The following is a 42,779-nucleotide window of genomic DNA, read 5'->3' on the forward strand; positions in this document are numbered from 1 at the left end:
AACAGACGGCGCAAGTCGCCATCGGTAAATACGCCTTTCAGACGGCCTTCGGCATCGGTTACCGCCAACATGCCCAAACCTTTTTCACTCATGCGGACAATGGCCTCTTTCAACGGTGTACCCAACAAAACGGCAGGCAGAGCTTCGTCTTTGTGCATAATATCCGCCACGCGCAGCAGCAGGCGTTTGCCCAAACTGCCGGCCGGATGGCTTAAAGCAAAATCATCCGGCGTAAACGCACGCGCCTGCAGCAATACCACCGCCAGAGCATCGCCCAAGGCCATCACGGCGGTCGTACTGGAAGTCGGCGCAAGGCCGAGCGGACAGGCTTCTTTGGAAACCGCCGCGGTAATATGGATATCGGCATGGCGCGCCATGGTCGAAGTAGGATGGGCAGTGATACAAATAAGCGTGATGTTTTTGCGTTTCAACGCCGGAATAATCGCTGCAATTTCATCGCTTTCGCCGGAATTGGAAATGGCAACCACGACATCGTGGTCCACAATCATGCCCAAATCGCCATGCGCCGCTTCGGCAGGATGGACGAAAAACGCAGGCGTGCCCGTCGAAGCCATGGTCGCCGCCATTTTGCGGCCGATGTGTCCGGACTTACCCATGCCGGCAATTACAACCCTGCCCTTGCAGTGCAACAACGCTTCTGCCGCACGGACAAAATTGTCGTCCAACGCCGCCGCAATTTCATGCAAACCTTCGGCTTCCGTATTCAATACATCACGCGCCCAGTCGAGATAAAGTGTGTTTTCCGCCATCAAAACTACCTTTCGTGCTTGAATTTAGGTTTGTTTTGCCCAAATTAATCAGCCGTAAACTGTTCAAATTCATCGAATCGGCGTAGCATTACCGCCACTTCACAAACAAACCTATTATGTAAAAGGAATCAGAGATGACTATTTTATCGGACGTTAAAGCATTAGGACAACAAATCTGGTTGGACAATCTCTCCCGTTCGCTGGTACAAAGCGGCGAGTTGGCAGAAATGCTGAAACAAGGTGTGTGTGGCGTAACTTCCAATCCTGCCATTTTCCAAAAAGCCTTTGCCGGAGACGCGCTGTACGCCGATGAAGTAGCCGCGCTCAAACAACAAGACCTAACCCCGAAACAACGCTACGAAACCATGGCGGTTGCCGATGTGCAAGCCGCTTGCGACGTATGCCTTGCCGAACACGAATCCACCGGCGGTAAAACCGGCTTCGTCAGCCTCGAAGTTTCGCCTGAATTGTCCAAAGACGCGCAAGGTACGGTTGAAGAAGCGCGCCGCCTGCACGCCGCCATCGGCCGCAAAAATGCCATGATTAAAGTACCGGCAACCGATGAAGGCATCGAAGCACTTGAAACCCTCGTTTCAGACGGCATCAGCGTCAACCTGACCCTGCTCTTCTCCCGCGTCCAAACCCTCAAAGCCTATGCGGCCTACGCGCACGGCATTGCCAAACGTTTGAAGGCAGGACATGACGTTTCCCATATTCAAGTTGTCGCCAGCTTCTTTATTTCTCGTGTCGATGCCGCATTGGACGCCACTCTGCCCGACCACCTCAAAGGCAAAGTCGCCATTGCGCTGGCCAAAGCCGCCTATCAAGATTGGGCGCAATACTTCGGCAGCAGCGAATTTGCCGCACTTGCCGAAAAAGGTGCCAACCGCGTCCAACTTCTGTGGGCATCTACCGGCGTAAAAAACCCTGCCTATTCTGACACTTTGTACGTTGACAGCCTGATTGGCGCCCATACCGTCAACACCGTTCCCGATGCCACACTCAAAGCCTTTATCGACCACGGCACCGCCAAAGCCACGTTAACCGAAGGTGTGGACGAAGCCCAAGCGCAGCTTGCCGAAACCGCCAAACTCGGCATTGATGTCGAAACTTTGGCAACTCGTTTGCAGGAAGACGGTTTGAAACAATTTGAAGACGCTTTCGCCAAACTGCTGGCTCCCTTGGCTTAAGCGGATTGAACGGACGGCCGAGAAACTTAAATCATTTTGAAAAGTCTCAGGCCGTCTGAAACCCAAATTCGGGCGTGTACGGCACGCCCTTTTCTATCACGATTTGAATACCGCGCAGGCATACTATCCCTGCCCTACAAAACCACCCTGCCATGTATATAGGACGTTTCGCACCCAGCCCTACCGGCCTGCTTCATATCGGCTCCCTACTGACCGCCGTTGCCTCCTATGCCGACGCGCGCGTTCATCAGGGCAAATGGCTGGTCCGCATTGAAGACCTTGACCCCCCGCGCGAAATGCCCGGCGCCGCTGCCGACATTTTGCGCACGCTCGAAGCTTTCGGTTTTGAGTGGGACGGCGAAGTCACCTATCAAAGCCGCCGTTACGACCTGTATCAAGACACCCTCGACCGCCTCAAAGCAGCCGGGCTGGTGTATCCCTGCTATTGCAGCCGAAAAGACTGGCAGGCGGCGGCAACACATGGCGCAGACGGATTTGTATATAACGGCCGTTGCCGCAATCCTCAGCAAAGACCCGACACGCAAAACAAAACTCCGGCATGGCGCATTCAAGTTCCTGATCGCATGATCGGTTTTTCAGACGGCATTGTCGGACATTACGCACAAAATCTGGCACACGATATCGGCGATTTTGTCCTGCTTCGTGCCGACGGCTATTGGGCATATCAGCTTGCCGTGGTTGCCGACGATGCCGATCAAGGCATAACGCATATTGTCCGCGGTCAGGACTTGCTCGTTTCCACGCCGCGCCAAATCTATCTGCAACAATGCCTCGGCGTTCCCACACCGGCCTACGCCCACCTTCCCCTATTGACCAACAATCAAGGACAAAAATGGTCGAAACAAACCCTTGCCCCGGCTTTGGATTTGAATCAAAAAGAACAACTCCTACGCCAAGTCCTAACCTACCTCAACCTACCCGATGCACCTACCGTGAACCGTCCGCAGGAATTGCTTGATTGGGCGGTGGTACACTGGCAAATGGACAAAATCCCAAAATCGTCCATTATCACAGACTGAATTAGCACGATTACAACAAAATTACTCTAGGTATTACAATATTTCATAAAGTTATGTAAGTAATCTTCCGGTTCATCCCAAACCATGCCTAAGAAGCGAAAAATCATGTATATTTTAAAAATTTCCTAAAATTGTCACAAACTGATAATTTCAAGGTTGTAACAACATACGGCTGACGCGTTATTGAGGATGACAAAACGCGGCAGATCTCCCACGATACAACAAAAAGAATACCGCTATGCCAAGTGCCATTATTGTAGAAGACGAAGTATTAGCAGCAGAACGCTTACGTGTATTATTGGAAGAGTGCAATGTCGTACTACTCAACGTCTTTCACCATGCCATGCCAGCATTGGAGTGGCTGAGCGTCCACGAAGTCGACATCGTCTTTGCCGACATCGGCATGCCGGAAATCGACGGTCTCGAGTTTGTCGAACGCATTAAGCGTACCGCCAAGCGCCAGCCGGAAATTGTATTCACCACAGCCTATGAAGAACATGCCCTGCGCGCGTTTGAGCTGGCTGCCGCAGACTATCTGCTCAAACCAATCAAAATGACCCGCCTGCAAACCGCGCTTGACCGCATCATCGAGAAAAACCGCGAAAAAGCAGACAGTTTCACCCATTTCAAAGTGTACAACCGCGAACGCATGGTTGAAATCCCATGGCAACAGGCGCGTTACCTGATGGCGGAACACAAAACCGTCTATCTGTTTACCGGCGACGGCCACAGCTACGAATTACCGAAAACATTGGTTTACTGGGAAGAATTGCTGGGCGATAAAGTCATCCGCATCCACCGCAATGCCCTCGTCTTCCGCCACACCCTCGACAGCCTGATTCGACTGGACGATGACGAAAACGACGAATACGCATCCACATGGGGTGCTAAAATTCTCGATATTCCAACTCCGTTGCCTGTCAGCCGCCGACAACTGTCCACCCTGAGGAAAATCATTAAAAACAGCATCTAACAATGCACTCCTTGATTGGCTCTCTTTAAATCAAAGGCCGTCTGAAAAGATATTTTCAGACGGCCTGAGACCTTTGCAAAATTCCCCAAAATCCCCTAAATTCCCACCAAGACATTTAGGGGATTTCCCATGAGCACCTTCTTCCAGCAAACCGCACAAGCCATGATTGCCAAACACATCGACCGCTTCCCACTATTGAAGTTGGATCAGGTGATTGATTGGCAACCGATCGAGCAGTACCTGAATCGTCAAAGAACCCGTTACCTTAGAGACCACCGCGGCCGTCCCGCCTATCCCCTGTTGTCCATGTTCAAAGCCGTCCTGCTCGGACAATGGCACAGCCTCTCCGATCCCGAACTCGAACACAGCCTCATCACCCGCATCGATTTCAACCTGTTTTGCCGTTTTGACGAACTGAGCATCCCCGATTACAGCACCTTATGCCGCTACCGCAACTGGCTGGCGCAAGACGACACCCTGTCCGAATTGCTGGAACTGATTAACCGCCAACTGACTGAAAAAGGTTTAAAAGTAGAGAAAGCATCCGCCGCCGTCATTGACGCCACCATTATTCAGACCGCCGGCAGCAAACAGCGTCAGGCCATAGAAGTCGATGACGAAGGACAAGTCAGCGGCCAAACCACACCGAGTAAGGACAAAGATGCCCGTTGGACAAAGAAAAACGGTTTATACAGACTCGGTTACAAACAACATACCCGTACCGATGGGGAAGGCTATATCGAGAAACTGCACATCACCCCTGCCAATACCCATGAGTGCAACCACCTGTTGCCTTTGTTGGAGGGCATTGCCGAAGGTACGACCGTCTATGCCGACAAAGGCTATGACAGTAAGGAAAACCGGCAACATCTGGAAGAGCATCAGTTGTTAGACGGCATTATGCGCAAAGCCTGCCGCAACCGTCCGCTGACGGAAGCGCAAACCAAACGCATCTGAAGGCGATGTGTTTGAACCTGTTGAAAGCGGCCAACAGGCTAAGTGTGCCTGTTGCCGCCTAAAAGGCGGCCCGGATGCCTGATTATCAGGTATCCAAGGGGGGATTAAGGGGGTATTTGAATAGAATCAGTGGATATTTGAAACAAAAGCAGCCGAAAACCTTTGTTTAGGTTTCGGCTGTTGGGGGAAAGACTTTTTTGCAAAGGTCTCAGATAGTATGGCAAGGCGAGGCAATACCGTACTGGTTTAAAGTTAATCCACTATAAAACAAAGGTCGTCTGAAAACCTGTTTCCAAGTTTCAGACGACCTCTTGGTCTTCATTCGTTTGCACGAACCAATCAGAAAAACAGCTCGCGCCAGCTGATACGTTTCAAACCACAGATACGACCACCCTCAACTGCCAGAGACTCACCCTTATTTAACAGTAGGCTGCGGGTTACTTTATTGGAGAAGCATTTGTTATTTGGCGTACTCGACGTAACAGAAAGCTCTTTATCCGTACCCGTACCACCTGAATCCCCGTCTGCGGTCACAGGGGAATCATCCAATTTGCTCGGATTGAGGAAGGTAAAGTTGATAACCCCATCCTGAGTCAAACCATTGGCGTATTGCATACCAAAGCCGTCCAGCTTCCGAATAACGGTATCAGGCGTAAAACGCGCGCTGCGTGCGTTCAATGCACCTCCATTATCAGCATTCACACCAATGAACGAAGTTTTTGCTGCAGTTTTCACGCTCGTACTTGCTGGTAAACAAACATCGGCACCTGCAGATTTTTCCTCTGTAACAGAATCATAGCGACGCACAGTCACAACAGCAGTACGCAAGATCATAGTCGGTTTGACGTTTACCCGTTCACCATCACGCAAATCGATTTTCCAACCTTTTTGGGTTTTGGCAACCTGGTTGTTAGTTAGATAAATATAGCCTTCTTTTCCTTTTTCTTCAGGACGAAACTCTTGTTGCTGCAAATCACTTTCGGAAGCAGCGGTTACGGTCTGATTCGGTGTCAAATCTTCATAAATACCGTAAATAGATTGCTTGTCTTTATTGGTCAGATCATTTTGATAAATCTCACTGCCCGTACCGAAAATCACGACATATTCGTTTGCTCTGCGGCGTGAAACGGCAGGTGCGGAGGTAATCGGTTTGCTGGGTGAACCCGTAAAGATTTTAACAACCTTCCAGTTGTCCGGTTTTTCGCCGCGCAGGTCAAAACGATACATATTGCCTCCACGGTCGCCCGCATACGCAACATCAATTACACCATCAAAATCAGTGTCCACAAGGGTCGGCGTGGACAGACCGCCTACACCGTCTTGAACTTCGATTTTTTTCAACAAATCGCCCGGTGCTTTACCTGTATCGTTACCACGCTTATCGCCTGTACCAACTTCCTTACCTAGCATTTCATATACATACAATGCTGTTTCATTTTTCGTATCGGCTTTATCTTCAACACGATAACCGCTGGCAAGAAAACCTGCATAGCGAATGTTTTCTTTTATATCTACACGTCCGTTATCGGCAGGTCTGCTGACCGAGACACGCCCAATTTGCGGCGTACCAATGGTATAGCCCAATGTGTTTTTCTCACCTTTGATGGTTTCAAACAATGGAACTGTTTTATTCCACTCGGTATCAGTGACATCCAAACCTGTTTTGGTAGCTTTATCTACATTACCGCCGATATTCAGGGCATAGGCACCACGACCACCCTGACCCATCGCACCAAACATAAATACGCGCTGAGTATCATTTTCAGAAGTCTGACGCAAGGTAAATCCGCCGTTAACCATATATTCATGATTGGTAATAGACGACGTATAGCTGTCTTTGGCAATATTTTTCAAAACTTTTGCCAAAGTAACCGTCTTCACATTATTACCATCTGCGACATCCCGCTCCATTGTCGAAGGGATGTAGCTGACTTTCAGTTCATACGGATGATTTGCATCTGACGAGGTTTGGAACAAATGCACCATGCCGTCATTCGCAGCCGCAACCATATATTTCTGACGCTTGATCGTATCGTTGCCAACTTTATACTTGGCCTTATTACCGACAGCAGCAACCGAACCGTCCAAAATATCGCCCAAATCACGCTGATCACCTTCCCGAATACGGTAAACTTGACTGTACGGTGTGTTTTTTGATTTATCTTGTATTGATTTATCATCACCGATACGCCCCGTCCAATTCAGCAAATCACGCCATTCATCCGAATTTTTACCATTAGCTGCATCTGCAATATCAAAATAGGCATTGTTTAAAGTATTATTGGGAATATTATTAATAAAATAAGTACTTGAACCCGTATTAATCAGGGTTTTACGGTTTGCAAACGACGGGTACAGCTTCAATTCTTCACTACGACGACCATCCTTCCCTAATCTTTGGAAAATAATCTGGCTACTCCAAGAGTTTGTTTTCAAACCGATAACTGCCGACATCTCAGGCAGGCTGCTGCTGGTCGTTGCAGGCGCGGTCGCACCAACATCGTCGTAACCCACATTTTTCGTGCCAGGTTTAATCTGCTCTACAATGTCGTTAAATACCTTCGACAAACTTTCAGGTTTATCTGCCTCATAATAATACTCGGGGCGGCTGGCAGCCAGCTCCAAATACCTCCTTCCTGAGGGCGAAATACCTTGCCCGAAGCCTACGGTAAAGGTCTGCACCAGTTGTTTACTGTAATCGGCAGGATCTTTAGGATCGCCGTTCCAGCTTTTACCTGTATCATCCGTTCCTTCGGTTTTAAAATCCTGCTCTGCAAGTTTTTTACTGAAGAAAGCTAAGCCATCATCCATATCCCAAGAGGTATCATATGCCCCCAATTTCTCATTCCGACAATAACCTGCCTGCCTATACCCAAAATAATTATATGCTTCTCTATACTTTGGTTCTTCCAGAGAAATATTTCGTCCATAATAATCCGAATAGCGGCTTAAATCCCCATATTTAAAATCAGACTTAGGCCATTTGTATCCTCTATCATCCAAACTACAGCTAAAATTGGCATCACCGTCAGACATCAAAACCACATATGATTTCTGGCAACGGTATTTCACATTCGGCATCACAATTTGACTGACCAACTCAAAATAACGCGAGGTAGTCGGCGTACCTCCTTTGGCCTTAATCCTTTTTACCCTTTCTTCAATCTCAGTTGCCGGTATGGTAAATCCTTTGTCATCAGGAGTATCGCTCATACCGCTATTATTTAAAGTCTGCAATGCCCAGTTAAATGTACTACCATGTTCCTTCAAAACTTTACTTAACGCATCCCTTGTAATCTGAATACGGGTTTGACTGCCAATATATTCATCCATACTACCTGAATCATCAATAAACAGCATAATGTTGTGTTTAACTTCGGGCTGTTTATCAATTTTAGATTCATTTTGCAGATACAGTGGGACTTTGGCGAACTCGCCTGCTGCGGCATTTGCCACCCCGCTCATCAAGGCGAGCGCGGAGGCGATGCTGTAAATCATCGGACGGATGGAGCCGGGGCAACGTGAAGATTTGTTTTTCATAATGCGTTCTTTTTTCATAAAATCGTCGGTTGACGGATGATGACGTTGTTTTTATTTTCTCGGAATGCGATTCTAACATTTACGATGTCATTTATGTGGGGTTCGGGCTGTTTTTTTTGTCTAATGTGGCGAACAATGGCGAAAATGAAACAGACTTCATGATTGTAAAGGGAAAATCCGTTGCCAAACCACAGCTTGAACGATATGGCTTTTTGACGTAGAATGCATTGCTTCTACGGCATAGGCAGCTATGTCTGAAAAAGCACGTTACGCAGCAAAATCAAGGCTGCGGGGCGTGTTTTTTTTTAGCCGAGATTTCCGAAGGCTGTCTTTTTTGTAAACAATTTTTATTTTTCAGACGGCCTGACCCATTTTTTCGAACCGACCATCATCAGGCAAACAGGATTCCATCATGACCACACCTGCATTACTCGTTCTCGCTGACGGCAGCGTATTTCACGGCACATCAATCGGTTACGAAGGTTCGACTTCCGGCGAAGTCGTGTTCAACACTTCCATGACCGGCTATCAGGAAATCCTGACCGACCCGTCCTACTGCAAACAAATCGTTACCCTCACCTACCCGCACATCGGCAATACCGGCACCAACGCCGAAGACGAAGAAAGCCGCAGCGTTTATGCCGCAGGCTTGATTATCCGCGACCTGCCGCTGCTGCACAGCAATTTCCGCGCCTCCGAAAGCCTGCACGACTATCTGGTGCGCAACAAAACCGTCGCCATCGCTGACATCGACACCCGCCGCCTGACCACGCTGCTGCGCGAAAAAGGCGCACAAGGCGGCGCGATTCTGACCGGCGCGGACGCCACGGTTGAAAAAGCGCAAGAACTCATCGCTGCGTTCGGCAGCATGGTCGGCAAAGATTTGGCGAAAGAAGTTTCCTGCAAAGAAGCCTACGAATGGACCGAAGGTGAATGGGCGCTGGGCAAAGGTTTCGTTACCCCTGCCGAACAACCGTTCCACGTCGTCGCCTACGATTTCGGCGTGAAAACCAACATCCTGCGTATGCTTGCCGCACGCGGCTGCCGCCTGACCGTCGTCCCCGCCCAAACCAGCGCGGAAGACGTGTTGGCACTCAACCCAGACGGCGTGTTCCTCTCCAACGGCCCCGGCGACCCCGAGCCTTGCGACTACGCCATCGAAGCCGTGCAAAAACTGATGACAAGCGGCAAGCCCATCTTCGGCATCTGCTTGGGACACCAGCTCATCAGCCTCGCCATCGGCGCAAAAACCCTGAAAATGCACTTCAGCCACCACGGCGCGAACCACCCCGTGCAAGACTTGGACAGCGGCAAAGTCGTCATCACCAGCCAAAACCACGGTTTCGCCGTCGATGCCGACACCCTGCCCGCCAACGCAAGGATTACCCACAAATCCTTGTTCGACAATACCTTGCAGGGCATCGAGCTGACCGACAAACCCGTGTTCTGCTTCCAAGGCCACCCCGAAGCCAGCCCCGGCCCGCAAGATGTCGGTTATCTGTTTGACAAATTCATTGACAATATGAAAGCGGCAAAACAATAAACCGCCTTTCCAGACGACCTTTCGACTCAACAAGGTCGTCTGAAACCCGATAAAAATCAAAACATAAAAAACAAAAATTCAGACGACCCCTCAACACAAAACGTCGTCTGAAAAATCAATCTCTCAAATCAGAAAGGAAAAGCATGACTGAAAAACAAATGCGCATCCTCTCCGTCGTCGCCACCCTGACCGCCGTAGGCATGTACGTTTCCTACATCCCGCAAATCCAAAACAACCTCGCGGGCAACCCCGGCTCGCCGCTGCAACCCCTCGTCGCCGCCATCAACTGCACATTATGGGTTGCCTACGGCTTTTTGAAAGAAAAACGCGACTACCCCGTCATGCTGGCAAACGCCCCCGGTATCATTTTGGGCTTGATTACGTTTATTACCAGTTTTTAAGGAAGTTTTCAGACGGCCTGTGCAAAATAAAAACGTAAAAGGTCGTCTGAAAAAAGATTGTCATCAAGGCGTTTCCCACACCTGATAATAAAAAAATGAACCCGCCTGAAAAACTATTGACCACCGACAACCCCGCCCTGTATCAACGCGCCAAAGCCATGCGTCAAGAAATGAGCAAGGCGGAAGCGAAATTGTGGCAGCACCTGCGGGTAGGCCGTCTGAACGGCTATAAATTCCGCCGCCAGCAGCCGATTGGAAACTATATTGTTGATTTTATGTGCGTAACGCCCAAGTTGATTGTCGAAGCAGACGGTGGGCAACATACAGAACAAGCCGCATACGACCACGCGCGAACGGCACATCTCAACAGCCTGGGCTTTACCGTGCTGCGTTTTTGGAACCACGAAATTTTGCAGCAGACAAACGATGTGCTGGCGGAAATCCTGCGCGTGTTACAAGAATTGGAAAAGCAGCCTGCACAGTAGCAGATGGCTGATTTTGATTGGATTTTTGAAAATAATAGTGTAAAGCTGCCTGAATTGAGCGTTTATAAAGGTCGTCTGAAAAGCAAAAAGCAGCCTGCACAACCTGTTTTTCTTGCAGAACCCTTAAACCGAACAGCCACCCCGTCCTCTCTCCTCGTGGGAGAGAGTTAGAGAGAGGGTAACAAGCCGCAAGGCTTGTATTGGGGCGGTTAGGGTATTGGGAAAGATTGCCGCGATTTGGAAGAATACCCTCTCTCCAACCCTCCCCCACGGGGGAGGGAGTAGGTTGCAGCAGGTTCAAGCGTTGCAGGTCGTCTGAAAAAGAATGCCCGAAATATCAACGGCAGGAATTTTTCAGGTAGCCTTTATCGCAAGGCAGGTGGAATAAACGCCGCGAGCGTTTTTCAGACGGCCTTTGAACCCATCGGTAGTGTGTGTACCGCAAGGCACGCACGCGGTGGGTTGGGGTTGCAGGGAAAATAGAGAACGCGTGCGTACCGCACACACCCTACATGCGGGCTGCGGCTTGCTTCTGACACTGATGCCAGTTAATCTGGCAGTATCAGAAGTAGTCAAATCCAAGGCAAATAGCCGTAGAATTTGACGAAATTGTGGTCAGAAATTTTGCTGAACTTTTGATACTTGTTTTTTAATTTCATTTCAGAAGCTTATCACTGATTTGGGTGATTTTGCTTCCTAAGCCCCAAACAAATTATTAGAATTTGAATAATATTATATGAAAAATCACGGATCCCCAAACAACCTCATTCCTATGGGCATGGTTTTATTAACTTTCATAATTTGTGCATTCGTTATTATTTTTATAATAGCAATAACAAATTGGGGCTGGATTAAAGAGGCTTATGCATGGATTATTAATAACAATGAATCCATAATTAAATTAGTTAGTTTAATATTGTTTCCCATATCATTTTTTCTTTATTCGTTAGCAACAAAAAAATACATGATAAACAATACTACTGAAGAAATGCTCAATTTCTTTAGCATTCCATACACGCTGCAAGAAGATAGTTTTATTATAAAAACAAACATAAATTATTGGCTTGAGTGCATTGAAAAAATAACCGTACTTGTTGCTATAGTAAGTATTTATTTAACTATAATACGTTTTTTCTCAGTTAATACACCTGTTGATGCTGTTGTATCGATAGTATCAATACTAATCATGCCAATATCAATAGTATTTTTATATATGCATTACTCCATGAAAATACTTACATCTTTAATTTTTAGAAAATATACTCCTGTAAAATTCAAAAAAGAAATTCGTGCAATTCCGTCTTCAACAAAAGAAAAGTTAAAAGAAAAGTTATCAAAAGAGAAGTTAAAAGAAATCCTTCCTGTATTATTTTACATTTTGCTTGTTTCCTTTGTTTCAACAGTCATGATTTTCTATTTCCCCATAATCATTGGTGTTCAAATGGCACCAACTAAACAAGAACCACTTGAATACTGTCAAATTAAAAATTTGCCACCTCAAACGCAAAACCACTGTAAAGAAAAAAGTAACCTTTTAAAAATAAAATAAGGAAATCCCCATGCCCAAACGTACCGACCTAAAATCCATCCTTATCATCGGCGCCGGCCCTATCGTTATCGGTCAGGCCTGCGAATTTGACTATTCGGGCGCACAGGCCTGCAAGGCTTTGCGTGAAGAAGGCTATAAAGTCATTCTGGTGAATTCCAACCCCGCCACCATCATGACCGACCCTGAAATGGCGGATGTTACCTACATCGAGCCGATTATGTGGCAGACGGTGGAGAAGATTATCGCCAAAGAGCGGCCCGATGCGATTCTGCCCACGATGGGCGGCCAGACCGCGCTGAACTGTGCGCTCGATTTGGCGCGCAACGGCGTGCTGGCGAAATACAATGTCGAGCTGATCGGCGCAACGGAAGATGCGATCGACAAGGCGGAAGACCGCGGCCGCTTTAAGGAGGCGATGGAGAAAATCGGCCTCTCCTGCCCGAAATCCTTTGTCTGCCACACGATGAACGAAGCCTTGGCAGCGCAGGAACAGGTCGGCTTTCCGACGCTGATTCGTCCGTCTTTCACGATGGGCGGTTCGGGCGGCGGCATTGCCTACAATAAAGACGAGTTTTTGGCGATTTGCGAACGCGGTTTCGATGCGTCGCCCACGCATGAGCTGTTGATTGAGCAGTCCGTGCTCGGCTGGAAAGAGTACGAGATGGAAGTGGTGCGCGACAAGGCGGACAACTGCATCATCATCTGTTCGATTGAAAACTTCGATCCGATGGGCGTGCATACGGGCGACTCGATTACGGTTGCGCCGGCGCAAACGCTGACGGACAAAGAATATCAAATCATGCGCAACGCTTCGTTGGCGGTATTGCGCGAAATTGGCGTGGATACGGGCGGCTCGAACGTGCAGTTTGCGGTAAACCCTGAAAACGGCGAGATGATTGTGATTGAAATGAACCCGCGCGTGAGCCGTTCGTCCGCGCTGGCTTCCAAAGCGACGGGCTTCCCGATTGCGAAGGTGGCGGCGAAACTGGCTGTCGGCTTTACGCTGGACGAGTTGCGCAACGACATCACCGGCGGCCGCACGCCCGCGTCGTTCGAGCCTTCCATCGACTATGTCGTGACCAAAATCCCGCGTTTCGCGTTTGAAAAATTCCCCGCTGCAGACGACCGCCTGACCACGCAGATGAAATCGGTGGGCGAAGTGATGGCGATGGGCCGCACCATTCAGGAAAGCTTCCAAAAAGCCTTGCGCGGTTTGGAAACCGGCTTGTGCGGCTTCAATCCGAGAAGCTCCGACAAAGCGGAAATTCGCCGCGAACTGGCCAACCCCGGCCCCGAGCGTATGCTGTTTGTGGCAGACGCGTTCCGCACGGGCTTCACGCTGGAAGAAATCCACGAAATCTGCGCCATCGACCCTTGGTTCTTGGCGCAAATCGAAGACTTGGTGAAAGAAGAGCAGCAGGTAAGTGCAGGCTGCCTGCAAGATTTGGATTTCTCCGCCTTACGTCGTCTGAAACGCAAAGGCTTCTCCGACAAACGCATCGCGCAGCTTTTGGGCGTAAAAGAAAAAGAAGTGCGCGAACACCGCTATGCGCTGAACCTGCATCCCGTGTATAAACGCGTCGATACCTGCGCCGCCGAGTTCGCCACCGAAACCGCCTACCTCTACTCTACTTATGAAGAAGAATGCGAAGCGCGTCCTTCCGACCGTAAAAAAGTGATGATTCTCGGCGGCGGTCCGAACCGCATCGGCCAAGGCATCGAGTTTGACTACTGCTGCGTTCACGCCGCGCTTGCCCTGCGCGAATCGGGCTTTGAAACCATCATGGTGAACTGCAACCCCGAAACCGTGTCCACCGACTTCGACACTAGCGACCGCCTGTATTTCGAGCCGCTGACGCTGGAAGACGTGTTGGAAATCGTCCGCACCGAAAACCCGTGGGGCGTGATTGTGCATTACGGCGGCCAAACCCCGCTCAAACTCGCCAACGCGCTGGTTGAAAACGGCGTGAACATCATCGGCACGTCCGCCGACAGCATCGACGCCGCCGAAGACCGCGAACGCTTCCAAAAAGTGTTGAACGACTTAGGCCTGCGCCAACCACCCAACCGCATCGCCCACAACGAAGAAGAAGCGCTCGTCAAAGCCGAAGAAATCGGCTATCCGCTGGTCGTTCGCCCGTCTTACGTCCTCGGCGGCCGCGCCATGCAGGTTGTCCATTCCGCTGAAGAGCTGCAAAAATACATGCGCGAAGCCGTGCAGGTATCCGAAGACAGCCCTGTATTGCTCGACTTCTTCCTGAACAACGCGATTGAAGTCGATGTGGACTGCGTTTCAGACGGCAAAGACGTCGTTATCGGCGGCATCATGCAACACGTCGAACAGGCAGGCATCCACTCCGGCGACTCCGGCTGCTCGCTGCCGCCCTACTCGCTCAGCGAAGAAATCCAAGACGAAATCCGCCGCCAAACCAAAGCCATGGCGTACGCGCTGGGCGTGGTCGGCCTGATGAACGTACAGTTTGCCGTGCAGGACGGCGTGGTGTTCGTGCTGGAAGTAAACCCGCGCGCCAGCCGTACCGTTCCCTTCGTCTCCAAAGCCACCGGCGTGCCGCTCGCCAAAGTCGGCGCGCGCTGCATGGCAGGCATTTCCCTGCAAGAGCAAGGCGTGGAAAAAGAAGTCGTCCCCGATTTCTATGCCGTTAAAGAAGCCGTCTTCCCCTTCATCAAATTCCCCGGCGTGGACACCATCCTCGGCCCCGAAATGCGCTCCACCGGCGAAGTGATGGGCGTGGGCGCAAGCTTCGGCGAAGCCTACTACAAAGCCCAACTCGGCGCAGGCGAACGCCTGAACCCGACCGGCAAAATCTTCCTCGCCGTACGCGACGAAGACAAACCGCTCATCGTCAAAACCGCGCAAAACTTCCAAGCCTTAGGCTACGGCGTCTGCGCCACACGCGGCACCGCCGAATACCTGAAAGAGCACGGCATCATCGTGCAAGCGGTGAACAAAGTACAGGAAGGCCGTCCGCACATCGTGGACGCGATTAAAAACGGCGAAATCGCGCTGGTGGTGAACACCGTCAGCAGCTCGGCGCAATCCATCTCCGACAGCCACAGCATCCGCCGCACCTCCCTCACCCAACGCGTGCCGCAATACACCACCATCGCCGGCGGCGAAGCCATGAGCGAAGGCGCAAAAAGCCGCGACCACCTGGGCGTGTACAGCGTACAGGAGTTGCATGGACGGTTGAAAAACAAAGCCTAATCAATCCTATCGGATTTAAATAGCTAAAAGGCCGTCTGAAACCTGATTGCTCAGTTTCAGACGGCCTTTTCATATTTCAAATTCCAACCGTCTGTCCATCAAAACAACCTTTTCTGCCATCTCCAAACAAGCAATAGCAACATGAAATATAATTTCGTTATTGATTGGATTCATACGACAAAATTGTTGTTTTTTCATCATAATCCAAAAATATCGAGTTTAACGCCTATTCTCCTTGCTTTATAATGGCCGTCTGAAATAAAAATACAATTAAAGCAGAAGCATGTCTTTGCAATTTAAGCAGATTTGCATAATTAAACATATGCTTTAATCATAATAATGATAAAATAATACGGCTTTCCTCTAAATTAAAGGGAAAACTGCACAAGAAACGGAAAATAAAATGAGTGTCGGATTATTGCGTGTTTTGGTTCAAAGCCAGACCATCTCAAATCAACAAGCGGAACATTACAACAGCCTTTTACAATCGGGCAAAGAAATCCTGCCCAACCTGTTTTCAGACGGCATCATCTCCCCTAAAGCTTTGGGAGAGTTGGTTGCGCGCGTATTCAGCTATCCCCTTTTGGATTTGCGCTACTACCCGCGCAATAATGTAGTCAGCGACATTCTGACGGAAGAGCAAATGGTGCAAAACCGTTGCATTCCGATTTTCAAACGCGGACGCAAGGTTTATTTCGCCGTATCCGATCCGACCCAAATCCAAAAATTTCAAAAAATTGCTTTTGCTTCAGGTTTAAGTGTCGACTTGGTAGTAGTTCCAGACGACCAGCTCAGCTCATTGCTGGAATGGCTAGGTCAACGTTCGACCACCATTCTGAAAGAAATCAACGACGAACATGAAGCAACGCAGCAATCGCAATCGCTTTATATCGACAATGAAGAAGCTGAAGACGGTCCAATCCCCCGCTTCATCCATAAAACCTTATCCGATGCCCTGAACGCGGGCGCATCGGATATCCACTTTGAATTCTACGAGCAAATGGCGCGCGTTCGTTTCCGCGTGGACGGACAATTGCGTGAAGTCGTACAGCCTCCTGTCGCCGTGCGCGGCCAGTTGGCATCGCGCATCAAAGTGATGGCGCGTTTGGATATTTCCGAAAAACGTATTCCGCAAGACGGCAGAATTCAAATTGCCTTCCATAAACACGGCCGTCCGATTGACTTCCGTGTCAGCACATTGCCGACGTTGTTTGGCGAAAAAGTGGTAATGCGTATCCTAAATTCCGATGGTACATCGCTCAATATCGACCAGCTCGGCTTAGAGCCTTTCCAAAAAGAAATGCTGCTTGAGGCCATCAACCGCCCTTACGGCATGGTGTTGGTTACCGGTCCGACAGGTTCGGGCAAAACCGTTTCACTCTATACCTGCCTGAGTATTTTGAACACGGAAGATGTGAACATTTCGACGGCCGAGGATCCGGCCGAGATTAACCTGCCGGGCGTCAACCAAGTCAACGTCAATGAGAAACAAGGTCTGACGTTTGCTGCCGCACTCCGATCCTTCTTGCGCCAAGATCCTGATATTATTATGGTCGGTGAGATCCGAGACTTGGAAACCGCCGACATCGCCATTAAAGCCGCCCAAACCGGCCACATGGTTTTCTCGACCCTGCATACCAATAATGCACCGGCCACGCTGTCCCGCCTTTTGAACATGGGCGTAGCGCCTTTCAATATCGCCAGCTCGGTCAGCCTGATTATGGCGCAAAGGCTGTTGCGCAGACTGTGTCCAAACTGCAAACGCGAAGTTGAACGCCCGCCGGTTCCGGCATTGAAAAAAGCCGGCTTTACCGATACGGACTTGGCTCAAGATTGGAAACTCTACCGCCCGGTTGGCTGCGACAGCTGCCGCGGCAAAGGCTTTAAAGGCCGCGTCGGTATTTATGAAGTCATGCCGGTCAGCGATGAAATGCAAAAAGTCATTATGAACAACGGTACAGAAGTTGATATCATGAACATGGCCTATCAGGAAGGCATGGTAGACTTGCGTCGCGCCGGCCTCATGAAAGTCATGCAAGGCCTGACCTCGTTGGAAGAAGTGACTGCTCATACCAATGACTAAACTGCCATATTTTCGAAAATTAAAATAAAGCGGCACGGGGAAACAGTCCGCTTTATTTCTTACTAACAAGGGATAACACATGGCTCAAGCAGAGCAAAAAAGAAGTCTGTTCGGCTCAAGAAGCAAAGGCAAGCGTTTTACTTTTGAAGGAAAAAATACCGAGACCGAACGTCTTGTCCATGGTGAAGTAGTTGCCAAAGACGAAGAAGAAGCACGCAAGAAACTCCAACGCAGAGGCATTCGTCCTTTGCGTATCAGCAAAGTTAAAACCGCACGCAAACGCCGTATTACCCAAGAAGACATTACAGTGTTCACCCGCCAACTGGCAACGATGATGAAGGCAGGCTTACCGCTGATGCAGGCTTTTGAAATCGTTGCGCGCGGCCACTCCAATCCGAGCATGACCGAAATGCTGATGCAGGTTCGCTCCGATGTCGAACAAGGTAGCGCATTGGGTAAATCGTTCTCCAAATATCCAAAATATTTCGACCGCTTTTATTGTAATCTGGTTAGCGCAGGCGAGTCCGGCGGCGTACTGGAAAGCCTATTGGACAAACTGGCTGTCTATAAAGAAAAAACGCAAGCCATTAAGAAAAAGGTTAAAACCGCACTGACCTACCCGATTGCCATTATCGTGGTGGCAATTGCGCTTATCTTCATCATGATGATGTTTGTACTGCCTGCCTTTAAAGAAGTTTATGCCAATATGGGGGCAGAGCTGCCAAGCCTTACCCAACTCGTCATGAGCTTGTCCGATTTATTCGTCGACTATGGCTGGATTATGATCATCCTTTTGATTGTTTCCGCCTTCGGCCTGTACAAACTCCATGAAAAATCGCCTACCTTCCAAAAACGAATCGATGCTCTGATTTTGAGACTCCCTGTTTTTGGCGCCATCGTCCGTAAAGCAACCATTGCCCGTTGGGCGCGTACGACTTCCACCCTCTTCGCAGCCGGCGTTCCTTTGGTGGAAGTATTAGATTCAGTTGCAGGCGCATCCGGCAATATTCTCTATGAAGAAGCCACTCAAGACATCCGCGCCAAGGTAACCCAAGGTCTGTCGCTGACATCCAGTATGCAAAGTACGGATATGTTCCCCAATATGGTGATCCAAATGGCGGCCATCGGCGAAGAGTCAGGCTCTTTGGACGATATGCTGAACAAAGCTGCCGAATTCTACGAAGATGAAGTAGACAACTCCGTCTCCCGATTGTCTCACTTGATGGAGTCTATCATCATGGTGGTATTGGGTTCGCTCATCGGTATCTTGCTGATTGCCATGTATCTGCCGCTGTTTAACTTGGGTAATGTCGTAGGTTGATATGCTTGATAGTATTTACTCTGCCATCGACGCCCTCTCCGTTCTTGCGCCATTCGCCATTCCTTTAGCCGTTATTTTAGGATTGCTGATTGGCAGCTTTCTAAACGTTGTCATTTATCGCACGCCGATAATGATGGAACGCGAATGGACACAATTTTCTAAAGAGCATTTGGGCATCAAGCTGACAGATGAAGAAAAACAGCCATTTAATCTGTGCAAACCGAATTCACGCTGCCCAAAATGCAAAAACCCAGTCAAACCTTGGCAAAACATCCCCATCCTCAGCTATGTTTTACTGGGCGGGAAATGCCACTCCTGCAAAACCGCTATCGGCATACGCTATCCGCTGATTGAGCTGCTGACAAGTGTCTTATTCAGTATTGTCGCGTGGCAATACGGCTGGTCATGTACAACTATTGGTGGATTAATTTTGACTGCCATATTGATTGCGCTGACCTTTATTGATGCCGATACACAATATTTACCCGACAGCCTGACTCAGCCCCTAATCTGGATCGGCCTGCTGTTTAATCTGAATGACACATTCGTACCCCTGCATTCAGCCGTTTTAGGCGCAATCGCAGGCTATATGAGCCTTTATACTTTATGCGCCGTCTATAAACTTCTGACCGGTAAAATCGGCATGGGCAATGGCGACTTCAAACTTTTGGCCGCGCTCGGGGCATGGCTGGGCGTAGGTATCTTGCCTGTTCTGATCTTCATGGCTGCCTTAGTCGGACTGGTGGGCGCACTCATTGCCCGCGTTGGTAAAGGTCAATATTTTGCTTTTGGTCCCAGCCTTGCTGTAGCAGGATGGATTATTTTGGTTGCCAATGCACCTATTACCCAACTGGTACAATGGTGGCTCGTACAATCAGGATTCCGATAATGACATTATGGATAGGCTTGACCGGCGGTATCGGTAGCGGTAAATCATCTATTGCCCAAATGTTTGCCGAACTTGGCGCACCCATTATTGATGCCGATGCCATCAGCCGTTCACTGACCGCTGAAAACGGTGAAGCCCTTCCTGCCATCCGCCAGCTTTTCGGCGATGAGGTTTTTGACAGTGAAGGCCGTCTGAATCGTATGGCTTTACGGGAAGAAGTTTTCAGACGGCCTCAATCCAAAAAACAACTGGAAAACCTGCTTCTGCCATTAATCTTAAACAAAATCCAGCAGCAGAAACAACAACTTGCCTCATCCGCCTACGGCATTGTCGATGTACCGCTTTTGATTGAGAATCCGGCATTTAAAGCGGAGACTGACCGCATTTTGGTTGTAGATGTTCCAGAGTCCGTCCAAATCGAACGCGTACATCAACGCAATGGTTTTTCAAAAGAACAAACGCGTCAAATCATGGCCACCCAAGCTTCTCGATGTGAAAGACTGCTGCATGCCGACGATGTATTGGATAATACTCATAGCATGGAAGAAGCAAAAATCAAGGTTGCCCGCTTGCATCAATACTATCAATCCATTGCACAATCACTGAAAGAAACTGCATGACCGCTCCTGTTGTAAAATGTCCAACTTGCCACAAAGAAGTCGTTTGGAACACCGACAGCCCCTACCGCCCTTTCTGCAGCAAACGGTGCAAACTCATTGATTTAGGCGAATGGGCACAAGAAAAATACACCGTTTCTTCGGAAGACAACCCCTTTTCAGACCTGTTGGACGGCAAATAAACTGCGCTGTTTCCTTCAGCCTATTCAAAACAGGCTCAAAACAGTAAAATACCCTCTTTATTCCAATCTATTCCATCCACCATGCTCACCTTCCAACAAATTATTTTCAAATTACAAAACTACTGGGCAGACAAAGGCTGTACCGTTATCCAACCTTTCGATATGGAAGTCGGTGCCGGTACTTCGCATCCAGCCACCTGCCTGCGCGCGTTAGGCCCAGAGCCTTGGTTTGCCGCTTACGTTCAACCCAGCCGCCGCCCCAAAGACGGCCGCTATGGCGACAACCCCAACCGCCTGCAACACTACTATCAATTCCAAGTTGTGCTCAAACCTGCACCGGCCAATATTCAAGACCTATACCTCAATTCCCTGCGCGAATTGGGTATCGACCCTAAAGTACACGATATCCGCTTTGTAGAAGACGACTGGGAAAACCCTACTCTCGGCGCTTGGGGCTTGGGTTGGGAAGTTTGGCTCAACGGCATGGAAGTAACCCAATTCACCTACTTCCAACAAGTCGGTGGCATTGACTGCTCCCCTGTACTCGGTGAAATCACCTACGGTATCGAGCGTCTCGCCATGTATCTGCAAGGCGTGGAAAACGTATACGACCTCGTTTGGGCAAAAACTCTTGATGGCAACATCGTCACTTACGGCGACGTTTATCATCAAAATGAAGTCGAGCAATCCACCTACAACTTCGAATACAGCGATGCCGATTGGCTCTTGCGCCAATTCAACGACTATGAAGAACAAGCCAAACGCCTGCTTGCAGTTGAAGACACCAGTCTTGCCCTGCCTGCTTACGAGCTTGTACTCAAAGCCGGTCATACGTTCAACCTCTTGGATGCACGCGGCGCCATTTCTGTTACCGAACGCGCAACCTACATCGGCCGTATTCGCGCACTGAGCCGTATCGTTGCACAAAAATTCGTTGAAAGCCGCGAAAAACTGGGTTTCCCGTTACTTAAAAACCAATAAGCCCGCACATGCTTATCACGCCGCCCTTTGATATATTCAAGTGGCGGCGTTTCTATTTTCAGACGGCCTTGACGTCAATGCCATCGCAAACACTTCCAGCCTGCTTTCAGGTAAAATAAACCCTTTATTACATAAGCCGTCTGAAAACATGAGTTCATCCTCTTCTGCAAAAATTCCCTTTTTCTTACTTTCCCTCGTTGCCATCATTCTTGACCAACTGAGCAAATGGGAAATCTTGAAACACTTTACCGAAGGCGAACGCCTCAATATCATTCCAGGCTTCTTTGACCTGACCCTTGCCTATAATCCAGGCGCGGCATTCAGCTTTTTGGCCGACCAAGGCGGCTGGCAGAAATTCTTCTTTTTAGGTCTGGCCGTCGTTATCAGCTTGTATTTAGCCCGTGCCATTTTGCGTGATGAGTTTGGCCGCTGGGGCAAACTAGGGGCTGCCATGATTATCGGCGGCGCGATTGGCAATGTGGTTGACCGTCTGATTCACGGCCACGTTGTCGATTTTCTGCTTTTCTATTGGCAAAACTGGTTCTACCCCGCATTTAACATTGCCGACAGCTTTATCTGCGTTGGCGCAGTTTGCTTGGTAATAGACGGTTTGCTGAACAAAAAAACACCTTCAAACGACACAAAGGCCGTCTGAAAACGGAACACACATGACTCAAAAAACCATTATCCTTGCCAATCCCCGCGGCTTCTGTGCCGGTGTTGACCGTGCCATCAGTATTGTTGAACGTGCACTCGAAGAATTCGGCGCGCCTATTTACGTCCGCCATGAGGTCGTTCACAACAAATTCGTCGTCGACAATCTGCGGGCAAAAGGTGCCGTATTTGTCGATAACTTGGCGGATGTCCCAAAGGGTGCCACACTGATTTACTCGGCTCACGGCGTATCCAAAGCAGTCCAGGAAGAAGCGGCACAACGTGGTTTCCGCGTTTTTGATGCCACCTGCCCTCTGGTAACCAAAGTCCATAAAGAAGTAGCCCGCCTCGATGAGCAAGATTACGAAATTATCATGATTGGCCACAAAGGCCACGTCGAAGTAGAAGGCACGATGGGACAATTACCTCCGGGCAAAATGTTTCTGGTTGAGACAGTGGAAGATGTAGCCGGACTGAACGTCAAAAATCCTGACAAACTTGCCTACGTCAGCCAAACTACTTTATCGATAGACGAAACCAAAGACATCATTGCAGCTTTAAATCAACGCTTTCCAAATATCCGTAATCCGCACAAAGAAGATATCTGCTACGCCACAACCAACCGCCAAACTGCTGTTAAAGAATTGGCCGAAGAATGCGATCTCGTAATTGTTGTCGGTTCACCCAACTCTTCCAACAGCAACCGCTTGCGTGAAGTAGCCGCATTGCGCGGCGTTGATGCCTATATGGTCGATAATGCTTCCTATCTGAAAAAAGAATGGTTTGAAAACAAAACCAAGGTTGGTGTCACTGCCGGTGCATCTGCGCCCGAAGTCTTGGTTCGAGAAGTCTTACAAACCATTCAAGATTGGGGACATGAGACCATACGCGAAGGAGAAGGCGCAGAAGAAAGCATTGTATTTGTCTTGCCCAAAGAGTTGCGTCGTGATGGCGAAAACAAGCAGATCCTAAATAAAGGGTAAGTTTGTTATTTGCTTTATTTGAAAACTTAAGGCCGTCTGAAAACTTTCAGACGGCCTTAAGTTTATTCTGCTAATAAAAAAGACCCGCCTTTAAGGCAGGTCTTTTCATGCATGATCCTGATTATTTATCAGAAGTATGTTGCTGACGGCGCAAGATAGCCGGAATTTCAAAGTCATCCAGTACAGACTGGTTGCTGAAATCAGCCGCTGTCAGATTCATAGAACGGATATTGCGGTTGGTACGAACCAAGCTTTCAGCACTGCTTTGGCTTTGAGCTTGAGGCGCTTCTTCCGCACCGCGTACCAATTGTTGGGTACGGGCAGCAGCGCGCAGTTGGTTGTCAGTACCGTTTTCTTTCAAGCCGGTAGCAATGATGGTAATACGGATAGCGTCTTCGCTCATGCTCTCGTCTTCGGCAGCACCAAATTTGCATTCCACTTCAGGGTGTGCATTTTGGTTGACGATACGCATAATCTCGTTGAACTCAGACATTTTCAGGCAGCCAGGAGCAGTGGTAATGTTTACCAATACACCACGTGCGCCATCCAAAGTAACGTTATCCAAGAGCGGGCTGGAGATAGCTTGATCAGTAGCCAAACGGGCACGGTCGATACCTTGCGCGAAACCTGAACCCATCATGGCGATACCGCGATTGCTCATCACGGTTTTCACGTCGGCGAAGTCCAAGTTGATCATGTCGCTAGGGCAAGTCACCACTTCGGAAATACCGGCAACCGCGTCACGTAGTACATTGTCGGCCGCACGGAAAGCTTCACGCATGGTCACGTCTTCGCCCAAGGCAGTCATCAATTTGTCGTTCGGGATAATAATCAGGGAATCAACGCGCTCTTTGAGCTGATCCAAACCTGCTTGAGCGATATGTACGCGTTTGCCTTCGTAAGCAAACGGACGAGTCACAACCGCAACGGTCAGGATACCCATTTCTTTAGCGATTTCAGCCACAACAGGAGCAGAGCCGGTACCTGTACCGCCACCCATACCGGTAGTGATGAACAGCATGTTTGCACCGCGGATGGCATCTTCGATGGCTTCGCGATCTTCTTGAGCAGCGGCGCGACCGATTTCAGGATTTGCACCGGCACCCAAACCGCGAGTCAGGTTTGTACCTAATTGAATGCGTTTAGCCGCATTGTTTTTAGCCAATGATTGCGCATCGGTATTGGCACTGATGAACTCAACACCATGAATAGTGTTGGCAACCATGTTATTAATGGCATTACAGCCGCCGCCACCCAAACCGATAACTTTAATAACAGCAGGGCTCGTTGCTGATTCTGCTACGTCGTAAACAAATTCCATTCAATAATCCTCCGCGCCCCACTTTATAAGGACGGTTCAAAAATAACTCATTATCCGTATTATATAAGAAGTATCCAGATACTGGCAAAAATCTTCTTACCATTCGGCTGTTGGCGTTATATTTTTACTACATTTTTTAACAGAAAATATACAAGTTTTAAATTATCCACTTGGCAATTATTTAAAACCGTTTAATTCCACTTAAATATTCAGGACAAACGGTTGCTACACCGCCTGCCCTGGAAACTTTTATCAGAAATTGTCTCTGAAGAATCTTTGGATTTTTTCCCACAGACCCATTTTTTTGCCTGAATCATTCAGGGCAATCGCACCGGTTCGGCTGGTTTGCTCACCCTCTTCGGCAGCATAGGCCGTCTGAAGCAGGCCAATCGCTGTTGAATAGCGTGGATTGCGGATACGCTCGGATACGCCGCCCATTTCTTGTGGAACACCGATACGCGCCGGCAAATTGAAGACTTCTTCCGCCAACTCAACAATACCGGTCAGCATAGAAGCACCACCGGTCAAAACGATACCGGAAGTCAGCACTTCTTCTGGGAAGCCGGAGCGGCGCAATTCGTTCAGCGTCAATTCCAAAATTTCTTCTACGCGCGGGCCGATGATTTCAGCCAATACACGGCGTGAAATTTGACGTGATTGACGGTCGCCAACGCTAGGGACTTCAATCATTTCATCCAAGCCGTCCATAGTCGGAATCGCAGCGCCGTAATGGATTTTGATGTACTCAGCTGCACTGTGCGGCGTACGCAAGGCTTGCGCCAAGTCTTTGGTAATCAAATCGCCGGCAACGGGAATAACCGCGGTATGGCGGATGGCGCCATTGGTATAAACCGCGATGTCGGTTGTACCGCCACCAATGTCGATGACGCACACACCCAAATCTTTTTCGTCTTCAGTCAAAACGGCGTGACCGCTTGCCAAAGGCTGAAGCATGATTTGATCCATTTGCAGGCCGCAACGTTGGATACATTTTTGGATATTTTGCAACGCAGTGTTCGCACCGGTAATGATGTGTACACGGGTATCCAAACGCACGCCGCTCATGCCGATAGGCTCTTTCACACCGGGTTGGTTGTCGATGATGTACTCTTGAACCACGGTATGCAAAATGTTGTGATCAGGCGGAATATTGATGGCTTTGGCCGTTTCGATGGCACGATCAATGTCGGTTTGCGATACTTCACCATCTTTAATTTTGACCACGCCTTGTGAATTCAGGCTGCGGATATGGTTACCGGCAATACCGGTGACGACGTGGGAAATTTTGGTATCTGCCATCAGCTCGGCATCTTCTACCGCCTGACGAATGGCTTGCGCAGTGGCGTCAATGTTGGTCACCATACCTGCACGCAGACCGCGTGAAGGGCTTTGACCCAAGCCAACAATGTGGATTTCGTTATCTTCCCGAATCTCGCCGATTAAGGCGATGACCTTGGACGTACCAATGTCTAAGGCACTGATATATTTATTTTGTTGTTGTTCCATAATTGCTCGTTCGCTATGTTGTCTGACTGACGGTTTGATTATTTTTGAAACAAGATTGCTTCACGTCTAATCGGCTATTCACTGTCGGAAGGGTTTTCAGACGGCCGGTAACGGACTGAAAAACCATCCTTATAACGCATATCGATATACTCGATACGGCTTTGTTTTTCACGCAGCAACGATGGCCAAATCTGGGCAAACTGCTGCAAACGTTTGATTTCGTTTTCACGCCCCAATCGCACGGTAATGCCGTTGTTCAATACAAGCAGCCATGCCGAACGCGGCGTGTAGATCAATTCTTTGATGGTCAGTTTCAACGGGCTCAAAATTCCGGAAAAGTCCGCATAATGTTTGACCATGTCTTTGCCTGTCCCCTGCTGCCCTTCAAATATAGGCAGGCCCTGTTTCAGGCTTGCGGCAAACACATTGCCCTTACTGTCCACCAAGCCGCCAGCGCGCCAGTGTGCAACCGGCACACGCTCAGTCAGGATAATTTCCACGGTTTCCGGAAAACGACGGCGTACCATTGCCGAGTCAATCCAAGGCAACTCCTGAAAAGCGGCCTGCGCTGAATCAATATCGGCGCGGAACATATTACCCCTGATATGCTCTCGTGCAACAGTTTGCAATTCTTTGCTGGAAGCATATTTCAGCTTGCCCTGAATGGCAATCTGTTTCACAGGGAAATATTTGGAATTATAAAGCCAAGCTATGCCCGAACCTATCAGTAGAAAGGTCATCAGCACCAATAGCCGGCGGGTCAGTCGACCCAGTGCGCCTGCATCATCCCACATGAGCGGTCTTCAAAATCTCAATACATAAATCAGCAAAATCCACGCCGGTATGGCCCGCAGATTTTGGCACCAAACTGTGGCTGGTCATGCCGGGCAAGGTATTGATTTCCAAGAGATACAGTTTACCGTCTGTATCTTTCAGAAAGTCCACGCGCGAACAGCCGTCCGCACCAATCGCCTGCGCGCCACGCACAGCGAGTTCGCGCATCAGTTTTTCCTCCGCCTCGCTCAAGTCTTCGGACGGACATTGATAAACAGTGTCGTCGCGGTTGTATTTGGCTTCGTAGTCGTAGAACTCGGTAGCCGGGATGATGTGTATGCTGGGCAGGCCTTTGCCGTTCAACACGGGACAGGAATATTCGCCGCCGCCGATGAACCGTTCGGCAATAATTTCGCCTTGAAGGTGTTTCAGCTCTTCGTAAACGCTTTTCAGACGACCTTTTTCTTTCACTTTCACAACGCCGACGCTACTGCCTTCGGCTGCCGGTTTAACAAACATGGGCAAGCCAAGTTGCTGTTCGACAGCATCGAAATCGGAATCTTCATGTAAAACGGCGAACTCAGGAACAGGCAGCCCCAAGGCTTGCCAAATCAGCTTGCAGCGGTATTTGTCCATACCAATGGCGGAAGCGGCAACGCCGCTGCCGGTATAAGGAATGCCCAACAATTCCAACGCGCCTTGAACAGCGCCGTCTTCGCCGTAAGTGCCGTGGAGGATATTGAAAGCAGTTTGGAAACCTTGAGTTTTCAATTCCGCCAAGGGTGTTTCTTTAGGATCGAAGGCGTGTGCGTCTATGCCTTTGCTTTTTAAGGCATTCAAAATGGCGGCACCGCTATCCAGCGAGATTTCGCGTTCACTGGAAAAGCCGCCCATCAATACGGCTACTTTGCCAAAATTCTGCATTGTTTTTGTTCTTTCTTGATTGCTTCTTTGTTTGATACAGGTCGTCTGAAAACGAATCGGGTTTTCAGACGACCTTAATCTTGCTTACCAACCCGATGGAACATCGCTTCATCAGGCGGCTATCGCGGCATCACGATAAAATTTCCGCCTCAGGCTTTTTTCGACAACTCCAGCATCGCGGCAGGAACGCGGTTGATGCTGCCTGCACCCATATTCAACACAACATCGCCGTCTTGCAAAACATTCATCAGCATTTGCGGCAAATCAGCAACGTTTTCGCAGTAAATCGGCTCAAGTTTGCCCAATACGCGGATGGCACGGGCAAGGGCGCGGGAGTCGGCGGCGGCAATCGGCTCTTCGCCTGCGGCATAAACTTCGGTCAACACCAGCGCATCAACGGTATTGAGGACTTTGGTAAAGTCTTCAAACAAATCGCGTGTACGGGTATAACGGTGCGGTTGGAAAGCCAATACCAAGCGTTTTTCAGGGTATGCACCGCGCGCAGCGGAAAGGGTTGCCGCCATTTCGACAGGATGGTGGCCATAATCGTCCACCAGCAAAGCAGTGCCGCCGTTTGGCAATTTGATGTCGCCATATTTTTGGAAGCGGCGGCCGACACCTTCAAAGCCAAGCAAGCCTTTTTGGATCGCTTCAACCGATGCGCCAACTTCCAGCGCAACTCCGATAGCCGCCAACGCATTGAGGACGTTGTGGCGGCCGGGCATATTCAAAACAACTTCAAACGGCTCTTGCTCATGTCCTTTCATTTGGACATGAACGGTAAATTTCATTTGCGCACCGATGTTTTCGATGTCGGTTGCGTAGATATCGGCATTATCGTCCAAGCCGTAAGTCGCGTAAGGCTTGCTCACTTTGGGCAAAATCGCGCGGACGTGTTCGCTGTCAATACACAAGAAGGCCTTACCGTAAAACGGCATACGGTGGATGAAATCAACAAACGCCTGATGCAGCTTCTCAACACTGTGGCCGTAAGTGTCCATATGGTCTTCGTCGATATTGGTCACAACGGACATAATCGGAGTCAGGTACAGGAAAGAGGCATCGGATTCGTCGGCTTCGGCGACGATGTATTCGCCTTTGCCCAAACGGGCATTGGTACCTGCGGCATTGAGTTTGCCGCCGATCACGAAAGTGGGGTCGAGACCTGCCGCACCGAGGATGGAGGCGGTCAGACTGGTGGTCGTGGTTTTGCCGTGCGTACCGGCAATGGCGATGCCGTCACGGAAGCGCATCAGTTCCGCCAGCATCAGGGCGCGGGGAATGACGGGGATTTGCTGCTCCAGCGCGGCGACGACTTCGGGATTGTCTTTTTTGACGGCGGTAGAGGTAACGACGACATCCGCACCGTTGACGTGTTCGGCGGTATGACCGGGATAAACTTGAATACCCAAGCTGCTCAAATGCTCAGTAACAGCATTACGCGCCTGATCCGAACCGGAAACTTTAAAGCCCAAATTGTGTAAAACTTCGGCAATACCGCTCATGCCGACGCCGCCGATTCCGACAAAATGGATGTTGGTAACTCGATTTTTCATCATAACGTTGCGTTCCGGTTGGTTTTTAGTGCGTAAAGGCGTTATTTTAAAGGGCTATCCGCTTCTGCGCCATAGTTTTCTTGTAAATTAAAGATGTTTTGGCATACAGGATTTCACATTGGTTGCAATATGGGTAAAAAAGGGACGGCACTTGGCGGTGAATCTTTGCTATTTTGCCTATTTTTAAACTTGATTTCAGCTACCAAAACACCAGCAAAAACAAAATATAAGGTCGTCTGAAAACCGTTTTCAGACGACCTCGTGCTTATCAACTGGATGGCACTTGTATCCTCATCAAGCGCATATCCAGTTTGCGCCGTCCCCACGCGGTCGCATACAAAAGGCGCAAAAGCCACGGATAACGCGGTTTGCAGACGCTGCTCAAACCGGCTTCTTCAATAATTTCCACACCCGGCATCAGCCGCAGAATGTCGTCCACTCCGCTTATCGCCCAGCGGAACTCGGGCGGTTTGTCCATTTTACCGAGCGCGTCGTGGTGTTTGCTTTGTCCGATGTAGGCTTTGGGGATAGTGTCAAAAGCAAGTTGGGCATTCGGCAGACGGCGAGCAACCTGTTTGAAAAAATCCTGCACTTGCGTTTCTTCGAAATACATCAACACGCCTTCGATCACGAGCAACACGGGTTTGCCGTGCGCTGCGACGGTGTTCATCCACGCTTCGTCGAACATGGACGCGCCCAGATAATGATTGTCCGATTCAGGCAGCAGCATGCGCCGCACTTCAATCACTTCGGGTAAATCCAAATCATACCAAGCGGTAATGCGCGGCTTGCCCAAGCGTTCGTAACGCGCATCCAGCCCCGCGCCGATTTGCACGACGACGGCATCGGGATGTTCGGCGATAAAGTGCCGGGTCATATCGTCCAACAGCTTCGCCCGCCCGCAACAGCCGACCTGCGATGCTTTGACTTTGGCAAACTTGCTGAAGTCGTAGTCAATCTTGTCCAACATCCGCACGGCTTCGTCATCGCGCAAAAGCGGCTGCGCCCTACCCTGCTCTACTGCCTTCGCCCACAGGGGGATCAGCATGGTACTGGACAGGGCGGAAATGGTTTCGGGAGAGATTTTTGCAGACATGGCAGCCTCCAATGAGAGAGATTCCTATTTACATCATACTCCCGCACAATAAGGCTGCCAAGCTACAAAAAGGTCGTCTGAAACCTGTTTTTTTGGTTTTCAGACGACCTCTGTTTCGTTCATCACATTATGTCATCATGCCGTACACGCGATGGCGGCTTCCGCCACATCGTCCGCACTGTGCGGCAACGCCAACGTACGGGCATTTTTCGCCCATTTCAGGCATTTTTCACGGTTTAATCCGCCGAGGATTTCGGCCAGTTTTTCTGCCGTCAGTTGAGTTTGCGGCAGCAGCAAACCAGCTTCGGCCTGCACCATAAAGCGCGCATTAGCTGTTTGATGGTCGTCTACCGCGTGCGGATACGGCACCAGCAATGCACCCAAACCTGCAACCGTCAGCTCGGCAATCGTCAGCGCGCCGGCACGGCAAATCACCAAATCGGCATCACGGTAGGCAGATACCATATCGGTAATAAATTCGACGCACTCGGCCTGCACACCCAACGCATCGTAATCTGCCTGCAGGTTGCCCAATTTATTGCGGCCGGACTGATGATACATTTGCGGACGGGCAGCCTCAGGCAACAATGCCAAAGCCTGCGGAACGGTTTTGTTCAACACATCTGCCCCTAAACTGCCACCCACCACCAAAACTTTCAGACGGCCTTGACGGTTTTCAAAGCGTTCTTCAGGAACAGGCAATGCCGCAATATCGGCACGGACAGGGTTACCCACCAATCCGCCTTCATGTTGAAAGGCTTTAGGGAAAGCGTACAAAACACGTTTTGCCCAACGCGACAGTTGGCGGTTGGACAAACCGGCTACGGCGTTTTGCTCATGAATCACAATCGGCACACCGGAAATTTTTGCCGCCAAACCGCCGGGAAAAGTAACAAAACCGCCAAAACCGATAACACACTCGACACGGTGTTTCTTAATAATCTGCTGTGCCGCACGGACAGTTTTATACAGCGTAAACGGCAACATCAGCTTACGCTTGATGCCGTTGCCGCGGATGCCTTTAATCGCCAGCGTTTCCAAGCGTATGCCGTATTGCGGTACGATACGCTCTTCCATCGAATCCTGACTGCCCAGCCAAATCACATGATGGCCGCGCTTTTGCAGCGACTCGGCAACCGCCAATGCAGGGAAAATATGACCGCCCGTACCGCCGGCCATCAGCATAAAAGTTTTACCGCTCATGGTTTTACTCCACCGAATAACCGCGCATTTTTTGGCGGTTTTCATAATCAATGCGCAATAACAAAGTAACGCACACCAGCATGATAAAAACAGCCGAACCGCCGTAAGACATAAACGGCAAAGTCAGGCCTTTAGTGGGCAGGATACCGATATTTACACCGATATTGAAGAAACTTTGAATACCAATCCAAATACCGATACCGTTGGCAATGTACGCGCTGAACATCAAGCCCGAATCACGCGCCTGCTTGCCGATGGAAAACGCACGCCACACCAGCCAGCCGTAGCAGAACACCAAAACCAGCATCCCAACAAAGCCAAATTCTTCACCGATGACGGCAAAAATAAAATCCGTGTGCGCTTCAGGCAGGTAAAAACGTTTTTCCAAACTCGCACCCAAGCCCTCGCCAACCCAGCCGCCACGCGCAATCGCCATCAAGGAATGCGTCAGCTGATAGCCTTTACCCAAAGGATCGCTCCAAGGGTCCAAAAACGCCGCCACACGCGCCATACGGTAAGGCGCGGCCAAAATCAGCAAGCCCATACCGCTCACAACGGTCGCCACCAATACGGCAAAATACTTCCACGGAAAGCCTGCCAAAAACAGCATACCCATGGTAATCACGACAATCACGACAAACGAGCCAAAGTCCGGCTGACCCATAATCAAAACCAAACCGACCGCCACCAACATAATCGGCAGAATCAAGGTCTTAAACTTGCGGAAGCGTTCCTTTACCCTTACCCAAGCTTCATTTTTAAAGGGGCTGCACACCAAATCGCCAATACCGGTAAACAAAGACGACCAACCCAAAGAATCCAAATCACGCAACATTTCTTCACGGCGCGTAAACAGGCTGGACAAATACAAGACCGTCGCCAATTTGAAAAATTCGGTCGGTTGCAAGTTGAGCGGTCCGATATGAATCCAGCGCGTCGCGCCGTTAATCTCACGGCCGACAAACAATACCAACAACAACAGCAAACCCGAAACAGCAAAATAAAACGGAATAATCCGCCGCCAGAAACTCATTTTCAGCAGGAAAAGCGGCAAGCATATGGCCACCGTAAACAGGATAAACATTGCCTGCTTAGACACAAAAGAAAACTGGCTGCCCCCTTCCGATGCCGCATACGCAATAGAAGCCGAATAAATCATAATCAGGCTGAAGACCGTCATTAAGACGACCATCCACAAGAGAGAAACATCAAACTTCCGACCATCGCGCGCAATCGGCCGGTCAAGCATTTTGGAAAGACTAATCATGAACAAACATCCGTTACGGAACAAACGTTTCAGACGACCTTTTGGATATACGGGTCGTCTGAAAATATCGAAAATCAGAAAAACGTCATTCTAAAGGTTTCTTGCCAAAGCAACAATTCAGATTCTTTAAAGACAGTCGGATTCCGGCGTTCTTTGCGCCCTACCCTGCTCTTTGATACCGATAAAAGGTCGTCTGAAAACGTTTTTATGTTTTCAGACGACCTTATATATAGTGGATTAAATTTAAATCAGGACAAGGCGACGAAGCCGAAGACAGTACAGATAGTACGGCAAGGCGAGGCAACGCCGTACTGGTTTAAAGTTAATCCACTATAAATCTTTTCCTCGGGCAAACAGACCGCTTTTTATCAAATGCAAACCCTAAGCCACCTGCGGTATTTCCGCCCACGGCTGTATCTGTTCCAACTGCGCGGCGAGGCTAAGCAGCGTGTCTTCGCGTCCGTGTGCGGCGGCGAACTGGGTGCCGACGGGCAGCCCGTTATGCCGGTAAAGCGGCACACTCATGGCGGGGTTGCCGCTCATGTTCAGCGGCGACGTATAACCGACGTATTGCAGCGTCGTGGCGGCTTCTTTTTCCACAAACGGGTTGTTTTTCAACAGAAAACCCAAGCGCAGCGTGCCGAACAGCAGGCGCATGGCTTTTTGTACGGCGGGCGGCGGCATCATCTCGCCGATTTTCGGCGTGGTGCGCGGGCAGACGGGCGTCATCAACACGTCGTAGCGTGTGAAAAATGCTTTGGCGGCACGTTCCTGCGCCAGCATCACGTCGCGCGCCCAAGCCATTTCGCCCGCGCTGATTTGCCGCCCCTGCACAATCATTGCCCACGTTGTCGGCTCAAGCAGGCGGTGCGGCAGTTTTTGTCCGGTTTCGTATTGATATTGGTAGAACAGTTTTGCCGTTTCGCCCATGACGATGATGCGGGCGGCTCGGTTTAATTGTTCGGGCGGCGCAAAATCGGGCGTGGCTTCTTCCAATTCGTGTCCCGCGTTTTGCATCAGTTTCAAACTATGGGCGAACGCGGCTTCCGTGCCTTCGTCGTTGCCGCCGCCAAACCATGTCTGTTTCCAAAAAGCGATTTTCAGACGACCTGTTTCTTGTTTCAGGCTGTCTGCAAAACCGTTTTCGGGCGGCGGCGGGCAGGCATACAGGGCGCGGGCTTGGGTTTGAGCGGCGATGTCCAGCAAAACCGCGCTGTCGCGTACACTGCGGGTCAACACATGGTCGCACACCAAACCTTGCCACGCTTCCGATGCGTTCGGTGCGTAACTGCTGCGGCCGCGCGTGGGTTTCAGCCCGAACACGCCGCAGTTGTGCGCGGGTAAGCGGATGGAGCCGCCGCCGTCGCTGCCGTGCGCTGCGGGGACGACGCCCGAAGCCACTGCTGCCGCCGCACCGCCGCTGCTGCCGCCTGCGGTGTAATCCAAATGCCACGGATTGCGCGTGATGCCGTAAATTTCGGTTTCGGTAACGGGATACGCGCCCCATTCGGGCGTGGTGGTTTTGCCGAACACGCGCAGCCCCGCATCGAGATAGGCTTGGGTCAAATCGCTGTTTTGCTTGGCAATGTAATGCTGCATCATGCGCGAACCCGACCATGTCGGCTCGCCTTCCCAATCCGCCAGCAGGTCTTTGAGCAAAAACGGCACGCCCGCCAGCGGCGTATCGGCATTTTCAGACGACCCCTGCCACGCCGCCGCGCGTTCGCGCAAATCGTGTGCCAACAGATTGAGCTTGGGATTGACTTCGTCCAAGCGGCTTAAAGCAGCCTGCAACACCTCATCGGCGGACACTTCTTTTTTGCGGATCAGCTCTGCCAAACCGACGGCATCGTAACGGATGTAGTCTTGAAAATTCATGGGTTTTCCTTTCGGATTGATAAACACACGTTTTGTCTGTCAGGCATGGCTGCCCGCCGCCTCGCCGTTTGCCCGCATAGGCAATTTTTAAGAAACAGTAGCACCGGATAAAGGAAAGAAACTAGTTTACCGTTGCTGCAAAAAGGTCGTCTGAAACTGCCTTAACGTTTTCAGACGACCTTTGAGGCAATGACACACAAGGTTTACGGTAAAACCAACCCTCTTTTCATGTTTCAGATGACCTCACAAAGCCTTAAACGCTTCGATAAACACTTCCGAACGGTGTGCATAGCCTTTAAACATATCGAAGCTCGCGCAGGCGGGACTGAGCAGCACAATATCGCCAGCTTCGGCTTGGGCGTATGCCGTCTGAACCGCTTCTTCCAAAGTGGTGCAGTCGGTCATATTCAGATCGCAGCCGTCCAAATCGCGGCGGATTTGCGGCGCATCAACGCCGATCAGGAACACGCCTTTTGCCTTGCCGGCAAGCGCGTCGCGCAGGGGCGTAAAGTCCTGCCCTTTGCCCATGCCGCCCAAAATCACGAATAGCGGATTTTGCAAACCGGCAATCGCGGCGGCGGTCGCGCCGACGTTCGTGCCTTTGCTGTCGTCGATGAACACCACGCCGTTTTTCTCGCCGATTTTTTCCACGCGGTGCGGCAGTCCTTGGAAGGTTTTGACGTGTTCGAGCAATGCTTCGCGCGGCAAACCGACGGCTTCGCACAAGGCGACGGCAGCCATAACGTTGGCGGCGTTGTGCAGACCTTGCAGCGGGATGTCTTGCGTGGCAATTAAATCTTCATTACCTTGTTTCAGACGGCCCGTCTCGCGTTCCAACCAAAAATCGGCTTCGTGTTCCAACGAAAACCATTTCACCTCACGCCCGGCGCGCTTCATGGCGCGGCAGAACACGTCGTCTGAATTTAAAACCTGCACGCCATCGCCACGGAAAATCTTATCCTTGGTATGCGCGTAATCAAGCAGGTCGTCGTAGCGGTCGAGATGGTCTTCGGAAATGTTCAATACCGTCGCCGCGGTCGGGCGCAGGCTTTCAGTATTTTCCAGTTGGAAGCTGGAAAGCTCCAACACCCACACGTCCGCCTTTTTACCTTCACGCTGCAATTCTGCCTCCAAAACCGGCGTGCCGATATTGCCCGCGATAACGGTATCCAGCCCGCACTTAATGCAGAGATAGCCGACCAAGCTTGTTACCGTCGTTTTGCCGTTGCTGCCGGTAATCGCAATCACCTTGTCGCCACGGCGGTTCACAATGTCCGCCAACAATTCAATGTCGCCCAACACACGCCCACCGTTTTGCTTGAACGCCTCGATATCCGGCTGACGCTCACTGATGCCGGGACTAAGCGCCAGAATATCGAAACCATTATCCAACGCATCTTTCAGACGACCCGTGTAAAACACCAGCCCATCAAACATCTTCCCGATTTGCGACACGCGCTCGGCTTTCAGCTCCGCATCATACGCAGCCACCTCCGCACCGTTTTTGCGCAGGTAGGCAATCATGGAAATACCCGTGCCGCCGAGTCCGGCGACGAGGATTTTTTTGTTTTCAAGCGTCATTTTGGTTTTGTCCTAGTTTTTTCAGACGGCCTTTAGAAAAATTCAATATCCTGCCTGATTAAATTTTCGATAAGTATCACAACCTTGTTGTAATCCATTATCACAAGCCTTGCCATACCATTCCTTAGCAATCACAAGATTTTTCCGAACTCCTTGTCCTTGTGTATACATCACACCCAAATTATATTGTGCATTGGCATCCCCTTGTTCTGCCGCCTTACGAAACCACTGCGCTGCCTGTGCAACGTCCTGACGGACTCCTTGCCCATTGAGATACATCCAACCCAAATTAGATTGAGCTTGGGCATCCCCTTGTTCCGCAGCCCTACGATACCACTGCACTGCCTGTGCATAGTCTTGACGGACTCCTCGCCCATTGAGATACATCCAACCCAAATTAGATTGAGCTTGGGCACCCCCTTGTTCCGCAGCCCTACGATACCACTGCACTGCCTGTGTATAGTCTTGACGGACTCCTAGCCCTTTTGCATACATCGCGCCCAAATTAACTTGGGCTTTAGCAATCCCTTGTTCTGCTGCCTTGCGATACCACTGCACCGCCTGTGCTTTGTCTTGACGGACGCCTCGCCCTTGGTCATACATCAAGCCCAAATTGAATTGGGCATCGGCATGCCCTTGTTCTGCCGCATTGCGATACCACTGCACCGCCTGTGTATAGTCTTGATGGACTCCTCGTCCACTTTCATACATCACGCCCAAATTAAATTGGGCGTATGCATCCCCTTGTTCTGCCGCCTTGCGATACCACTGCGCTGCCTGTGCATCGTCTTGACGGACTCCTTGCCCATTGGCATACATTTTGCCCAAATTATTTTGTGCACCAGCATACCCTTGTTCTGCAGCCTTACGAAACCACTGCACTGCCTGTGTATAGTCTTGATGGACTCCTCGTCCACTGTCATACATCCCGCCCAAATTATGTTGGGCTTCTGCAACCCCTTGTTCTGCCGCCTTGCGATACCACTGCGCTGCCTGTGCATCGTCTTGACGGACTCCTTGCCCTTGTTCATACATCACACCCAAATTATATTGATCTTGAGCAATCCCTTGTTCTGCTGCCTTGCGATACCACTGCACCGCCTGTGCATAGTCTTGACGGACTCCTTGCCCTTCGTAATACATCACGCCCAAATTATGTTTGGCTTGAGCATCCCCTTGTTCTGCCGCCTTGCGAAACCACTGCACTGCCTGTGCATAGTCTTGACGGACTCCTTCGCCTTTGTAATACATCACACCCAAATCCAATTGGGCTTGAGCATTCCCTTGCTCCGCAGCTTGAAGCATTTCCTGAAAATCCGATACGTCATCCGCCCACACCGCTTGGTTCAAGCCCAAGGCAATCAGGGTGGCGGCAAGCCATTTGACTGTCTGTTTCATGGTTTTACTCCTGTTTCGGTATAAGGCGGGTTTCAGCCGCCATTAAAAAAATAGGGATTCGGCAGGCTGAGGCCTGCGGGTTTATCCCCGTTCAAATGCCGTCTGAAACTTTCAGACGGCCTTTGGAGATTTAGCGGATTTTGAGGGTACTCAAACCAATCAGCACCAAGACGATGGTAATAATCCAGAAACGGACAACGACTTGGGTTTCTTTCCAGCCTTTTTGTTCGTAATGGTGATGAATCGGCGCCATCAGGAAGATGCGTTTTTTGGTGCGTTTGTACCAACCGACTTGCAACATAACGGAAATGGCTTCAACAACAAACAGGCCGCCCATGATGACGAGGACAAATTCTTGGCGGATGATGACGGCAACGGTACCGAGCGCCGCACCAAGCGCGAGCGCGCCGACGTCGCCCATAAAGACTTGTGCCGGATAGGCGTTAAACCACAAAAAGCCGAGACACGCGCCACACATGGCGGTACAGAAAATCACCACTTCGTTTGCGCCGGCAACGTAAGGCAACTGCAGGTATTGGGCAAATTGGGAGTGGCCGCTGGCATAAGCAAAGATGGCAAGGCCGGCGGCGACAAGTACAACGGGGAATGCGGCCAAGCCGTCCAAACCGTCGGTCAGGTTAACGGCATTGGATGTGCCGACAATGGTCAGGTAGGACAATACCAAGAAGCCGACTACGCCAAGCGGCAAGGCAACTTGTTTGAAGAAGGGAACAATCAGGATATTGTTGGCGGAATTTGTAGCAAGGTAGAACAATGCCAAACCGGCAATGATGGCAACGCTAGACTGCCACACCATTTTGAATTTGGCAGACACGCCGTTAGGGTCTTTATAAACCACTTTGCGCCAGTCGTCGTAAAAACCGAGTGCGCCGGTAGCAAGCAAAACTCCTAAGAGAATCCAAATATAAGGATTTGCCCAGTTTCCCCACAAGATTGTCGACACGGTAATGGCGGTCAAAATCAGCGAGCCGCCCATGGTTGGCGTACCGTTTTTGATCAGGTGGGTTTGAGGGCCGTCGGTACGGACGGCTTGGCCGACTTTAAGCGCAGTCAGCTTGCGGATGGTCCACGGACCCAACAATAATGAAAATACCAGCGCAGTCAGCGCGGCCATCACGGCACGGAATGTGGTGTATTGAAAAATATTCAGACCGGTTAACCAGTTACTGAAATGTGCGAGCCATAAAAACATGGGGCTTCCTTTTTTGTTTTTGTTGTTACAGCGGGCTTATTGCCCAATTAAAAATAAATCGGTATGCCGTCTGAAATTGCAGATGGCCTTGTTGAGTAAGATTATTTCTCTACCGCGCAAATCGGATAGTTTCCAGGATTCTTTCCGCCGCCTAAGTCCAAGCAGGTATCTTCATAAATAAATGCCTGTACTTTCATTCCGGCATAAAACGCGGCAATCAGCAAACCAGCCAATAGAAAAATTTTTTTCATAATTTCTGACGGCCTTTTACGCGGTTGTTGCTGCCAACGCCTCGACCACTTCTTCCATCTTCATAAAGCGCGAGCCTTTGACCAATACAGTAGCGCGTTCAGGCAAGTCGTGGCTCAACACTTGAATCAGCGGATCTTTGTCAGCAAACCACAAACCTTCCGCGCCAAACGTTTCCGCTGCTTCAACGCTGTTTTCGCCGACAAAATATGCGGCCTCGATGCCTTTATCCCGTGCATACGCGCCAACTTCGGCGTGCATGGCGGCGGCTTCATCCTCACCCAATTCGCCCATATCGCCCATCACAAAAATACGCGGCGCAGGCATAGCGGCAAGCACATCAATGGCAGCTTTCATGCTATCGGGGTTGGCATTATAAGTATCGTCAATCAAAGTTGCATCTTTAATGCCTTGCTTGATATTCAGACGGCCTTTGATATTGCTGAAATTTCTCAGGCCGTCTGAAACTTCGGCAAGGCTCAAACCTGCCGCCAAAGCCAGAGCAGCGGCGGCTACGGCATTATGTACATTGTGGCGGCCGGGGACTGGCAACACCACGGCAACACGTTCATTGCCACGCACCAAATCAAATTCGCAGGACAACGGTTTCAACTCAATATTTTCTGCATGGACATCGCCACTGGCAACACCGAAAGTCTGAGCGTTCAATTGTGCAGTAGAAGCTTCAAATGTAGCGATATTGGCATCTTCGCACGGAATCAGCGCAATGCCGTCTGAAAGCAAACCTTCGTAGATTTCACTTTTGGCTTTGGCAATATCGCCGACACCATCGAAACCGCAGCCGACATGTGCGCGCAAAGCGTTATTGACCAAAGCAACATTCGGACCAGCGATTCGGGTCAGCAAAGACAATTCGCCAAAATGGTTCATACCCATTTCAATGACGGCATAGCGGTGTTTTTCGTTCAACTTCAACAAAGTCAGCGGCAAGCCGATATGATTGTTGAAATTGCCGGCAGTCGCCAACACAGCTTCATCACCAAATCGATGACGCAATACGCCAGCCAACATCTCTTTCACTGTCGTTTTGCCGGAAGAGCCGGTAATGCCGAAGACAAACGGATTCACATTTTCACGCCACGCTTTCGCCAGTTTTTGCAAAGCCACAAGCGTGTCGTCAACCTTCAGCGCGCCTTTCAAAGCCGCACAATCTTCGCGGGAAACCACAACTGCCGTTGTCCCCGCTGCCAACACATCTTCAACAAAGTCATGCGCGTCAAAGCGCTCACCGGCAAGCGCGAAAAATACGTCGCCGTCCTGAATATCGCGGCTGTCCGTAACAATACGCGAAACGGGTTGATTTTCAGACGGCATTGGAAGGCCAAGAGTTTGGCAGATGAAATTTAGGTCTAGTGGTTTCATGATTGTGTTTCTTGTCCTTGTTCTAACGGCTCCACATTTTTATCCATATTTTGGGAAACCATTTTTAAATGACGATAATTGCGTCCTGCCAGCACAATAAAAAGAATAGCGGCAAAATTTACACCGACAGTAAGCTTATTTATTATGAGGCTGAACGATAGTTTCAATACACTATCTATATAAAATACAAAAGAAAATACATCGCTTGCAAAAGCAATCTGCAATATGCATGGCATGTACACATATGTCATTCTCTTAAAACCTACTGCACGGTATTTAAACGCATTCCATGCTGCAGACAGCGCCAATAAACCTAAAGCGAAAATTAAAACTCCAAACAGCACGGACCATGCCATGTTGTTGATCAGTCCCTGCACACTCTGAATTACTGCCAGAACTACCCAAACCACGCCCTGCACAAAAGTCAGCCATACCATAAATTTGCCGCTTTTGGGTAATTTTTTATATTCAGGAAATGTCTTGGAAAACCAACTTTTCATACTATAAATCACTTTCTCTTATCAGCTGCCGATTTTCCCATACTGCTGGTAATCGGAAAAACACAATACAATGGTTTTACCGTTTTGGCGGTAGGGGGAGCAAAGGCTGTAATTGCCGTCTTTTACTTCATAACGTATTTCATTTGTTTGTCCGGCAAATACCCTCTGCAAGTATTCACGCTCGCTCAAATGCGGAGCATAAAGATATTGCGTTTTGCTGATCGTTTCTTTATTGCCATTCCGAGTAACGACAAAACCATTATCATCGCCTACTCCCTGAGCATTGGGCGCCTGCTCATCAATCCCACTTAAATGGGAATCGGCTGAGAAAGCCAAATAAACCTGTTTATTACCTATCGTATCCGGCACAATCACCGTAGCGGCTTTAAAGGCAGAATCTTCCTTCGACATCAGCTCAAGGATTAACGCCGCTTTTTTGATGTACGCCAAGTCAAAACGATAATCTGCCAAGGCATTGATTTGCGATGGATTATCCTTGACGATGCGCTCTAGCGATTGAGTCAAAATCTGACGTTTTTTCTGAACAGTCAGATAATTTCCGCCAAATAACAAGGCAGCTAAAACGGGAAATACTACCAACAACAAATATAAGGTTTTCCGGCCACCTTTGCTTTCTTCCTCTTGTCCTCGCTCGGCGATACGGGTCAAATTCAGCATGATGTTCAGTATCAAGGCACCCGCCATCACGGCAAAAATCCCCAAAATACTCATCAGGAAAATTTCCGTAATGTATTCGCGGAACACCTTAAGCCCGAAAACATTGGATAAAATCAGAACAAATACCCAGTACACCAGCAGCACGACTGCCACCATACCGACGATATTCGTTACCTTAACCAATTTCTTTGCGTTCATACTCTCAAATCTTGTTCAGACGGCCTATCTGCTCTGATTAATCAGCGGATACGGATTCACCGCGCCGCTCGGCAGATACACGCCGTAATGCAGGTGGGCCGGTGTGGTTCTAGCGTTGCCGGTTTTACCGACATAGCCGATGACCTGCCCTTCTTTTACTCGCTCATATAGGCGGATACGGGCAAATTTATTCAGATGGGCATAGTAATGCCACGCCCCCGGCCCTTGAATACCGATAACTTTACCGCCCAATCTGTTGCGTCCGATTTTAGTTACAATACCGGGCGTCGTACTACGTATCGGCGTATTTTTCTTAGCAAAAATATCCACACCTTCATGCCTGCGCCCCTGACTGCGCGCTGCGCCCCAAGTGTCGTCAAAACGCTTGCCTTTAACAGGATTCGGCAGGCTTTGCTCGACCAGAGGCTGTTGCGCCCTCAACTGCTCGATTTCGGCAGTAGGACGCGGAAGTTGTTTGGTTGTACAGCCTGCGAATAAAACTACGGCTGCACTGATTAATAAGGTTTTTATCGGCATTTTCAGCATCAAATCGGTCTCCTTGTTGTTCAGACAGCCTTGTTAAAAAGTCCTCCGAAACAAACAACTGTGATGGGTTTAATGGCTGACGTGCCGTAATGCGTGTGTCGTATTGCTTTTGTTGTATATGCTT

At 49.8% G+C, this 42,779-nt stretch carries 36 protein-coding genes and 2 pseudogenes; 17 read left to right on the forward strand and 21 right to left on the reverse strand.

From position 1 onward, the window contains the following. A partial coding sequence (locus tag ACTHSP_RS02740; protein ID WP_440345602.1) for a KpsF/GutQ family sugar-phosphate isomerase occupies positions 1 to 770 on the reverse strand: 770 nt, incomplete at its 3' end. A 134-nt stretch (positions 771 to 904) separates the two neighbouring features. Between ACTHSP_RS02740 and tal the strand changes: the two genes are divergently transcribed. The 4 genes and pseudogenes from tal to ACTHSP_RS02760 all read left to right on the forward strand — a co-directional run bounded on the left by tal (position 905) and on the right by ACTHSP_RS02760 (position 4,992). Beyond that, on the forward strand, positions 905 to 1,960 hold the full coding sequence (gene tal, locus ACTHSP_RS02745) for a transaldolase (protein ID WP_308111777.1): 1,056 nt from the start codon (positions 905 to 907) through the stop codon (positions 1,958 to 1,960). Between the two features lie 152 nt (positions 1,961 to 2,112). Next, a complete protein-coding gene (gene gluQRS, locus ACTHSP_RS02750; protein WP_440345603.1) occupies positions 2,113 to 3,000 on the forward strand; it encodes a tRNA glutamyl-Q(34) synthetase GluQRS in 888 nt (295 codons plus the stop codon). Positions 3,001 to 3,238: 238 nt separating this feature from the next. Further along, positions 3,239 to 3,973, forward strand: a complete 735-nt coding sequence (locus ACTHSP_RS02755) for a LytR/AlgR family response regulator transcription factor (RefSeq protein WP_003686784.1) — start codon at positions 3,239 to 3,241, stop codon at positions 3,971 to 3,973. Positions 3,974 to 4,102: 129 nt separating this feature from the next. Next, positions 4,103 to 4,992 (forward strand): annotated as a pseudogene (locus tag ACTHSP_RS02760) (IS5 family transposase). 277 nt (positions 4,993 to 5,269) lie between these two features. Here ACTHSP_RS02760 and pilC read toward each other — a convergent pair. Next, the gene (gene pilC, locus ACTHSP_RS02765) at positions 5,270 to 8,488 is read right to left on the reverse strand and encodes a PilC family type IV pilus tip adhesin (protein ID WP_049351732.1); all 3,219 of its coding nucleotides are present in this window, start codon (positions 8,486 to 8,488) and stop codon (positions 5,270 to 5,272) included. A gap of 394 nt (positions 8,489 to 8,882) precedes the next feature. Between pilC and carA the strand changes: the two genes are divergently transcribed. The 3 genes from carA (at position 8,883) to ACTHSP_RS02780 (ending at position 10,899) form a co-directional block, all read left to right on the forward strand. Beyond that, positions 8,883 to 10,013, forward strand: coding sequence for a glutamine-hydrolyzing carbamoyl-phosphate synthase small subunit (carA, locus tag ACTHSP_RS02770; RefSeq protein WP_440345604.1), 1,131 nt, complete (start codon positions 8,883 to 8,885; stop codon positions 10,011 to 10,013). 143 nt (positions 10,014 to 10,156) lie between these two features. Then, positions 10,157 to 10,414 (forward strand): SemiSWEET family transporter, encoded by a 258-nt coding sequence (locus tag ACTHSP_RS02775; RefSeq protein ID WP_016687622.1) that lies wholly within the window; start codon positions 10,157 to 10,159, stop codon positions 10,412 to 10,414. Between the two features lie 95 nt (positions 10,415 to 10,509). Further along, on the forward strand, positions 10,510 to 10,899 hold the full coding sequence (locus ACTHSP_RS02780; protein WP_440345605.1) for an endonuclease domain-containing protein: 390 nt from the start codon (positions 10,510 to 10,512) through the stop codon (positions 10,897 to 10,899). Positions 10,900 to 11,236: 337 nt separating this feature from the next. Here the strand turns inward: ACTHSP_RS02780 and ACTHSP_RS02785 are convergent, their stop codons facing one another. Both ACTHSP_RS02785 and ACTHSP_RS02790 read right to left on the reverse strand, forming a co-directional pair. Then, the gene (locus ACTHSP_RS02785; RefSeq protein ID WP_318250562.1) at positions 11,237 to 11,404 is read right to left on the reverse strand and encodes a hypothetical protein; all 168 of its coding nucleotides are present in this window, start codon (positions 11,402 to 11,404) and stop codon (positions 11,237 to 11,239) included. Positions 11,405 to 11,427: 23 nt separating this feature from the next. Continuing rightward, positions 11,428 to 11,558, reverse strand: a pseudogene (locus tag ACTHSP_RS02790) (IS1595 family transposase); the annotation flags it as partial. A gap of 77 nt (positions 11,559 to 11,635) precedes the next feature. Between ACTHSP_RS02790 and ACTHSP_RS02795 the strand changes: the two are divergent. The 10 genes from ACTHSP_RS02795 (at position 11,636) to ispH (ending at position 23,384) form a co-directional block, all read left to right on the forward strand. Beyond that, on the forward strand, positions 11,636 to 12,448 hold the full coding sequence (locus ACTHSP_RS02795) for a hypothetical protein (RefSeq protein ID WP_003744210.1): 813 nt from the start codon (positions 11,636 to 11,638) through the stop codon (positions 12,446 to 12,448). 10 nt (positions 12,449 to 12,458) lie between these two features. Continuing rightward, a complete protein-coding gene (gene carB / locus ACTHSP_RS02800) occupies positions 12,459 to 15,674 on the forward strand; it encodes a carbamoyl-phosphate synthase large subunit (protein ID WP_440345606.1) in 3,216 nt (1,071 codons plus the stop codon). A gap of 403 nt (positions 15,675 to 16,077) precedes the next feature. Further along, a complete protein-coding gene (pilB, locus tag ACTHSP_RS02805; protein ID WP_003685901.1) occupies positions 16,078 to 17,757 on the forward strand; it encodes a type IV-A pilus assembly ATPase PilB in 1,680 nt (559 codons plus the stop codon). A 79-nt stretch (positions 17,758 to 17,836) separates the two neighbouring features. After that, positions 17,837 to 19,078: a type II secretion system F family protein gene (locus ACTHSP_RS02810; RefSeq protein ID WP_137041172.1), complete on the forward strand. Its 1,242-nt coding sequence runs from the start codon at positions 17,837 to 17,839 to the stop codon at positions 19,076 to 19,078. Position 19,079: 1 nt separating this feature from the next. Beyond that, positions 19,080 to 19,967, forward strand: coding sequence for a prepilin peptidase (locus tag ACTHSP_RS02815; RefSeq protein ID WP_049351722.1), 888 nt, complete (start codon positions 19,080 to 19,082; stop codon positions 19,965 to 19,967). Then, entirely contained in the window at positions 19,967 to 20,587 is a 621-nt protein-coding gene (gene coaE / locus ACTHSP_RS02820; protein WP_049351721.1) for a dephospho-CoA kinase, read from the forward strand. The genes ACTHSP_RS02815 and coaE overlap by 1 nt, the downstream gene beginning before the upstream one ends. After that, positions 20,584 to 20,766: a DNA gyrase inhibitor YacG gene (yacG, locus tag ACTHSP_RS02825; protein WP_440345607.1), complete on the forward strand. Its 183-nt coding sequence runs from the start codon at positions 20,584 to 20,586 to the stop codon at positions 20,764 to 20,766. The genes coaE and yacG overlap by 4 nt, the downstream gene beginning before the upstream one ends. A gap of 81 nt (positions 20,767 to 20,847) precedes the next feature. After that, complete coding sequence (gene glyQ, locus ACTHSP_RS02830; RefSeq protein ID WP_049351720.1) at positions 20,848 to 21,747, forward strand: glycine--tRNA ligase subunit alpha; 900 nt, start codon at positions 20,848 to 20,850, stop codon at positions 21,745 to 21,747. A gap of 148 nt (positions 21,748 to 21,895) precedes the next feature. Then, the gene (lspA, locus tag ACTHSP_RS02835; protein ID WP_314053261.1) at positions 21,896 to 22,402 is read left to right on the forward strand and encodes a signal peptidase II; all 507 of its coding nucleotides are present in this window, start codon (positions 21,896 to 21,898) and stop codon (positions 22,400 to 22,402) included. Positions 22,403 to 22,415: 13 nt separating this feature from the next. Continuing rightward, on the forward strand, positions 22,416 to 23,384 hold the full coding sequence (gene ispH, locus ACTHSP_RS02840; protein ID WP_314053263.1) for a 4-hydroxy-3-methylbut-2-enyl diphosphate reductase: 969 nt from the start codon (positions 22,416 to 22,418) through the stop codon (positions 23,382 to 23,384). 121 nt (positions 23,385 to 23,505) lie between these two features. On the opposite strand, the gene ftsZ is transcribed toward ispH, so the two are convergent. The 17 genes from ftsZ to ACTHSP_RS02925 all read right to left on the reverse strand — a co-directional run bounded on the left by ftsZ (position 23,506) and on the right by ACTHSP_RS02925 (position 42,655). Further along, positions 23,506 to 24,705, reverse strand: a complete 1,200-nt coding sequence (ftsZ, locus tag ACTHSP_RS02845) for a cell division protein FtsZ (protein ID WP_063076120.1) — start codon at positions 24,703 to 24,705, stop codon at positions 23,506 to 23,508. Positions 24,706 to 24,957: 252 nt separating this feature from the next. Beyond that, positions 24,958 to 26,211 (reverse strand): cell division protein FtsA, encoded by a 1,254-nt coding sequence (gene ftsA, locus ACTHSP_RS02850; RefSeq protein WP_250591763.1) that lies wholly within the window; start codon positions 26,209 to 26,211, stop codon positions 24,958 to 24,960. Positions 26,212 to 26,285: 74 nt separating this feature from the next. After that, positions 26,286 to 27,005 carry a cell division protein FtsQ/DivIB gene (locus ACTHSP_RS02855; RefSeq protein WP_371464901.1) on the reverse strand — a complete coding sequence of 240 codons (720 nt, stop codon included), beginning with the start codon at positions 27,003 to 27,005 and terminating at the stop codon, positions 26,286 to 26,288. Next, positions 26,995 to 27,909, reverse strand: a complete 915-nt coding sequence (locus ACTHSP_RS02860) for a D-alanine--D-alanine ligase (protein WP_371464900.1) — start codon at positions 27,907 to 27,909, stop codon at positions 26,995 to 26,997. The genes ACTHSP_RS02855 and ACTHSP_RS02860 overlap by 11 nt, the downstream gene beginning before the upstream one ends. A gap of 149 nt (positions 27,910 to 28,058) precedes the next feature. Continuing rightward, the gene (murC, locus tag ACTHSP_RS02865) at positions 28,059 to 29,468 is read right to left on the reverse strand and encodes a UDP-N-acetylmuramate--L-alanine ligase (RefSeq protein ID WP_371464899.1); all 1,410 of its coding nucleotides are present in this window, start codon (positions 29,466 to 29,468) and stop codon (positions 28,059 to 28,061) included. 265 nt (positions 29,469 to 29,733) lie between these two features. After that, positions 29,734 to 30,561, reverse strand: coding sequence for a class I SAM-dependent methyltransferase (locus ACTHSP_RS02870; protein WP_049351713.1), 828 nt, complete (start codon positions 30,559 to 30,561; stop codon positions 29,734 to 29,736). Positions 30,562 to 30,696: 135 nt separating this feature from the next. Continuing rightward, positions 30,697 to 31,764: an undecaprenyldiphospho-muramoylpentapeptide beta-N-acetylglucosaminyltransferase gene (murG, locus tag ACTHSP_RS02875; RefSeq protein WP_003685904.1), complete on the reverse strand. Its 1,068-nt coding sequence runs from the start codon at positions 31,762 to 31,764 to the stop codon at positions 30,697 to 30,699. Between the two features lie 4 nt (positions 31,765 to 31,768). Then, positions 31,769 to 33,031 carry an FtsW/RodA/SpoVE family cell cycle protein gene (locus ACTHSP_RS02880; RefSeq protein WP_440345608.1) on the reverse strand — a complete coding sequence of 421 codons (1,263 nt, stop codon included), beginning with the start codon at positions 33,029 to 33,031 and terminating at the stop codon, positions 31,769 to 31,771. Between the two features lie 381 nt (positions 33,032 to 33,412). Further along, the gene (locus tag ACTHSP_RS02885) at positions 33,413 to 34,909 is read right to left on the reverse strand and encodes an amidase (RefSeq protein WP_440345609.1); all 1,497 of its coding nucleotides are present in this window, start codon (positions 34,907 to 34,909) and stop codon (positions 33,413 to 33,415) included. A 243-nt stretch (positions 34,910 to 35,152) separates the two neighbouring features. After that, entirely contained in the window at positions 35,153 to 36,490 is a 1,338-nt protein-coding gene (murD, locus tag ACTHSP_RS02890) for a UDP-N-acetylmuramoyl-L-alanine--D-glutamate ligase (protein ID WP_440345610.1), read from the reverse strand. 42 nt (positions 36,491 to 36,532) lie between these two features. After that, on the reverse strand, positions 36,533 to 37,888 hold the full coding sequence (locus ACTHSP_RS02895) for a hypothetical protein (protein WP_440345611.1): 1,356 nt from the start codon (positions 37,886 to 37,888) through the stop codon (positions 36,533 to 36,535). A gap of 130 nt (positions 37,889 to 38,018) precedes the next feature. Further along, entirely contained in the window at positions 38,019 to 39,101 is a 1,083-nt protein-coding gene (gene mraY / locus ACTHSP_RS02900; protein WP_003685861.1) for a phospho-N-acetylmuramoyl-pentapeptide-transferase, read from the reverse strand. Positions 39,102 to 39,202: 101 nt separating this feature from the next. Then, entirely contained in the window at positions 39,203 to 39,352 is a 150-nt protein-coding gene (locus tag ACTHSP_RS02905) for a hypothetical protein (RefSeq protein WP_308112011.1), read from the reverse strand. A gap of 16 nt (positions 39,353 to 39,368) precedes the next feature. Further along, positions 39,369 to 40,733, reverse strand: coding sequence for a UDP-N-acetylmuramoyl-tripeptide--D-alanyl-D-alanine ligase (locus tag ACTHSP_RS02910; RefSeq protein WP_440345612.1), 1,365 nt, complete (start codon positions 40,731 to 40,733; stop codon positions 39,369 to 39,371). Further along, positions 40,730 to 41,233, reverse strand: a complete 504-nt coding sequence (locus ACTHSP_RS02915) for a hypothetical protein (protein ID WP_440345613.1) — start codon at positions 41,231 to 41,233, stop codon at positions 40,730 to 40,732. The genes ACTHSP_RS02910 and ACTHSP_RS02915 overlap by 4 nt, the downstream gene beginning before the upstream one ends. A gap of 21 nt (positions 41,234 to 41,254) precedes the next feature. Beyond that, positions 41,255 to 42,109, reverse strand: coding sequence for a hypothetical protein (locus tag ACTHSP_RS02920; RefSeq protein ID WP_049350855.1), 855 nt, complete (start codon positions 42,107 to 42,109; stop codon positions 41,255 to 41,257). A gap of 24 nt (positions 42,110 to 42,133) precedes the next feature. Further along, positions 42,134 to 42,655, reverse strand: coding sequence for a M23 family metallopeptidase (locus ACTHSP_RS02925; protein WP_049350856.1), 522 nt, complete (start codon positions 42,653 to 42,655; stop codon positions 42,134 to 42,136). Between the last annotated feature and the right edge of the window lie 124 nt (positions 42,656 to 42,779).

Source organism: Neisseria sp. P0001.S005 (assembly GCF_051963715.1).

Excerpts from the sequence above, each read along its gene's own strand:
- ACTHSP_RS02795 (WP_003744210.1), top strand. The coding sequence starts at position 11,636 with ATGAAAAATCACGGATCCCCAAACAACCTCATTCCTATGGGCATGGTT.
- pilB (WP_003685901.1), top strand. The coding sequence starts at position 16,078 with ATGAGTGTCGGATTATTGCGTGTTTTGGTTCAAAGCCAGACCATCTCA.
- ACTHSP_RS02880 (WP_440345608.1), bottom strand. The coding sequence starts at position 33,031 with ATGATTAGTCTTTCCAAAATGCTTGACCGGCCGATTGCGCGCGATGGT.
- ACTHSP_RS02905 (WP_308112011.1), bottom strand. The coding sequence starts at position 39,352 with ATGAAAAAAATTTTTCTATTGGCTGGTTTGCTGATTGCCGCGTTTTAT.
- lspA (WP_314053261.1), top strand. The coding sequence starts at position 21,896 with ATGAGTTCATCCTCTTCTGCAAAAATTCCCTTTTTCTTACTTTCCCTC.
- ACTHSP_RS02910 (WP_440345612.1), bottom strand. The coding sequence starts at position 40,733 with ATGAAACCACTAGACCTAAATTTCATCTGCCAAACTCTTGGCCTTCCA.
- pilC (WP_049351732.1), bottom strand. The coding sequence starts at position 8,488 with ATGAAAAAAGAACGCATTATGAAAAACAAATCTTCACGTTGCCCCGGC.
- coaE (WP_049351721.1), top strand. The coding sequence starts at position 19,967 with ATGACATTATGGATAGGCTTGACCGGCGGTATCGGTAGCGGTAAATCA.
- ACTHSP_RS02755 (WP_003686784.1), top strand. The coding sequence starts at position 3,239 with ATGCCAAGTGCCATTATTGTAGAAGACGAAGTATTAGCAGCAGAACGC.
- ACTHSP_RS02810 (WP_137041172.1), top strand. The coding sequence starts at position 17,837 with ATGGCTCAAGCAGAGCAAAAAAGAAGTCTGTTCGGCTCAAGAAGCAAA.
- gluQRS (WP_440345603.1), top strand. The coding sequence starts at position 2,113 with ATGTATATAGGACGTTTCGCACCCAGCCCTACCGGCCTGCTTCATATC.
- ACTHSP_RS02860 (WP_371464900.1), bottom strand. The coding sequence starts at position 27,909 with ATGCAGAATTTTGGCAAAGTAGCCGTATTGATGGGCGGCTTTTCCAGT.
- murC (WP_371464899.1), bottom strand. The coding sequence starts at position 29,468 with ATGATGAAAAATCGAGTTACCAACATCCATTTTGTCGGAATCGGCGGC.
- tal (WP_308111777.1), top strand. The coding sequence starts at position 905 with ATGACTATTTTATCGGACGTTAAAGCATTAGGACAACAAATCTGGTTG.
- carA (WP_440345604.1), top strand. The coding sequence starts at position 8,883 with ATGACCACACCTGCATTACTCGTTCTCGCTGACGGCAGCGTATTTCAC.
- ACTHSP_RS02915 (WP_440345613.1), bottom strand. The coding sequence starts at position 41,233 with ATGAAAAGTTGGTTTTCCAAGACATTTCCTGAATATAAAAAATTACCC.
- ACTHSP_RS02885 (WP_440345609.1), bottom strand. The coding sequence starts at position 34,909 with ATGAATTTTCAAGACTACATCCGTTACGATGCCGTCGGTTTGGCAGAG.
- yacG (WP_440345607.1), top strand. The coding sequence starts at position 20,584 with ATGACCGCTCCTGTTGTAAAATGTCCAACTTGCCACAAAGAAGTCGTT.
- murG (WP_003685904.1), bottom strand. The coding sequence starts at position 31,764 with ATGAGCGGTAAAACTTTTATGCTGATGGCCGGCGGTACGGGCGGTCAT.
- ACTHSP_RS02855 (WP_371464901.1), bottom strand. The coding sequence starts at position 27,005 with ATGTGGGATGATGCAGGCGCACTGGGTCGACTGACCCGCCGGCTATTG.
- ACTHSP_RS02895 (WP_440345611.1), bottom strand. The coding sequence starts at position 37,888 with ATGAAACAGACAGTCAAATGGCTTGCCGCCACCCTGATTGCCTTGGGC.
- mraY (WP_003685861.1), bottom strand. The coding sequence starts at position 39,101 with ATGTTTTTATGGCTCGCACATTTCAGTAACTGGTTAACCGGTCTGAAT.
- murD (WP_440345610.1), bottom strand. The coding sequence starts at position 36,490 with ATGACGCTTGAAAACAAAAAAATCCTCGTCGCCGGACTCGGCGGCACG.
- ACTHSP_RS02925 (WP_049350856.1), bottom strand. The coding sequence starts at position 42,655 with ATGCTGAAAATGCCGATAAAAACCTTATTAATCAGTGCAGCCGTAGTT.
- glyQ (WP_049351720.1), top strand. The coding sequence starts at position 20,848 with ATGCTCACCTTCCAACAAATTATTTTCAAATTACAAAACTACTGGGCA.
- ACTHSP_RS02870 (WP_049351713.1), bottom strand. The coding sequence starts at position 30,561 with ATGTCTGCAAAAATCTCTCCCGAAACCATTTCCGCCCTGTCCAGTACC.
- ftsA (WP_250591763.1), bottom strand. The coding sequence starts at position 26,211 with ATGGAACAACAACAAAATAAATATATCAGTGCCTTAGACATTGGTACG.
- ispH (WP_314053263.1), top strand. The coding sequence starts at position 22,416 with ATGACTCAAAAAACCATTATCCTTGCCAATCCCCGCGGCTTCTGTGCC.
- ACTHSP_RS02775 (WP_016687622.1), top strand. The coding sequence starts at position 10,157 with ATGACTGAAAAACAAATGCGCATCCTCTCCGTCGTCGCCACCCTGACC.
- ACTHSP_RS02815 (WP_049351722.1), top strand. The coding sequence starts at position 19,080 with ATGCTTGATAGTATTTACTCTGCCATCGACGCCCTCTCCGTTCTTGCG.
- ftsZ (WP_063076120.1), bottom strand. The coding sequence starts at position 24,705 with ATGGAATTTGTTTACGACGTAGCAGAATCAGCAACGAGCCCTGCTGTT.
- ACTHSP_RS02780 (WP_440345605.1), top strand. The coding sequence starts at position 10,510 with ATGAACCCGCCTGAAAAACTATTGACCACCGACAACCCCGCCCTGTAT.
- carB (WP_440345606.1), top strand. The coding sequence starts at position 12,459 with ATGCCCAAACGTACCGACCTAAAATCCATCCTTATCATCGGCGCCGGC.
- ACTHSP_RS02920 (WP_049350855.1), bottom strand. The coding sequence starts at position 42,109 with ATGAACGCAAAGAAATTGGTTAAGGTAACGAATATCGTCGGTATGGTG.